At 40.3% G+C, this 57,671-nt stretch carries 31 protein-coding genes (2 of these 31 running past the window's edge); 18 read left to right on the top strand and 13 right to left on the bottom strand.

Annotated elements, in window-relative coordinates:
- The 12 genes from ACOQO1_RS11715 to ACOQO1_RS11660 all read right to left on the bottom strand — a co-directional run.
- Positions 1–3,305 carry the 5' portion of a T9SS type B sorting domain-containing protein gene (locus tag ACOQO1_RS11715; RefSeq protein WP_420603064.1) on the bottom strand. The gene continues 481 nt to the left of window position 1, outside the view, so the window shows 3,305 of its 3,786 coding nt (coding positions 1–3,305); it begins with the start codon at positions 3,303–3,305; its stop codon lies off the left edge, out of view.
- A 535-nt stretch (positions 3,306–3,840) separates the two neighbouring features.
- Complete coding sequence (locus tag ACOQO1_RS11710) at positions 3,841–5,979, bottom strand: DUF5723 family protein (protein WP_420603063.1); 2,139 nt, start codon at positions 5,977–5,979, stop codon at positions 3,841–3,843.
- A gap of 661 nt (positions 5,980–6,640) precedes the next feature.
- Positions 6,641–9,961 (bottom strand): VCBS repeat-containing protein, encoded by a 3,321-nt coding sequence (locus ACOQO1_RS11705; RefSeq protein WP_420603062.1) that lies wholly within the window; start codon positions 9,959–9,961, stop codon positions 6,641–6,643.
- 218 nt (positions 9,962–10,179) lie between these two features.
- Positions 10,180–12,108 (bottom strand): SusD/RagB family nutrient-binding outer membrane lipoprotein, encoded by a 1,929-nt coding sequence (locus ACOQO1_RS11700; protein ID WP_420603061.1) that lies wholly within the window; start codon positions 12,106–12,108, stop codon positions 10,180–10,182.
- Between the two features lie 43 nt (positions 12,109–12,151).
- Positions 12,152–15,277, bottom strand: a complete 3,126-nt coding sequence (locus ACOQO1_RS11695; RefSeq protein ID WP_420603060.1) for a SusC/RagA family TonB-linked outer membrane protein — start codon at positions 15,275–15,277, stop codon at positions 12,152–12,154.
- A gap of 227 nt (positions 15,278–15,504) precedes the next feature.
- Positions 15,505–17,748 (bottom strand): GH92 family glycosyl hydrolase, encoded by a 2,244-nt coding sequence (locus ACOQO1_RS11690; protein WP_420603059.1) that lies wholly within the window; start codon positions 17,746–17,748, stop codon positions 15,505–15,507.
- Complete coding sequence (locus ACOQO1_RS11685; RefSeq protein ID WP_420603058.1) at positions 17,745–20,084, bottom strand: GH92 family glycosyl hydrolase; 2,340 nt, start codon at positions 20,082–20,084, stop codon at positions 17,745–17,747. Before ACOQO1_RS11685 ends, ACOQO1_RS11690 begins: the two co-directional genes overlap by 4 nt.
- 1 nt (position 20,085) lies before the next feature.
- Positions 20,086–22,344, bottom strand: a complete 2,259-nt coding sequence (locus ACOQO1_RS11680) for a GH92 family glycosyl hydrolase (RefSeq protein WP_420603057.1) — start codon at positions 22,342–22,344, stop codon at positions 20,086–20,088.
- A gap of 17 nt (positions 22,345–22,361) precedes the next feature.
- Positions 22,362–23,450, bottom strand: a complete 1,089-nt coding sequence (locus ACOQO1_RS11675; protein ID WP_420603056.1) for a carbohydrate-binding family 9-like protein — start codon at positions 23,448–23,450, stop codon at positions 22,362–22,364.
- A 10-nt stretch (positions 23,451–23,460) separates the two neighbouring features.
- Positions 23,461–24,426, bottom strand: coding sequence for a glycosidase (locus ACOQO1_RS11670; protein ID WP_420603055.1), 966 nt, complete (start codon positions 24,424–24,426; stop codon positions 23,461–23,463).
- A gap of 33 nt (positions 24,427–24,459) precedes the next feature.
- Positions 24,460–26,337 carry a sodium:solute symporter family protein gene (locus ACOQO1_RS11665; RefSeq protein WP_420603054.1) on the bottom strand — a complete coding sequence of 626 codons (1,878 nt, stop codon included), beginning with the start codon at positions 26,335–26,337 and terminating at the stop codon, positions 24,460–24,462.
- Between the two features lie 19 nt (positions 26,338–26,356).
- The gene (locus ACOQO1_RS11660; protein WP_420603053.1) at positions 26,357–28,600 is read right to left on the bottom strand and encodes a GH92 family glycosyl hydrolase; all 2,244 of its coding nucleotides are present in this window, start codon (positions 28,598–28,600) and stop codon (positions 26,357–26,359) included.
- 228 nt (positions 28,601–28,828) lie between these two features.
- On the opposite strand from ACOQO1_RS11660, the gene ACOQO1_RS11655 reads away from it, so the two are divergent.
- From ACOQO1_RS11655 to ACOQO1_RS11625, 7 genes are all read left to right on the top strand, one after another.
- Positions 28,829–29,914 (top strand): sensor histidine kinase, encoded by a 1,086-nt coding sequence (locus ACOQO1_RS11655; protein WP_420603052.1) that lies wholly within the window; start codon positions 28,829–28,831, stop codon positions 29,912–29,914.
- Positions 29,911–30,627 carry a LytR/AlgR family response regulator transcription factor gene (locus ACOQO1_RS11650; RefSeq protein ID WP_420603051.1) on the top strand — a complete coding sequence of 239 codons (717 nt, stop codon included), beginning with the start codon at positions 29,911–29,913 and terminating at the stop codon, positions 30,625–30,627. Before ACOQO1_RS11655 ends, ACOQO1_RS11650 begins: the two co-directional genes overlap by 4 nt.
- Positions 30,628–30,763: 136 nt before the next feature.
- Positions 30,764–33,121: a PSD1 and planctomycete cytochrome C domain-containing protein gene (locus ACOQO1_RS11645; protein ID WP_420603050.1), complete on the top strand. Its 2,358-nt coding sequence runs from the start codon at positions 30,764–30,766 to the stop codon at positions 33,119–33,121.
- A gap of 2 nt (positions 33,122–33,123) precedes the next feature.
- Positions 33,124–34,614: a DUF1501 domain-containing protein gene (locus ACOQO1_RS11640; protein ID WP_420603049.1), complete on the top strand. Its 1,491-nt coding sequence runs from the start codon at positions 33,124–33,126 to the stop codon at positions 34,612–34,614.
- On the top strand, positions 34,611–35,648 hold the full coding sequence (locus ACOQO1_RS11635; RefSeq protein ID WP_420603048.1) for a 6-bladed beta-propeller: 1,038 nt from the start codon (positions 34,611–34,613) through the stop codon (positions 35,646–35,648). Before ACOQO1_RS11640 ends, ACOQO1_RS11635 begins: the two co-directional genes overlap by 4 nt.
- A gap of 35 nt (positions 35,649–35,683) precedes the next feature.
- Positions 35,684–36,499 carry a chitobiase/beta-hexosaminidase C-terminal domain-containing protein gene (locus ACOQO1_RS11630; protein ID WP_420603047.1) on the top strand — a complete coding sequence of 272 codons (816 nt, stop codon included), beginning with the start codon at positions 35,684–35,686 and terminating at the stop codon, positions 36,497–36,499.
- A gap of 11 nt (positions 36,500–36,510) precedes the next feature.
- Positions 36,511–38,556 (top strand): DUF2231 domain-containing protein, encoded by a 2,046-nt coding sequence (locus ACOQO1_RS11625; protein WP_420603046.1) that lies wholly within the window; start codon positions 36,511–36,513, stop codon positions 38,554–38,556.
- A 19-nt stretch (positions 38,557–38,575) separates the two neighbouring features.
- Here the strand turns inward: ACOQO1_RS11625 and ACOQO1_RS11620 are convergent, their stop codons facing one another.
- A complete protein-coding gene (locus tag ACOQO1_RS11620; protein WP_420603045.1) occupies positions 38,576–39,556 on the bottom strand; it encodes a TolB family protein in 981 nt (326 codons plus the stop codon).
- 251 nt (positions 39,557–39,807) lie between these two features.
- Here ACOQO1_RS11620 and ACOQO1_RS11615 point away from each other — a divergent pair, with 251 nt between their 5' ends.
- The 11 genes from ACOQO1_RS11615 to ACOQO1_RS11565 all read left to right on the top strand — a co-directional run.
- Entirely contained in the window at positions 39,808–41,121 is a 1,314-nt protein-coding gene (locus tag ACOQO1_RS11615; RefSeq protein ID WP_420603044.1) for a gluconate:H+ symporter, read from the top strand.
- A 9-nt stretch (positions 41,122–41,130) separates the two neighbouring features.
- Positions 41,131–41,598 carry a RidA family protein gene (locus tag ACOQO1_RS11610; RefSeq protein ID WP_420603043.1) on the top strand — a complete coding sequence of 156 codons (468 nt, stop codon included), beginning with the start codon at positions 41,131–41,133 and terminating at the stop codon, positions 41,596–41,598.
- A 42-nt stretch (positions 41,599–41,640) separates the two neighbouring features.
- Positions 41,641–42,705 carry a dipeptidase gene (locus ACOQO1_RS11605; protein ID WP_420603042.1) on the top strand — a complete coding sequence of 355 codons (1,065 nt, stop codon included), beginning with the start codon at positions 41,641–41,643 and terminating at the stop codon, positions 42,703–42,705.
- A gap of 149 nt (positions 42,706–42,854) precedes the next feature.
- Positions 42,855–45,611 (top strand): Two component regulator three Y domain-containing protein, encoded by a 2,757-nt coding sequence (locus tag ACOQO1_RS11600; RefSeq protein WP_420603041.1) that lies wholly within the window; start codon positions 42,855–42,857, stop codon positions 45,609–45,611.
- Positions 45,612–45,845: 234 nt separating this feature from the next.
- Positions 45,846–48,869, top strand: a complete 3,024-nt coding sequence (locus ACOQO1_RS11595; protein ID WP_420603040.1) for a SusC/RagA family TonB-linked outer membrane protein — start codon at positions 45,846–45,848, stop codon at positions 48,867–48,869.
- Between the two features lie 10 nt (positions 48,870–48,879).
- Entirely contained in the window at positions 48,880–50,421 is a 1,542-nt protein-coding gene (locus ACOQO1_RS11590; RefSeq protein ID WP_420603039.1) for a RagB/SusD family nutrient uptake outer membrane protein, read from the top strand.
- A gap of 29 nt (positions 50,422–50,450) precedes the next feature.
- Positions 50,451–52,232, top strand: a complete 1,782-nt coding sequence (locus tag ACOQO1_RS11585) for a LamG-like jellyroll fold domain-containing protein (protein ID WP_420603038.1) — start codon at positions 50,451–50,453, stop codon at positions 52,230–52,232.
- A 49-nt stretch (positions 52,233–52,281) separates the two neighbouring features.
- Positions 52,282–53,658 (top strand): glucoamylase family protein, encoded by a 1,377-nt coding sequence (locus ACOQO1_RS11580; protein WP_420603037.1) that lies wholly within the window; start codon positions 52,282–52,284, stop codon positions 53,656–53,658.
- Positions 53,651–55,036, top strand: coding sequence for a glucoamylase family protein (locus ACOQO1_RS11575; RefSeq protein WP_420603036.1), 1,386 nt, complete (start codon positions 53,651–53,653; stop codon positions 55,034–55,036). The genes ACOQO1_RS11580 and ACOQO1_RS11575 overlap by 8 nt, the downstream gene beginning before the upstream one ends.
- Before the next feature lie 45 nt (positions 55,037–55,081).
- Positions 55,082–57,355 (top strand): beta-glucosidase BglX, encoded by a 2,274-nt coding sequence (bglX, locus tag ACOQO1_RS11570; protein WP_420603035.1) that lies wholly within the window; start codon positions 55,082–55,084, stop codon positions 57,353–57,355.
- A gap of 6 nt (positions 57,356–57,361) precedes the next feature.
- Positions 57,362–57,671, top strand: the beginning of a protein-coding gene (locus ACOQO1_RS11565; protein ID WP_420603034.1) for a sulfatase. It continues 1,319 nt past the right edge of the window; the window shows 310 of its 1,629 coding nt (coding positions 1–310); the start codon lies at positions 57,362–57,364; the stop codon falls past the right edge of the window.

Below are 57,671 nucleotides of genomic sequence, written 5' to 3'. Positions count from 1 at the left end.
CCATCAATTTTAAATGGAATACCCTGCAAACTACCGTTGCTATGCAATATGTATAGGAAGTGCTCACCTGGATTAATATTGGAAAAATCAGGATTGATGACAAAATCAGAAGGGTTGGTGGAATCCAGGGCATAAAGTACATTAGAAGCCACTGAAGAGTCTTGCAGCTTTACCAATATCGAATTTGAACCATCGCAGTTGTATATGGGTTCAATAGTTGCATTTAAATTGGGGTCATTTATTAAGATTTCAAAGGTTTCTTCACAGCCTTGTGCATCAACAATGTTTAGGACATGGTTGCCAGAAGTAAGGCCATCAATTATGAAAGTATCATGATTAAAGACCATTTCTGGCAAACCGTTTAATCTTACCCTGTACGGGGCTAGCCCGTTGCTTTCTGAAATGGTCACCCTACCATTTTCCTCATCAATATCTGCATAGAATACAGTTTGACTTAGTGCAATCAATTGCTGAATTTGTATGGAGTTGCCCCCTCCATCGGTCACAGCGTAGGTGCGTGTAATGGTCTCTGGATTGAATCCGCCATCGGAAACATCAGAAACATGGGTGACTGTGGGTATGCCACAATTATCCGTTACCCCTGTGACTATATTAGGGTCAGGCGCAGGAAGCTCCTCACAAAATAAATTTATCTGTGGAAGGTTGTCTGCTGTCGGAGGTTCATTGTCCTCTATGGTGACGGTAAAGCTCTGCTGGTCGGAGCATCCGTTGGCGGTCTCGTCCCAGATGTATACTGTTGTCGTGGCGTTGAGGACCTGGTTGGCGGCTATGGTGCTCCCGCCCCCGGCGGGCCCACCGGCAGCGTCGTAGAATGTTGGGCCCACCAGGTCGGTCCCCGTCACGTTGATGCTGGAGAGGTCGTAGGAGTCACATGCGGTGACGTTGGAAACGGGGTCTATGTCCGGGGTGTCCTCTATGGTGACGGTAAAGCTCTGCTGGTCGGAGCATCCGTTGGCGGTCTCGTCCCAGATGTATACTGTTGTCGTGGCGTTGAGGACCTGGTTGGCGGCTATGGTGCTCCCGCCCCCGGCGGGCCCACCGGCAGCGTCGTAGAATGTTGGGCCCACCAGGTCGGTCCCCGTCACGTTGATGCTGGAGAGGTCGTAGGAGTCACATGCGGTGACGTTGGAAACGGGGTCTATGTCCGGGGTGTCCTCTATGGTGACGGTAAAGCTCTGCTGGTCGGAGCATCCGTTGGCGGTCTCGTCCCAGATGTATACTGTTGTCGTGGCGTTGAGGACCTGGTTGGCGGCTATGGTGCTCCCGCCCCCGGCGGGCCCACCGGCAGCGTCGTAGAATGTTGGGCCCACCAGGTCGGTCCCCGTCACGTTGATGCTGGAGAGGTCGTAGGAGTCACATGCGGTGACGTTGGAAACGGGGTCTATGTCCGGGGTGTCCTCTATGGTGACGGTAAAGCTCTGCTGGTCGGAGCATCCGTTGGCGGTCTCGTCCCAGATGTATACTGTTGTCGTGGCGTTGAGGACCTGGTTGGCGGCTATGGTGCTCCCGCCCCCGGCGGGCCCACCGGCAGCGTCGTAGAATGTTGGGCCCACCAGGTCGGTCCCCGTCACGTTGATGCTGGAGAGGTCGTAGGAGTCACATGCGGTGACGTTGGAAACGGGGTCTATGTCCGGGGTGCTATCTACATAACCAATTGTAAAAAACTCATTATGCAAAAAATCGATACCGTCAAAATATACATTGCCAGCCATGTCTATACTTGTAGCATCAATCATGGTTATTGTGCCAGTAGTGAAATCTCCATCAGGTTCTGAGGGATCACCATTATCGGTATCTATCAAAAGTTTTATATTACAATTGCCATTGTCAAGGATATTGGAACCTGAGAGGTCAACACGCATACTCACATTTGAGATCGGTGCTCTTCCACCAGTAGTACTTTTTTGTATTTTCCATTCACGTATGATTCTGTAATCGATGCCGGAGGGGAGCTCGGAATTGGTTTGGTCAAGACTGCTATTGGTATTATCATTGCTTGCCCAGAGTAAATAATTATGGTCATGGGACGAGCCGTCACCATCAATGGTGGTTCTGGATAAATCAAGGTTATCTGTGCTAAAATCATTGTTTGTGGACATAGTGACAACAGCGCTTGAATTGACACTTTTGGAAATACGCTGATCTATATTGTAGCGCAATCCAACCGTATTGTCATCATCGAACCGATCTACCCCAATTCCAGCAATATTATATTTGTATGTGTTTTCAGATTGCCAAATGGTAGTGCCATCTGCTGCCAAGTAATTGTAGCTGTCATTGCCATCTATACTGCCCAATACATTGCCTCCAGTGTTAAGAGTAATGCCATATTTAACGGCCAAATAACTTTCTGCTCTTTGCCTGTAGGTACTGGTATATGCGCCATCTGCCAATAAAACTTCTGCAATATCACCTGTAAGGTTGTAATTAGAGTTGTTACTATTAAAATGTTTACCCAATCTATTGAATATGTAGAGTTTTTTATCGGCATCAGCATGGCCTCTTGTGATATTGAGATCTTCAATTCCGTTTACATGAGTAATAAAGGTTTCTTCATCGCTATCCTCTATTGACGTTCTAGTAAATGTACCTATGGTTGGTACCCCCAATAGGTCAATACCTCCCTGATAAAAACGACCATCACCATCCATATCGGGATCTCCATCAGTATCATCATTTTTCCAGGTTCTACCGACGGAAAATCGATTTCCATCGGCAATACCAAGGGATAAGTTGGTAGTGGAACTATGATGTACCTCCATATCGCCTCCTAGCAGAAGGCGCTGACTTGCCGCAGTGTTTCCGGCACCCTCGGCCTTGAACACGATGAAAACAGTGATATCTTCTCTTGATACACTTCTAAAGTGAAGCGCTTGCCCATCTCCACTACCATCAAATTGTACCACAGGATTAAAGTTGATATTGTCTGTATTATTTCTGCGTAAAGTGGGCGCTCCCGGAACTGATCCGGTCGGGTCAAGGAACGAAGGAGTGCCATAGGGATTTCCATTTTGAGTAAGGTTTGCAAAACCTATAGGATAAGGGTCGTCATAATCCAAAGGGTCGGCAGGGTGGGGGATAGCATCTTGATTACTAAAGTCAACAAAGTCATACCAAATGTCCACAGGTGTGCCATCAGCAGGAGGGAGCGGAGTCAATAACCACAATTGAGTACCAGGAGGATTGGGTAATGGATCGGGTAATGCTGGATTGTTTACAGCCCTACCTGCCAAAAGCCATGTGTCCACATCTTGGGCATGAGAGTTGGTTGCTGAAAATAGCAAACATATTATTATGGCCAGCTGAAATATATTCTGTTTCGCATTTCGAGATGAAAGTTGACAGGGCTCTTTTTTTGCTTGTGAATAGCAGGTAGGGCGATAGTGTAGAAATGTAGTCATAAGCAAGTAGGTTATACCTGTGTTTTTTATGGGGATAAAAACAAGGTGTTGTTTGGGATATATAAAATAACCTACTAATTAAGGATATGGAAGGGGATAATTTATGGATAGGGGTTTTTAATTGACAAAAAGCCCAATTGAGTTTATGGAGAAAATCTTAGTGTATTGGTTTTGGGGTAGTTGTACACCTATTACGAAGTTTTGGGATTTATATGGGCTTGTCCAAAATTTTGTAATTCTGGGAAGCTTTTGACAGTACTTTGAATAACTCAGCACAATATTGTCCGAGGGTGTGATTAAAAAAAGAAGCCGCCAAGAAAACCTTCTTGACGGCTAAACTGTCTTTGTTTTTAAGAATAATCGGAGTTACACCAAACCTTACATTCTTAATAATCACTAATAATTATGGAACAGACAGTTATTTAATAAGATTGATTTCCACTCTTCTATTTTGTTTTCTTCCAGACCGTGTTGCATTTGAGGCAATGGGGTTTTCTTCACCATAACCTATTGCATTGAGTCTGTCAGCGGCAATTCCTTCCTTGATCAAGAAATCTTTTACGGAGTTAGCCCTTGCTTCAGATAGCTTCTGATTGCTGGAGGCACTCCCCACACTATCGGTATGGCCTTCAACCGTGAATTTGGCATTGGGGTATTCCTTCAAGATTTGAATGATATCTACCATTGTAGACACGGATTCTGTTTTTATGGTCGCTTTTCCGGTATCGAACAGGATGGTTCGTGCATAAGTGTTCAATTGTTTTTGGACTTCTATGGTAACTACAGGACAACCATTGTTGTCGACAGGTCCTGGTTTGTTTGGGCATAGGTCATCAATGTCCACCAAGGTGTCTCCATCCATATCCGGGCATCCTTTATCTTCAATTTTTCCAGCTTTGTTAGGGCATCTGTCATTTTTATCAATAAGGCCATCACCATCAGAATCTGGACATCCGTTGTGCTCCACTGAACCAGGTTTATTTGGGCAATCATCATCTTTATCCAAGATGCCATCACCATCAGTATCTGGCCATGGACAACCTATGTTCTCTTCAGGACCTGCTTCTTGAGGGCAATTATCGTCTTTGTCCAATGTGCCGTCGCCATCGGTGTCTGGCCAAGGGCAGCCGTTATTTTCCACTGGCCCTGGAACTTCTGGACAGTTATCTGAATTATTTTCTATACCATCATTGTCCTTGTCCCTAAGTCTGCTTTGGTAAAATGGAAGTTTGAGACCTGCATAGAGGTCAAAAGATTTGGAAGTACCGCCCAATAGTACCGACATGATTGAACCTGACCCCACATATATTGGGCCAGCCCTGAGCCCAGCACCCCACTGTACTCCTGCATACTGCACCAAACGAAGGGGAGAATAAAAACTCAACCAATTGCTTTCATACCTAGGCGTAAGTGCAAATTCGCTCAAAACCCTATTGGTATTTATCTTATTTCTAGTGGTCAAGGGCATGTCCATATTCAGATTGAGATAGAAGTTTGACCCCATGTTCCAGTCTGCATTGGTATGCAGAGCCGTTGGGAGTATGGAATTTTGGGATGATGTACTTTGCACAAGACTAAAGTTTTCCTGAAGAGCATCTTCTAAATCATCACCGTCAAAGTTGTCAATATCTTGATCTCCGTTTAAGTTATAGGTATCCTCTACGCTATTCTTGTTTTTAATTTGTCCTAAATCGGTTACCGAAAGTCCAAATTTGAGTTTGTATTTGTTTTTTCCCCTATCTGGAATCTTGTTTCCATCTCTATTTAATTTGGTATAGTTGGCATGGTCTGGCCGCCATTCGTAGACCAATCCTAAATCGGCGCCAAATCCCCTACCATTATCCAACTCAAAGGAGCCTCCGTCATTAAAACTTTCGGAATTCCCATAAACGAGTTCCCCTGTTGTGTTGACGAATCGTGTGGCGGCATTATAATCTACGGTTAAGCTATTGGCATATAAATAGGCATGCCCAGCACTCTGTAGATACTTTAGTGAAACCCCTCCTTTTATAAAGTGTTCATCTTTGTTCATTAGAACCTGGGCATAGGTCACCCCAATTTCTGCCCATAAATTGGCAGTGCCGGAAATTACACCCTCATCGACTGAAAAATCCTCATCTTCATCAAAACCGCCTTCTTTGTCAATTAAAGTACCGTCCACGTCATTTAGGTTAAAAAAGGCTCGGGCTCTGGTGAATAATGCTATCGAAGATTTTTCATTGAGGGTGAACATGACCGAAGGTCCCAAAACATCTACATTCCATGCTAACGAATTGTTGGCTGAAGGGAAGGTTTTGGCCTCATCGAATACTTTTGCATAGTCGTCGCTAAGGGCATCTTTTAGTTTGAAGCCGATATAGTCATTTCCAAAGAATGCGCTTATTCCAATAAGGTTTATGTCTAGTTTGACCCTTGAATCTGCAATATTAGCAGGATTTGAGATTATTCCATGGACTCCGTTATAATTGTCAGTTAAAAATCCGGAGTAGGACTGTGCTTTGATCAAGTTGGACAAACAAATGAACATTGCAGCCAACAACAGTTTTTTTAAATACATTTTAAAATTGATTTTACAGGTTGATACTTTAAGGCAAGAAGTTTTATTAATTACAGCCCCAAAGAGATAATAATTAAATGATAGATTTTATGTTAAATGAATGAAAGGGGCTTTTGAATTGATAAATGGGGAAGTTGGGTTTATAACTGATAAAAAGAGGTATCGTTTTATGAATATGTATTTATGAAAATACTGAGCGGCAGATCTAGCTCTTAAACAAAAAAAGAGCCACTGGGAAATGACTCTTTAGAAACATATCTAGGTTAAATTAATGGAGCTTTCGGCTTTTGTTATCCATTACAACCAAGGAATCGGTCTAAAATTCCTTGGCGTAACGGAAACCTCAACTAAACTAAACACTTTCATGACCAACAGTCCAAAGTGCATTGCTATAAAAACATTAAGATGATTTTTTGAATTGAACCCAAGCATCTTAATGCTGAAACAAACATAATATTCTATTGGATGATTGAGCCCCTTCATCTGATGGATGACCATTCTCATTTAACGGATTACCTATTTGAGTTAATGGTTCGGTAAACTTAGTTTTCTTGAATAAGATGTTTTGGAATGATTATTCCGTTTGTAGTTTATATGACTATCTCAATTAATGAGCAACGATATGGGTTAACCTACAAGAATCAATCGATTTATTAATAGATTATTCCGATTTGCCCTTGGAAATCTTAAAAACATTTGGCGAAGCATTGTTATTTGTGATAACAAGGATGTTTTCGTTTTTACTTTTAATCGAGATCATATCCTTTGAGTTGCCCTTATTAAAAAAACCTGTTTTCAATAACGGGTAATTGGAAAACTTCCCCTTTTCATAAGAAAGAATAGAGCCGTATGAGGCATCATATCTTACGGTTTCAACCTCAGATGTGTAATGGTTTCCAACAATGATGATCTCTTTTGTGCCATCATCATCCAAGTCTATAAACTCAAAATCCATTATTGGGGACAATTGGGCATCATTGGGGAGTTTGTGAATGGTGAAGTTTCCATCGCCAAGGTTTTCCATAAAAACACTTGCCAAAATTTTACTTTGAAGATGTAATGCATTATCAAGGTTTTGTTCACCATATATATCAACTAAACTTGCATTGGCAAAAGCTTGGTATGTTTTGAATTTGTCTTTTATAAAGGGCATTTGTTGGGAAGAACATTCCCTACCTCTTAATGGAACCAAACTTCCCTTATAGGTATTGGTAAGAACAATGTCATACGTGCCAGAGCTATCAAAATCATCGCAAAAAATATGAAACGGCTTTTCTTCACTAGCCTTGAATTTTGTATTTAGTCCCATATTGCCAACAAAGTAATCGGTGTCTCCATCATTATCAATGTCAGTGCTTTCTATGCTAAACCAAATTCCCTCGGTATTTTTTAAAGAACTAGGATTTACGGTCTTGAAAATTCCATCAGTGTTTTCAAAAATTGTGATGGGCATCCATTCACCCACAACAATTAAATCTTCATCTCCATCATTGTCATAATCTGAAAAGGAAGCATCGGTTACCATACCTACTTTTGATAGATTTGGAGCAATATGCTCCGTGCTGTCAACAAAAACACCATCATTATTGATTAAAAGATATGATTTAGGACTATATGGATATTGATCGGGTACAATTCTTCCGCCCACAAACAAATCCAAATCTCCATCATTGTCAATATCTGAATATTTTACACATTGTCCGCTTGAAGATATCTTTGGAAGTGCGTTATTTTGCTTGGTGAAATTTCCTTTTCCGTCATTCAAATAAATTCTATCCTGAAAAGATGCACTTCCGGGTTTAAACTCACTCCCTCCACTTACAACATATAAGTCTTTGTCATTATCATTATCAACATCTAGAAATAATATGCCCAAATCTTCGTATGCTTTATCTAATTCCCACGTTTTGGTGATAGCCTTAGAAAAATGCCCTTTTTCATTTTGTAGATATAGTTCTCCACTTTGATCTTTGGCGCCCCCAACAAAAAAATCCTCTAAACCATCATTGTTAACATCTGCCCTATCTATAAAGGGTCCATTAGTGGACTGACTATGAGGAAGGAGAATTTGATTTTTAAAGTCATCAAATTCGTTTTCTACATGTTTGTATGTTATCCCCAAATCATTTGGGTTAGCAGAAGAAAGTATGGGGGTATTGGATTTGTTTTCATTTGGTGATGGCAATGATTCTGCATTTTGGTATTCTATTGAAATAATTTGGTTGGCCTCCACATTATTCAACTCCGTTGTTTGACCATTTGGCCATTTGACCAATATTTGATCAATAAGTGTTGCTTTGCCAATACCAAAATTCAATATATTTTGTGTGGATGATAGAAACCCTCTACTTAAATAAAGTTCTTGGTATTGTTTAAGACCGTTTGCAGTGATGGTAACTGTAGAACCCACAGCCAGGGTGTTTTGTGTATTTCCTTTAAGTTGAATTTGAATAAAATTATTGGCGTCATTGTTTTTGTAAAGCAGTGCTTTGTCATTGATATTGTTAATTACTAGATCCAAGTCCCCATCATTATCAAAATCGGCATAAGCCACTCCGTTGGATTGCGTTTCCTTGTCAAAGCCCCATTCTTTTGAAGTGTTTGTAAATGTAAAGTCTTTGTTGTTTTTAAAACTATAGTTGCTTAGCTTATAGGAAGGTAGCATATTGGTTACTTCTTTATAGTTCGGGATATCTCCTTGGGAAAAGCGTTTCATTAACGTTGTCCTAAAATCTTGATTCCCCATTTCTTTGAGAATTCCATTGGTAATGAAAACATCTTTGAAGCCATCATTGTCAAAATCCACGATTAATGGTGCCCAACTCCAATCAGTTTTGGCAATACCGCTCAATTGGCCTATTTCGCTGTAGTGTCCTTGAGGATTGTTTAATTGCAATGTGTTTACCATGTATTGATGGTGGTAATCGTTTTTAACCAAATTCCAGAAAGCCTTGGTGTTCATGGTAGCCATATTTTCTTTGCTGCGGACATGATCTTCCGAGGCCATTTCCAGCACCATAAGATCAGGAAGAAGATCATTGTTTATGTCTGCATAATCTGACCCCATGCTACTGAAAGATGTGTGGTTAACCCTATCCAATATTTGATTGGAAAATGTACCATCTTGATTATTGATATACAGCATATCAGGTGTTAAAAAATCATTGCACACGTATACGTCTGGCCAAGAGTCATTATTAAAATCTCCAATGGAAGCACTCAGCCCCCAGGCCTTATTGACAACTTTTGCCATATGGGTAATCTCTGTAAATACTGTACCATCATTTCGGTATAGTTTGTCCGAAGTATACAGTGAATAGGCTTTCTCAATACGCATATTCAGTCGTGAGGTATTTTCAAAGTCGATTCGATGGTTGACCAAGTACATATCTAAATCGCCGTCCTTGTCAAAATCCAGGAAATACGATTGCGTGCTGAATCCAGGATCATTAACCCTCCATTTTTTAGCTTCTTCTTTAAAAGTGCCATTTTTTTGATTGATGAACAGTTTGTTTTCTCTAAGACTGTTATTCGTCAAAGATCCAGATTTACATACATACAGATCCAACCAACCATCATTGTTAATATCTACGACTGAAACTCCGGTGGACCATCCCTGACTATCTTTTAAGCCAGAATTATTGGTTGCATCTTTGAATTCAAAATCTCCTTGGTTGAGGTATAATTTGTTCGATGATTGGTTGGCTGTAAAAAAGATGTCGACCAAACCATCATTGTTGAAATCGGCAGTTGCCACTCCACCACCATTATAAATGTTTGAGAAGTTTAGAAAATTGAGATCTTTTGTTTCCTCAATATTGTTGCTAAAATCTATATGGGATTTTGTACTCGGTATTAAGCTGAACTGTGAAGAATGTTGAGAAGCTTTATTGTCGATTTTATCCAAAACTTCAAAATTCTTAGGGACCTTTTTGCAACTTAATATAAGTAGCGGAACTAAACAGAATATACGAGCTTTCATTTAGCGTTTAAATTATAGTATTTATGGAATAATTCTACCTAGCAAGTAAGTAGCTCATCATTTGGTCACAAATATGTTATTGCGATAGAAAGAAAATTAAGGTAACCCCTTTCTATTTTGATTAAAAATAAAGTAAAAAGGGAGCGTTAGCTCCCTTTTAATTAAAAACTTGAATAAAAATTAACTAACTCAAACTAACTTTTCGATTCAGCTTATAATTAGTTCTGTTTTGCCCACCAGAGCGGGGTAAAAATACTATCGTCACCGCCAAGTAAACCTACAGCTTGCTGATATGTGGCTGGAAGGTTATTGACAACGCTGGAAGGGTATCTTACTCTTTGCGGGAACGCAGAAACACTGTTACTGCCAATGTTTCCAGGAGTTAAAGCTGGATTATTTGGCAACGGATTCTCAACGGCTGGATTTTCAAAAAATGGAAGCCCTAACCTTCTGTGGTCATTCCACACTTCCAATGGCAACCAAGGGGTTTGCGCAATGAACTTTTGTGTCATGATTTTGTTCATCCAATCATTTTTAACATTACCGCCTTGATAAATGGTGTTTTCAGGATAAGTGTAATTATGAACTCCTGGGGCTCCAGTATATCCATCTACATAGTCCATGGCTACGGAGGCAGGGGGTTCTGCTGTGTGATCCCAGCTTACCGAAGTACCTGCGCCGTTATAATCTTGAGAAGCCAAATAGGCGCCCAAATGACCTGAAATTCCGCCAACATATTCAAAACTATCTGAAATTCCTTGCTCATAAGCTGCTTTGCCAGACATTGGAACGCTCCAACCTCTAACAGCAGCTTCCGCAACCAAGAAGTGGCTTTCCCAAGAACCGAACATAATACGCTTATTGGCATTATCTCTATATCTGTGTACCAATCGTGGTTGTGTGGCTGAAGTTCTTCTTGAGATATTGCCAATCTTGTCGCCTCCATCACCTATAGGGAAAGCGTTATATGTAAATGCGGCATCTCCATCAATATCATTGGTTTCCCCATTATCATCACTATCTTCTTCGCCAATGACAAAGCTAATTTCAGTTTCGGTAGGAGGAGACCAAGTAGGATACTGGTTAAAGTCAGGATTATCAACATCACCAGGTAAGGCAAAAGTTGAATATGCTCTTGGGTCAATGGTATTGGGAACCCCATCTAGCCAGAAACCTTGAGTAGGGTCATTGTTGAGCACACCTAAGTGATCTTCATATTTTATCCCTAAATCTCCAGCAGGTTTAACATTACCATGCAAATCGGCAGCCAATAGATCCGTTGAGGGAACACCTCCCAACCACATGGTCAAATACCTGTAGGTTGGTGACATATATTGACTGTTCCATTGACGGGTCATAACCCCGGTCAATGCATTCCATCCATCATTTTCTTGAACGGCAAAGTTATCTTCAGCGGCAGAGATGTAGCCTCCGCTTACAGCATCCTCAAAATGTTGTTGAGCTTTGGCGGGAGCAACTTCAGACAATCGCATAGCCAATCGCATTCTTAAGGAGTTACCATATTTAATCCATTTTTCATAGCTATAACCATAGGCTGGATCCCAATCTCCTAAATTGTTAGGATTTGTAACGGAAGTATCTATAAGTCCAACGGCTTCATCCAATTCATTAAGAACAAAATCATAGACTTCTTCAACGGATACATAATCTGGATTTACTCCTTGGAAACCTGTAATTGGCGCAGGGCCAAAATTGTCTGCAAATTCGCTTAACAAGTAAGCTCTCCAAATTCTGGAAACCTGAATTAGGTTTTCTGTATGTTCCTTTTGAATCCCTGCCTCAATTTGATTATTAGCTACATCAATAGCAGAATAAACATTGGTTAACCATCCTGTGATATATCTATAGTAATCAACGGTCCAACCATCGTTATCGCCTCCTACGGGTAAAGTGTTAATACGGTCAAACCTTGCCGCTGCTTTCCAATAGAGTACAAAAATACGTTCTGATATATGCGGGTCCATTTGGGTACCTATAATGGAGTTGTTCAGCAAAAACTCCACGCGTACCTGGTCTTCATTAGCGGCATTTGGATTTGTGTTGATTTCATCAAAATCCGAACAAGAAGACAATGTTAAACTTACTACGCCAAGAAACAGCGCAGCTTTTCCTACAATTTTTTTCATAAGCTTATTTTTTTTTATACATAAAGATAGCATAATTTTTTCCTTAAAAATTAAGAGATACATTGAAGAATGTGGTCCTTGCCGTTGGAGACAGTAAGTTTTCAAACCCAGTGGCGTTTGTTCCGGTTGAAAATACAGAATCTGGATCAACACCATTCATTTTGCTTGAAATCAACCATACATTTGTCATGGTCACACCTAATTTCGCTCCTTGTATTCCGGTATTCTTTAACCATGAAGAAGGAACTCTATAATCCAGGGAAGCTGTTCTGATACGGAAATTAGTGGCATCGTAAATATTGTGTTCCACAATACCCACATTACTACCTTGGGTATTTACTGAATTATAAAAATCTTGAGGTGATACAGCAGTGGTGTTTTCGGTAAACCCACCATTTCCATCATCAACAACACCATCAAAAACAAAATCGTTTCTTTCTCCATTCACAACAGTGGTTGCAGATGCCCCAACAGATTGCGTAAATCTGTTTGTTCCAGAGAACATCTCGCCACCAATTCTTGCATCCAATAAAAAGCTCAATGTGAAGTTTTTATATCCAAAGGTGTTGGTGAGACCTATAAGGGCATCAGGTTGTTGATTACCAAGTATGGCATTAGGTTCATCCTGATCTTGAACTGGAATTCCATTGCCATCTACCACGATTCTTCCAAAATTTGGATCATTTTCGTCTTTTACACGCAAAAACTGTGAACCATAAATGTCCCCATAGTCACCACCCGCCGTTGCACGGATAGAGGCCCTGTCAAAGCTGCCCAGTGTAAAGTTTTCGATTTCATCTGTCAACTCAACTATCGTATTTTCATTTTTGGAATAGTTAAGGTTCACATTCCAAGCAAATCCTTCTGGGTTTTGGAATATGTCAGCATTAACAGCCAGCTCAATTCCCTTATTTTGTATATCCCCTGCATTGACCCTAAAATTGTTAAAACCGCTAAAAGGGTCCAAGGGAAGGGTTAAGATTTGATTGGTCGCATTTGTTTTGTACCAAGTAAAATCGATGCCCAATCTGTTGTTCAAGAAACGAAAATCGGCACCAAATTCTGTTGATTTGATTAATTCACTCTTAATGTCAGGGTCATTCAAAGTTGAATTAGGACTTGCAGTGGTAACTCCATTGGGATCCTTGCCTATATTGAAAAAGTTTATCAATTGAAAAGGATCTAGGTCATTACCAACTTCTGCGTAAGAAGCCCTCAGTTTCGCAAAACTAAACCAATTGGGCAAGTTGCCTCCGTTGTTTTTGATAAAATCGGTAACTACTAAAGATCCGGAAACAGATGGGTAGAAAAAGGATCGATTTTCTTTGCTCAAAGCAGATGACCAATCATTTCGGCCAGTGAATTCAACAAAAAGGTAACCGTCATAATTCAATTGGAGTGTTCCGTAAAGGGAATTGATTTTCTTGGTGCTAAAGGTTTCACTTACGGTAGTGGGATTTAAACCATTGTTTATGGCAAACAGATTGGGAACGTCCAATCCTCCAGCACTTGCCGTTAGGCCATCCCTTCTAAAATCCAGAAGGTTCCCTCCCAAATTAGCAGCACCTCCGAATTTGCCAAAAAGATTATCTTTTTGGGCAGTGATCAAAAAGCTGTAGTTCGTCTCTATGTAATTCCGTTCGGCAATACTGTACCTTCCTGTTTCTCCAAGAGCACTACCTGCATTCAGTTTGTTTTCATCCCTTGTTCTGTGCATATCGGCACCCAATCTTACTTCAGCATTTAACCAATCGGTAAATTTGTATTTAAGAGCACCATTTAATAAGAATCGTCTCCTGTTGTCTTCAGAGTTGTCGTTTACAGAAGCCCAAAAAGGGTTAACTGTATTTACAGTTGGACTCCACCAGCGAACATTGCCAAACTCATCAGTGGTCTGTTCAAAGTCTCTTATATTTAAGGTTCTTGGCAAGGTAAATACCGTTCTAAAATAGTTACTGGTGGTTTCACCTGCAATTGGCCTATTCTTTCCAATGGTATTTACATATTCTACCTTAAAATCTGTGGTCCAACGCTTATTGGGGCCAAAATGGGACAATGTCCTGGCCAATAGGTTCAAACGCTCATACTTGGCTCCAGGGGTCATACTGTCATCATTTAAATAGTTGATGGAAGTAAATACGGAGGTGGCATCTGTCACTTGTTGCTGAAACGAAAGCGTATGTGTTTGGGTGATACCAGTTTTAAAGAATGAACCGATATTGTCGTAAGCTCTAAGTTGCTCTTGTTCACCAGCATAGTTGGTTATAGTCTGTCCTTCAATTTTTGGTCCCCAACTACTTCCACTTTCTGCGTCATGAATACCATCTAACCCTTGTCCAAAAGAGGATTGAAGGTCTATGGTGTTGTTCAAGGTGGATATACCCAAGGAAGAAGAATAGGAGATTCCAATACCATCGGTTTCCCTACCTGTTTTAGTAGTGATCAACACAACGCCATTACCTGCTCTGGATCCATACAGCGCTGCTGCTGAGGCACCCTTAAGAACAGAAATGCTTTCAATGGCATCAGGGTTAAGGTCACCCAAACCGTTACCACGATCTCGTGTTCCATTAAAAAAACCTGGAGTGTTTTCGTTAAAGTTATCTATGGGTACACCATCAACAACTATTAAAGGCTCATTTTGAGGAGATAAGGAGTTGAATCCTCTTAAAATTAGTTTGGACGAACTTGCAGGGCCATTGCTACCTCTAATAACTTGAAGACCTGCAACCTTACCTGAAAGGGCATTGGTCAAGTTATTTTCTTTAGCTCCAACAATTTCTCCCCCTTGAATTTCTTGAACTGAGAAACCAAGTGCTTTCTTCTCCCTTTTAATACCAAGGGCAGTTACTACAACTTCTCCGAGTTGTTCGGTGTCTTCATCTAAAGAAACATTAATTGTGGTCTGATTCCCCACTGTCACTTCCTTAGAAAGGAAACCAATATACGAGAATGTCAACACTGCATCATCGGAAACTCTAAGCGAATAATTTCCATCAAAATCAGTGGAAGCCCCGTTGGTGGTTCCTTTTTCTACAACATTCACCCCAGGTAATGGAGTTCCTGATGCATCTGTAACCGTCCCTGAAACGGTTGTTTGCTGTGCTACGATTGCTTGAATGCACAATAGCGACACGATCATTAAAAAATAATGAAGTTTTCTGTTCATACTATTTGAGTTTGGTTTGTAATGAAAGCTTAATAAAAGCTTAATGTTTGCGTTATAAAAATTTCAATTCCTTATATATATAGAAAATATATTCGACTAATAACAAAGCTGAAAAGCTAAAAGACATAGGAACTCTAACATTTGAAATGAGAATTTGTGCAAAAAAAGTATCAATTCCTGCAAATTTTAACTTTCTATATCTCAGATTTTGTACGTAAATACGGACTTTAATCCACCGATATGTTTAAATGGTTGGAATTTGTCAGTTCTTGATGCGAAATAAAGAAGCCCTTAACTTTTTTGCCGTTAAGCTGTATACCGGATATTTTCCCTTCAGTACCATTTTGCCGCCCATTTTTGGTTATACGGATAGATGAATTTGTATAGTATTCAGGATTTAAATGAATGGTCACCTTATCAAAAACAGGTGTGGTTAGGGCATATGAAGGATTTGCTGGGCTAACGGGATAAATACCCATCATGGAGAAAACTGCCCATGCGCTCATGGTTCCAGTATCATCATTTCCTGGGAGGCCATCGGGAGCATTTTTAAAATATGTTTTTAGTAGCTCGGTGACTTTTTGAGAGGTACGCCATTCCTCTCCTTTTGCATAGTTGAAGAGATAAGGGTAGGCAATATCCGGCTCATTGGCCATATCAAACTGTTCTTTGTCAAAGACCTCTTGTAACTTTTTGACGAAAGGTTTGGAACCGCCCATTAATTTCATCAACCCTTTCGTGTCATGGGATACCATAAAGGTATACTGCCATGCATTTCCTTCTATAAAACCAAGGTTTTTAACAAAGTTTGCGCCAGTTTCAGGATTATATGGGGTTAGCCAACTTCCATCATCATTTTTTGGTCTCAATAGATTAAACTCCTTATCAAACAGTTTCCGATAGGAAATGGAACGCTTTGAAAAACGTTTGTAATCTTCTTTTTTATCCAATGCTTTTGCCAGTTGGGCAATGGCAAAATCGGTGATGTTGTATTCCTGTGTTGTGGAAACAGAGCCACTATTTGTTGTCTTAGTGGTTAAATAACCTTTGTTGATGTAATCCTTGATTCCTGGGCGCAATGGATTGCCGTCCAATTGATCAGCACTTTTTAACATGGCCTCATACGCTTTTTCCACATCAAAGTCCTGTATGCCCTTCAGATAAGTATCGGCAATTATGATTCCCGCAGGGTCACCCACCATTGTGGTAGTTTCTGTAGCATTGAGTTCCCATTTGGGCAACCAACCAGACTCGTCATAAATCTGCAACATGCTTTTGACCATATTGGATTGCTGCTTGGGATACACCAAACTCATTAATTGATGAAGATTGCGGTACGTGTCCCACAATGAAAAAACTGTATAACGCGTACCGCTAGTTTTTAAAGTTTCACGGGTGCGCATTTTTGGATACTCCCCGTTAACATCGTTCAAAGTGTTTGGATGAATCAAGGTGTGGTATAAGGCAGTATAAAAAATAGTTTTGTCGTTTTCAGTGCCTCCTTCAACTTCAATTCGTGATAAATATTGGTTCCATTCGTTTCTTGCTTCTGCCAATATCTGGTCAAACGTTTTTCCAGAAGTTTCTTTTTCCAAATTTTCACGGGCATTCTCAATACTGACATATGAGACACCTATTTTCATTTCAACCTGCGTAGGTTTTTTAAAATCATATTGCATATAGGCTCCAATACTGTCTCCTACCACTTCTTTGGTATAACCTTTCATCAATCGGGTTTTTCCATTGTATCCCATCCACTGCGACTCCAGTCCCCTATATGTGGTTGGTTTTTTCCAAGTGCCAAATTCATTTGCCGGTTTTGAAAATTTAGCTACAAAGTAAACCGGGTATGCTTCTTCTGGTTTGTAATAGCAAAAAGAGCCCACACTTCGTATACCTTCAATTTCTGTTGGAGAAACCACCCTTACCTGTGCACCTTGTTCATTGGTAAGCCCTAACCCCAAGTTTAAAAGAATGTTTGCCTTTCCGGCTGGGAAAGAATATTTGCTGACCCCGGTACGGGTCGTTGCCGTTGCTTCAACTTTAATATCATACTTATCCAAAATATTGGAATAGTAGCCTACTTTTGAAACCTCCTCAGAATAGGTTGTCCCATATTCCTCATAATTTGTTTTAACATCGCCTGTGGTTGGCATAGTCAAAATAACACCTAGTTCTGGACAGCCTACACCACTTAAATTGACATGACTAAATCCTGTTAAGAAACTATTGTCCGAAGAGTACGGTGTGGACCACCATCTACTATCCTTTTCATAAGGGAGATTTTGGGGTCCGGCTACATTAAAGGGAGATACGTTGGCCATTCCTCTTACTGCTATTGGTCCTGGATTTGTTGTTCCAAAATTGGAAGTTCCAATAAACGGGTTCACATAATCTACGGGTTGATTTTGACCAAAAACAGCTTGAGCTAAAAAAAGAAATAGTGTTCCAGTGACAAGATTCTTCATCATTTTTTTGAATTAGAGAGGGAATATGGAATCGACTCGTTGGAAACAGCCCAGTTCTTGTTGGGTTCTGGCCCCATTTCAAAATTAAGCTCCCCACCATTTTGAACAGTTTCTGTGCCAATCCAAGTGTTGTCGTATGATTTTCCGTTCAAACCAGCAGTTTGGATAAAAGGATTTTCCTTTCCATTTCCGTTCGCGGTAATTGTGAAGGTATTCCCGTTTTGCAGATGCAATTTTGCTTTCTCAAATAGAGGACTTCCAATAACATATTGATTTGTGGCCGGGGCCACGGGATAAAACCCTAATGCGCTGAAAACATACCAGGCCGATGTTTGTCCGTTATCTTCGTCCCCACAATAACCATCAGGAGTTGGTGTATAGAGTTTGGTCAATACCTCTCTTACTTTTGCTTGGGTTTTCCAAGGTTGCTTGGCATAGTCATAGAGATAGATCATATGTTGAATGGGTTGGTTGCCATGGGCATAATTTCCCATATTCATAATCTGCATTTCCCGGATTTCATGAATGGTGAATCCGTAGTAGGAATCATCATATTCCGGGGGCATATTGAAAACCCCATCCAACATTCCTGTAAACTCCTTATCTCCACCCATAAGATCAATAAGTCCCTGAACATCGTGAAAAACCGACCAGGTATAGTGCAAGCTGTTACCTTCGGTAAAAGCATCACCCCATTTTAAGGGATTAAAGGGAGATTGAAATTCTCCATCTTTATTCTTGCCACGCATTAATTTAGTGGATGGGTCGAACAATTTTTTGTAGTTCAAGGATTTTTGGTAGTATGTTTCCGCCAGTTCATTTTTGCCTAAGGATTTAGCCATTTGGGCAATGGTAAAATCTGCGTAGGCATATTCTAAGGTCCTGGCAGCATTTTCATGAATGTCAACATCGTAAGGAACATATCCCAGCTCATTGTAATAATCCAATCCAGCTCTCCCTACACTATTGACCGGCCTTCCATCGGCCACTGTGGCATTTTTTAGGATGGCATCTAAAAGCGTCTCTTTATCAAAACCACTTACTCCTGTTAAATGTGCATCGGCTATTATCGGTGCAGAATTGGAACCAATCATACAATCACGATGCCCCGGACTGGCCCATTCGGGTAGCCATCCAGATTCTTTATAGGTATTCACCAATCCTTCCATAATGTTACTGTTTAAATCAGGATACATCATATTGAAAAAAGGAAATACGGCCCGGAAGGTATCCCAGAATCCGTTGTCGGTAAACATATATCCTGGCAAAACCTCACCATTGTATGGGCTGTAGTGCACGACTTGATCATTGGCATCAAACTCATAGAATTTTCTTGGGAAGAGCAGCACCCTGTACAAACAGGAATAAAAAGTGCGCAAATGATCAATGTTTTGAGTGCTTACTTCAATTCTGCTTAATTCTTTTTCCCACGCTTGGGTGGCAGCACCCCTGGTTTCTTTAAAAGTTTTCCCGCCAATCTCTCTGTCCAGATTTAATTGTGCCTGCTCTGGGCTTATGAATGAAGAAGCTACTTTTACATGGACTTTTTCACCTCTTTTGGTTTTAAAACCAATAATGGCGCCAACATGTTCTCCTTTGTTCTCGGTGGTGTTTTCTTTTAATTTCCATTCATCGCCCCAAGTATGGGTAAGCTCGAAATCCTTATCAAATTCGGCCACAAAATAATTATGGAAATTTTCGGGGACACCACCGCTGTTGTTTCTACAGTAACCTATAATTTTTCTCTCCTCTGGTAAAATCTTGACCATGGAACCTTTAAAAAAGGCATCAAGCATTATAAAAGCCTGATCGGTTTCTGGAAAAGTGAATCTGAAATGTGCCGCACGCTCTGTGGGAGTTACTTCGGCAACTACATCATAATCCGCTAAATAAACACTGTAATAATCCGGTTTTACGGTTTCTGCCTTATGTGAAAAGTGGGAAACCCGTTCGTCTTCTTTATATTTCAGATCTCCTGTAACTGCCATTAATGAGAAAGCCGCATAATCATTGATCCATGGACTGGGTTGATGGGTCTGTTTAATTCCCCTGATGGTCTTTTCATCATATTTGTACGTCCAACCATCTCCCATTTTAGAGGTCATGGGTGTCCAGAAATTCATGCCCCAAGGGGTGGCAATTGCTGGATACGTATTTCCATTGGATAAACTAAAATCGGAATCTGTTCCCATCAAGGGGTTCACATATTCCAATACTTCAGTTTGACTTTCTTCGGAATTTACTGCTATCTCTTTTTTGGTTCCTTCTCCGCACGAAGTAAAAACCATTGCTAGAAATAAAATGCTAATTCCTGGCCACTGTATTTTTCTTGTTTTCATACTACTTGTATATTTTGTTGACCTCAGGACTTTTTAACTGGCGTTTATTGGCCAATTTTTCATCATCGGTCATTTTAAAGGTCAATGTTCCGCCGCTACTGATTTCTTTATGGGTTATGTAACTTTTGTCCAGTGTTGTTCCATTTAAAGATACACTTTGTACAAAAGGATTGCCATTTAAACCTTCAGTTCTTATAGTTAGGGATCTATTATTGCCAACCTGTACCACTGCTTCCTCAAATTGGGGAACTCCTAAATCGTAAACTCCTTGCGCTGGGTTAACAGGGTAGAAACCCAACGAACTCAAAATGTACCAAGATGACATCTGTCCGCAGTCTTCATTGCCGCAGTGCCCGTTGGGTTCATTTTTATACTGATCTTCTAAAATAGTACTGACCAGCTTCTGTGCTTTTGATGGCCGATCAACATAATTATATAAATAGGCAACATGGTGACTGGGTTCGTTGCCGTGCGCATATTGACCTATCATTCCAGTGCTGAACAAAGGCAGTTTATCCTCTGGTTCTGGATAATAACTGAACATGGAATCCAGTTTTTGTTCAAAACGTTCCTCTCCACCTGTACTTGTAATAAGTCCTTCCACATCTTGAGGAACAAACCAGTAGTAATGCCAAGCGTTACTTTCGCAGAAATACGGAGTGTATTCCTTTGGAATAAAGGGTTCAATAAAATTTCCCTCTGGGTTTTTGGGCTGTAGCCATGTTCTTTTGGAATTGTATAGATTCTTCCAATTCTGAGACCGCTTCAAGAAGTAATTGTAATCATCGGTTTTTCCCAAATCCTTGGCAAACATGGCAATGCACCAGTCATCATAGGCATATTCCATAGTTTTGGAAACCGACCAGTTTTCATGGCCGTCATCCACTGGGATATAGCCTTTTTCTTTGTAGATATCGATTTGGCGCTCGTTGACCATCGCACTTTCCTTGCAAGCTTTGTAGGCTAGTTCCGCATCAAAATCGAACCCTTTAAAATAAGCGTCCACAATTACAGGAACCGCATGGTAACCGATCATCATATTGGTCTCACTTCCTTGCATGGACCATACCGGAAGAATACCTGTTTCGGTGTAATGTGCCAACAAGGACTTCACCATATCCGGTACTTTTTCTGGTTGAACAATAGTGTAGAGTGGGTGGGCGGCCCTAAAGGTGTCCCAGAGTGAAAAGGTATCGTAGCGATTAAAATTACTTGCTTTTGCAATTGAATCTGTTCCATCTTTAAGCTTTCCGTTAGAATCATTGGCAGCTTTATATTCACCATTGCTATCGCTGTACAATGTAGGGGCCAGCATAGACTGATACATCATGGTATAGAAAATGACTTTTTTATTTCTATACGGAGTTTTGATGCTGATTTTTTGCAGTTCTTTTTCCCAAACATCTTCGGTGTTCTTTTTGATGGTATCAAAATCTGAATCAGCTTCAGTTTGGATGGCTTTGCTCGCAGCTTCTGAACTCACGGAAGATAAACCTGTTTTGACAACGATTTGTTCTCCTTCAATTGTGCTGTAGTTCAAAATTATTTTTGAATCACTTTTATTTTGAGTCTTACTTCCAACGATTTCATAAGAATCAAACGGTTTTGAAAACTGCATTTCAAAAAACAAGCGTTGGTTTCTGGCCCAACCTGTTGACATGCGATGACCTTGCAAAGTGGAATCATTGACAACTTCAATGTATGTGTCAGTAGGTTTGTCCCAGTTGAGGGAATAGCCCAAATCTACATGGATTTTACTGTTTTTGTCCCTCGGAAATGTATATCTGTGGATGCCTACTCGGCTGGTTGCCGTCATTTCTGCCTTGATACCATAATCCAATAAATCGACCCAGTAATATCCTGGTGAGGCCCCTTCTTTGGCGTGGTCAAATCTTGAGTAGGGTTTGTAATTGTTTTCAGGAATGCTATCAGAAAACCTACTATTGGTGGGCATGACCAAAATATCGTAGAGATCACCGGCTCCGGTGCCGGTCAGATGTGTATGTGAAAAACCAGTAATAATGGAATCTTGATAATAATATCCGGCTATACGGTCCCAGCCCGGAATGCCAATATCGGGGCTCAATTGTACCATGCCAAATGGGGTTGTGGCTCCCGGATAAGTGTTGCCAGGGCCATCCGTGCCAATAAATGGATTTACGTAGCTGGTCAGTTTTTCTTCAAAGGGTTCCTTTTTAGGTTTTTGGGAACAACCTATAAGTAAAAATACAAGTGCTATGCAAACATAATCCAGTTTCATTGGTTCATGGCTTCTGATTATTTTTTATACGCTTTGAATTTTCCGTCTTTGTTTATGGTCAATATTTCATTTGTAAATGGACTCTTGGTCCAAATGGTAAAACCTTTAAAGTATTTTTCCAGAAAAGGGGTCACCTTTTTATTGAAAAGTTGTTTTGATGGCCCGTACACCTGCCCATCTGCATTTTTCCACACTACTTTTTGTTGATTTTCCGAAATCAAATCCCGGTATAGCTCATAGAGATACCATTTAATGTGTTCATCTTTTGGAATCTCAAATTGGTACGACGTGCTACCCACTTCATTTTCTGAAAAGAAAACATAGCCCCATTTTTCGGGTTCATGCATGTTGATAACATATTGCGGGGACCAAACCCAATTATTTTCATGCAAGAATTCCCCAGTATTTTTGTCTTTTTTTCTTGAATACTTTCCATCCACGATATCAAAATCCCAGTTGACCCTTGAAAACCCTACTCTCCAAAATTTGTTTTTCGGTACATTATCTTCATAGTACCCTGTACGTAAATCCCTAAAAGGAATGGCTATTTCTATGGACCACCCTTGATCAACATCTGACGGGTCGTTGAGGGTCCCTTGCACAGATACCGCGGATTGAAGACCCAAAGCTTCCCATCCGTTTATAGTTTCGTTACCTCCGCGATAAGGAGCGGTTATATATTGATCCCAAACAGTGTTCAAAACATTCCACTCTAATTCATAATACCCATGGACATCCGCCTCTGGGTCTAGAAAAATCTCAAAATCATTATTATGGAAGATCACTGCATCATGTTCCGTAATGTCCCCCCAAACATGTGGTTCTACCAATTGTGCAAAAAAGTAGACATTGGTGTCATCCCACAACATTTTCATTCTGGTGTCGTAAGTGGGCTTTTTATCTCCTTCAATGTCTATAAACAGATCTGACCATGGAGCTTTTTGCCATGAGGCTTCATCTGCCTTTCCATCAATGGTTATAGCATCATTTGTTTTGTACGCCACATAGCTTCTTGGTGTTTCTTGGGCGAAGAATGAGGTGCATCCTACAAATAAGAAGAACAGGATGAAGTTGATCAGTTTCTTTGGTTTTTCTATGGTTTTCATCAATTCGAGCTTATAAACTATTTTCCTTGGTAAATTTTAAAATCTCCGATATATGCCCAAAGGCAAGAGCGGTAACCGTATCTGCTGCGCCATAATAAATGGCTACTTTATCTTCCTCAAGAGAATGTAATGTTGCACATGGGAAAACAACATTAGGTACGTCTCCCACGCATTCGTAGGAAGTTTGTGGAGATAAAAGATATGGCTGGGTTCTATATTTTACTTTATCTGGATTGTTCTTATCCAAAATAGCTGCTCCCAGGGAATACCTAAATCCATTGCAAGTATTTATTACACCATGATAAAACATTAACCAACCTTCATCGGTTAATATGGGTACGGAGCCGGCTCCAATTTTGGTGCATTGCCAAGCACTATCCTCAAAAGGAGATGCTTTCATAACACATCTATGCTCTCCCCAGTACTTCATGTCTGGGCTGTAGCTTAGATAAATATCGCCAAAGGGAGTATGGCCATTATCGCTGGGTCTACTGAGCATGGCATACTTTCCATTAATTTTTTCAGGAAACAACACTCCGTTTCTGTTGAAAGGCAAAAAGGCATTTTCACATTGGAAAAATTCCTTAAAATCGAAGGTGTAACCAATACCTATGGTTGGGCCGTGATACCCATTGCACCAAGTGATCCAATACCTGTCCTCTATAAACGTTACCCTAGGGTCATATTTATAATCGGATTCAATCATTTGGGTGTTTCCTGCTCTAAAGGTTATAGGCTCGTGGTTTATTTCCCAATTGATGCCGTCTTTGCTAAAACCAGCAAAAATGTTCATTTGCACGGCTTTGTTATCACATCTAAAAACACCAGCATATCCATCCTTAAACGGGACTACCGCACTATTGAAAATACTGTTTGAAGATGGTATAGCATCTCTTTGTATTATTGGATTTTCATTGTATCTCCAAACTACATCCGAAATATTAGCAGGTCTTTCTTGCCAGGGAATTGTACTCACTTTGTAAATTTAGTTAGATGTTATTTTAGTATCCTAGTTAGGAATTTTTTTGGTCTTGTCCAGCCAAGTAAATTTTAAAATTATTGAAGTTATAACAAATACCGCAAGAGTTACAAGGGTTTTGGGATAATCTCTGATAATCAAATAAATGGGGAGCAATATCATACTTGATTGCCATACTATGCCAATGGCACAGTTCACCATGTCCAACCAAAAATCGTTGTTCTTTTCAAAAGAAGCATCTTCATTTTTTAACTGGGCATAGATTGGTTTCCACCACCCCCATGGTTTCACATTCTTGTAAAAAGATTTTAATACTTCTACCTCTGTTGGTTTGGTGAGATAGGTCCCCAAATAGGAGCCCAATAGCGAAAATCCAAAGATTATAGGAAAAAGATAAATAGCTGATAAATGAGAAAGATCGAACAACAAAGATCCTTCTTCAAAACTCCCTTTATTTTGATCAAGTATAAATTGAAGCGTAGCAATCAGCAACCCAGCCAACATGCCCCAAAAATACCCCCAGCCATTAAAGCGCCACCAAATCCATTTTAAAAAATTTGCAGCTACGTATCCTCCGTAAAGCGCACTACTTATCCATAAGGTAAGTGAGTTGATGGATTCAGCAAAAAAGCCCATACAAACGCCTAGGGCCACAACAGCAATGGAGGCAATGTGACTGGCTTTGATATAGTGTTTGTTGGAAGCTTCTGGCTTAAAATATTTTTTGTAAATATCATTGACAATATATGCAGGGGCTGAATTGACAAAAGCTGAAAATGTAGACATAAAAGCAGCCAAAAGCCCCGCCAACAATAAACCTTTCACGCCTACAGGGATATGGTGGTTGATTACTTTGGGTAAAATCACCTCCAAATCGCCACCGGATAAAGCTGTAACTGTACTCATCTCTGGAGTTAAGACCACCAAAGCTATCACTACAATTCCCGTTATCAATAAATAGCGAGGTATATATAGTACCAAATTGGTAAAGCCACTCATGTAGGCAGCTTCCTTGACCGATCGGGTAGACAAAATACGCTGGAAATCAAAACTTGGTACTGGCCCAGCAATACTGGCAAAAAAGCCTTTTAAAAGTGACATGCCAATAAATGCCCCGAACATTTTGTAACCTTGGGTATCTATTAAATCATTAAATGCTTTGAACTTGTCACTCCAATGATCTCCCAATTCATTACTAAAGAAAATACTGCGCCATTCCTCCGAAATAATACTATTGATTTCTACATCTGAAATTGAGACAAAAGCGTATCCGGCGACCAGAAGACCTGCAATGACCATGATTATATATTGGAGTACTTCCGTGGCTACCACAGAGAACATTCCGCCTTTTATAGTGTAGAGTGTGGTCAGGAAAATAATGATCAAGGCATAAGATTGCTCGGAGGTTAAAAGGAGTACATCGCCAATTTCCAAGGGAATATTCCAAGGTAAAATTATGGTCAGAAATTTACCAACGCCTTCAAAAAAGTACGCAATAAACCCTACGGCGGATATCACTGCAAACACAGCAATAATACTATGTGATGCCCTTCCTGCTTTTCCATCCCCAAAACGGGTCAAAATCCATTCGGAACCTGTCATGATGTTGGAGCGCCTTATCCAAACAGCCAAAAACATCATGATAAAAATCTGATTGAATACGGGCCATACCCACATGAACATAAAGCTCTTGGCGCCATAAAGAAACAAGATGCCGACCATCCATGCCGTTCCAGAAACATCAAATTGCCCCGACCCATTACTGAGGCCCAGGTAATACCATTTTATGTCCTTTCCGCCTAAAAAATAAGATTCAAGTCCTTTTGACGCTTTTTTGGAAATCCAGATTCCCACAAAAAGCGTTAAAAATATATAGATCGCTATGATTGAAATATCTATTACATCCATTTGCTGATACTAGCCTTAATTATGTACCCCAGTTTTCATTCGGATTTGGCCCCATTTCAAATTCCAATGTTCCTCCATCCATTAGTTCCTTATGTGTGATATAGGTTCGCTGAAGCGACTTTCCATTTAGTTTTACCGATTGAATGTATTTGTTGGTCGCTGAGGTGTTTTCTGCTTTAATGACAAAACTTTTGGTATTCGAAACTGCTATAGTTGCCTTTTTAAATAGAGGGCTGCCCAATTCATATTGTCCTGATGCCGGATTCATGGGATAAAACCCCAAAGAACTGAAAACATACCAAGCCGACATTTGCCCGCAGTCTTCATTACCACTTAAACCATCTGGTTTTGTGCTGTATTGGGTGTCTAAAATTTCCCTGACCCACTTTTGCGTTTTCCAAGGCTTATTTGCCTTGTTGAACATATAGGCAATATGGTGGCTAGGTTCATTGCCATGCGCATATTGTCCCACTAATCCGGAAATATCTACGGAGATATTATCACCTGATATTTCTGAATTTTCCGTAAAAAGTTGTTCCAACTTGTTTGCAAAAGCATCATTTCCACCGTGCAAATCAATAAAACTTGAAACATCGTGCAGTACAAACCAACTATGTTGCCATGCATTTCCCTCAGTATAATCTGTATGTTCTCTATGGTTTGAATGTTTGGGGTCAAACGGTTCGTTCCAGCTTTTTCCATCCGTAGATTTCCCCCTCATAAATCCGGTCTCGGCATCAAAAAGGTATTTAAAAGCATTGGAGCGATTTATAAAATAGGTGTAATCTTCATCCTTCCCCAAGGCTTTGGCCATTTGGGCCACACACCAGTCATTATACGCAAATTCTAGACTTATGGTTACTGATTCATCCAATTCGGTATAAGGTATATATCCATATTCCCTGTATGGTTTTAACCCTCTAATATCGCCCATCATGGTGTTGCGAACAGCTTGGTAGGCCTTTTCAACATCATAATCCCTAATTCCCTTTAAAAATACCTCGGCAATAACGGATACTCCGTGGTTGCCGGTCATGGTATTGGTTTCATTGCCGTACAATGTCCAAACGGGTAATCTACCCTGTTCGTCGTAGTAGGCAAGCATGGACTGTACAATATCGTTCATTCTATTTGGTTGTAGAATATTCAATAATGGATTTTCTGCCCTAAAGGTGTCCCAAAGGGATAATGTGGAATAGGCGTTCCATCCGGCTGTTTGTACAATGCTGTCGTTTTGTAATCGGAACTGTCCGTTGGTGTCACTAAAGCGCACTGGGGCAACATGAGTGTGGTACAATGCTGTGTAAAAAATGGTTTTTAGGGAATCATGTGGAGTTTCAACCTTAATTTTGGAAAGCAACTCCTCCCAAGTTTTTCCAGTTTTGTCTTTTACTTCATTAAAAGATTTGGAAGTGCCATGTTTGCTTAAATTTTCTTTAGCATTGGAAATACTTACGGAAGACAGCGCAATTTTTAGTTCAACAGTTTCCAAATCATTATCAAAAAAGAATTGTCCACCTGTTTTTGCTCCAGCCGTGGTTTTACCATTTTCCAGTGATTTGCCCTCAGCAACGAAAATGGAGTTTACAATTGGAACCGAAGATTCAATAGCAAAAAAGACTTTTTGATTTTTTGCCCAGCCAGTACTGTGCCGATAGCCAACCAATAGCTTTTTATTTTCTATGGTAATGGAACTTTCCATTGGTCTGTCCCAATTAACCGCATATCCCAAATCAACAATAAAAGATGGTGTCTCATCAGGCCGATAGGTGTATTTATGAAAGGACACATAATCATTGGCGGTAAGTTCAACATCAACATTGTTGTCTTCTAGGTGTACCTTATAATATCCCGGAGAAGCAATTTCGTTGGAATGTGAGAATCGAGAGGTATATGGCAAACTATCCTTTGGATTGCCAAATTTGGTCACATCAATAGGTTTTGTGGTTGGCATTAGCAAAACGTCGGCTAAGTCCCCAATCCCAGTCCCACTGAGGTGTATCTGTGCAAAACCTGAAATAATGGAATCGGTAATGTGATATCCTGAACACCAATCCCATCCTGCAGTACCGTTATCCGGACTAGGTTGTACCATGCCAAAAGGAGCGGTGGCGCCTGGAAAAGTGTGTCCATGTCCACCAGTTCCTATAAATGGATCAACGTATGAGGTAAGGTTTTTAGTGATATTGTTCGTCTTTTCTTCTTTACAAGAGTAGTTTAAGATGAGCATCAGTAAAAAGAAAGGAAAAGTACGTTTGCTCATTAGTCCTGTAGATTAATAGGGGTATTTTTTATACTTTTCCTCAAAATATATTCAGTTTTCTTATCCTTGAATAGAAAGCAGGTCGGCGAATTCAATGGTTGTGGTTGGTTGCAATTGTATACCTAAATATTTATAATTTTATCCTGTAGAGGAATAAAATTAGACCAACAACCAGCCATAAAAGCTAAACAGCAGAAAAACCGTACAAACAAATAATCTTATAAATCAATGTATATAAATGATAAACTGGATGAGCTTTTAAATGCTGAACCCGTCAGACATTACAGTATTACTTATAAACATCATGTAATTTTTTGGGTTATCTATTTTTTGCTCAACACCTTGCGGTGGGGAAGTATACACAATGATTTTGGGTTGTCTTTGAAAACCAACTTAATAGGGTTTCCAATCCATATTGCGCTTGCATACTTCAATATTTATTTTTTAATGCCCAAATATGTGTATACCAGGAAGTATGTGACCTATGCAGTGCTTATTCTGGCAAGTCTTTTTGCCATGCTGGTGCTAAAATTCAATCTTACCTACTATTTGGTGAGTACCAATGTTATGCCAGAGAGTTCAGAGCATACAGATAGTATTACGCTTAGTTATGCTTTTACTACAATGTTTGGAGAACTTTATGTGGTTGCCTTTGCCACTGCTATTAAAATCACTGTGGATTGGTTACGGGAACACAGTAAGCTCCATGATCTTGAAAAAAGGCAGCTTACTACGGAGTTGAAGTTCTTGCGGTCACAGGTTTCCCCTCATTTTTTCTTTAATACGCTAAACAATATTTATTCGCTAACCTTGGAAAAGTCTAATAAAGCTCCCGAAGTAATTCTAAAATTATCCGCTTTGATGCGCTATTTGCTGTATGCCACCCGTAAACGCAAGCAGGACCTTAAAAGTGAAATAGATTGCATTCAAAATTATATTGATTTGGAGAGGATAAGATTTAATGATTCACTTAGAATTGATATTGGAATTTCGGGAGATCTGGAAAACAAGACCATTGCTCCCATGTTGTTGGTGCCTTTAATTGAAAATTGTTTTAAACATGGTGCCAGCAAGAATATTGGAGATATGTACATAGCCATTGAAATCAACGTTACAGATGATTTTTTGTATTTCAATGTATCTAATACAATCCCAAAAAATGATGCAGATAGCAAATTGGCAACAAGAGGTGGAGGTATTGGGCTGTCCAATGTGAAAAAGCGCTTGGAATTGGGATACAATCCCGAAGATTATGAACTTTCTATCTTTGAAAAGGAAAATATGTTTCATGTAGATTTAGAATTGAAAGTATGAGGGAGTTGAGAGTAATAATTATTGATGATGAACCTTTGGCGATCAATGTGCTAAAGAACTATGCAGAGCAGGTGAAGCAGTTGCAATTGGTCCAGACCTTTTCCAATGCTGTTGATGCCTCGGCGTTTTTGCAGGAAAATGAAGTGGATATCATTTTTTTGGATATAAACATGCCCATTTTGGATGGTTTAAAATTCCTGGAAACTCTTAATGTTTCTCCAATGATCGTTATTACCACCGCTCATGAGGAATATGCTTTGAAGAGCTTTGAATTGGAAGTGATTGACTATTTAGTGAAACCTATTCCTTTTCCAAGGTTTTTGAAGACAATCAATAGAATCATTAGTCTAAAACAAGGTGCCTCATCTTCCGGAAGCCAGACGGCAAACGAGAATCCAAGTATTTTTGTCAAAATTGATAAAAAGAAGCTGCAAAAGATTTTTATAGATGAAATTGTGGTTGTGGAAAGTCTCAAAGACTATATCAGAATCAAGACAACTTCTGCCAAATATATTATTCATAAGACGTTGGGCAGCTTTACGGATGAGTTGCCATCGGATAAATTCATAAGAATACATAGATCATATACCATTGCCATAGATAAGGTTGAAGCCATTGAAGGAAACAGCCTGGAGGTAGATGGTATTAGGTATACCATTGGGAGAAGCTACCTAAATGAAACCAAGCGTAGAATCTTGAACGACTCCCTCTAATACAAGGTGTAAAATATTGGTTCTAACATTCTTAATGATTGCGTTGATCTTTTCTGATTCGCTATTGGTCGAATTTTTTGATTAGATTTAGGGATATCTGGGTAGTTTAAGAGCTAACAACCTTAAAACCATTCATATGCCTTTCATTTTTCCAGCAAATAGTAAGATGCTGAAAACGGTATACATCGTTCTCTTGTCATGTTGTATTATGAGCTGTAAGGACGGTAAAGGAGAATATGCCAGCATTTCCAAAGAGGAATCCCTAAAACAAATTCCAGACAGCGTTGATTTCTCGTTTCATATAAAACCAATTCTTTCAGATAGATGTTTTGCATGTCATGGCCCCGATAAAAATGCTATTGAAGGAGGACTCTCTTTGAACAAAGCTGAAGATGCCTACGCGGCTATTGGGGAAAACAAGGATAGATTTGCCATTGTTCCCGGTGATTTGGAGAAAAGCGAATTGGTAAAGCGGATATTTGAAGAAGACCCAAATTTAATGATGCCTCCGCCGGAGTCCAACCTTTCATTGTCCAATTATGAGAAAGAACTCCTCAAAAAATGGGTGGCCCAAGGAGCGGTCTATAAAAAGCATTGGGCATTTGTGCCTCCAGAAGAACCGGTAATTCCCCAAATTGAAAATGACCAATGGAGCCAGAATGAAATAGACAAGTTCATTTTAAATAAGTTGGAAACCCAAGGTTTTTCCCCTTCTAAAAAAGCAGAAAAAGAACAGCTCATACGTCGCGTATTTTTTAATATTTCAGGATTACCACCAAGTGTGGAGCAGGTCAACGCTTTTCTAGAAGATGATACCCCCAATGCTTACGAAAAAATTATAGACTCTTTGCTAAATACCACCGCCTATGCAGAATATATGGCTGCAGATTGGATGGATGTAGCAAGATATGCAGATACACATGGGTACCAAGATGACTTTGAACGAATCATGTGGCCATGGAGGGATTGGGTGATCCATGCTTTTGACAAAAATATGCCTTATGACGAGTTTGTCACCTATCAATTGGCCGGTGATCTGCTCCCAAATGCTACAAAAGAATCCATTTTGGCCACAGGGTTCAATAGAAACCATAAAATTACAGCGGAAGGAGGGGTGATTCCAGAGGAATATCGCATTGAATATGTGGAGGATCGTACCATAACTTTCGGGACAGCTTTTTTGGGGATGACCATGGAATGTGCCAGATGCCATGACCATAAATATGACCCCTTGACCCAGAAAGACCACTTTCAGCTTTTTGGTTTTTTCAACAATGTTGATGAGGATGGGCTTATGCCCAATTCACGGGTAATTCCAAAACCTTATATGACCATTTCCAAGGAAGATGCCGAGGGAGTTTTGAGTTTTGTGAACATGACGGGCAATTCTATGCCAAAAGTGGATGTAATGGTGATGCAGGAAATGCCTAAACCCAGAGAAACCTTTATTCTAAACAGAGGAGTTTACGATCAACCTACAGATCAGGTTTTTCCGGAGACCCCAGCGGCTATTTTACCGTTTCCTGAGGAGTTTCCAAAGAACAGATTGGGATTGTCAAAATGGTTGTTCCACAGGGATAACCCTTTAACAGCCCGAGTAGCTGTAAATCGTGTTTGGCAAAGAATGTTTGGTAAAGGCTTGGTGGAGAGTTCCTACGATTTTGGAAATCAAGGCGCGTTGCCTTCTCATCCGGAGCTATTGGACTTTTTGGCCATCAAGTTTATGGAAGATGGCTGGGACCTTAAGCAAATTATGAAATACATGGCGATGTCCGCTACCTATCAACAAAGTAGTGAAATATCTGAGGAAATGGCTGAGAAAGACCCTGAGAACACTTATTTGTCAAGAGCTTCAAGGTTGCGATTGAGCGCTGAGATGATTCGGGACCAAGCGTTGAAGATCAGTGAACTTTTGAATGCTGAAGTTGGTGGGCCCAGTGTAAAACCTTATCAACCCGAAGGAATTTGGGAAGAGACCACCGGAGGTGGGGGAGGAAGCACTTCTACCTATGTTCAAAGTTCAGGTAAGGACCTTTACAGAAAAAGCCTTTATACATTTTGGAAACGAACCGTTCCACCACCAAGTATGATGACTTTTGATGCCTCTTCCAGGGATTTGTGTACGGTAAAACGTCAAGAAACCAATACCCCATTGCAGGCTTTGGTGCTTTTGAATGACCCTCAGCTTATTGAAGCATCGCGAGCTTTGGCCTATAAGGCCATTGGAGTAGTTGGGCAGGAACCTATGAATCAAATCCAATATATTTTTCAGAATGCTACTTCAAGAAAACCCAATGAAGAAGAGCTTCAGATTTTGAATAAGCTGTATTTGGATGCACTTCAGAAAGTAGAAACCGGAGAAATCGTTCCTGAAGAATACCTGTCCATTGGTGAGTTTTCCGTAACAGCCGATATTCCATCAAAGCAAATAACTGCATTGGCTTTGACTGCGCATACCATACTAAACTTAGACGAAACCATTTCAAGAGGATAAAAATGAGCGAAAAGAAAATAATAGCGGACAATGCAATTAACCTTAACAGAAGATCTTTTTTAGGGAAATCTGCTCTTGGAGTTGGCGGAATAGCTCTTGGGTCTTTGTTGGGGTGCAATTTTTATAGGAAGGAAGGTAACCTCATCACCAAAGCGGATAATCCTATGGGGATAAAGGGAATTTTGAATTCTCCGCACCATCCGGCCAAAATAAAAAGGGTAATCTACCTGTTTCAAAGTGGTGGACCGTCCCAATTGGAGCTTTTTGATTACAAACCTTTGCTCAATGAACGAAGAGGTGAGGATTTGCCCGAATCCATTCGCAATGGACAACGCTTAACGGGAATGACCTCTGGTCAAGATCGTTTTCCCTTGGTAGGTTCCAATTTTGGATTTCAACAACATGGAAAAAATGGGGCGTGGATCAGTGATTTGTTGCCTTATACGGCCAAAATAGCAGATGAGCTGTGTATTATAAAATCAATGTATACCGAAGCAATAAACCATGACCCGGCAGTTACCTTTTTTCAAACAGGATCGCAGCAACCGGGTAGGCCTAGCATAGGTTCTTGGTTGAGCTATGGCCTAGGAAGCGAAAATGAAAATTTGCCCGCATTTACCGTACTATTGTCCCGAGGTACAGGAAGACCCAGTGGACAACCATTGTATACTCGATTATGGGGTAACGGATTTCTACATTCCCTACATCAAGGTGTACAGTTTAGGGCAGCGAAAGACCCGGTACTTTATTTGAACGACCCTAAAGGCATTTCCAAAGAAACCAAGCGAACCATTTTGGATAATTTGGCCGAACTCAATGAAAAACAATACAAAGAATTTGGCGATGAAGAAATTCAAAGTAGGATAGCACAATATGAAATGGCCTATAGGATGCAGACATCCGTTCCCGAGGTCATGAATACAGAAAAAGAGCCGGACTACATCTATAAGATGTATGGCGCGGATGCTAAGATTCCAGGGACCTATGCTGCCAATTGCCTGTTGGCAAGAAGGTTGGCAGAACAGGATGTGCGTTTTATCCAACTTTATCATATGGGTTGGGATCAACACGATAACCTGCCCGGAGCCATTGAAAAGCAGGCAAAAGATGTAGACCAAGCCTCAGCTGCTTTGGTGGCCGACCTTAAACAGAGAGGTATGTTGGAAGATACTTTGATTGTCTGGGGAGGTGAATTTGGTAGGACTAATTACTCTCAGGGAATACTGACAGATGAAAGTTATGGCAGGGATCACCATCCGCGCTGCTTTAGTATGTGGTTGGCCGGTGGAGGGGTTAAACCCGGAATTGTTTACGGCGAGACAGATGACTTTGGATATAACATTGTGGAAAACCCGGTACACGTGCATGATTTTCAGGCCACTATGTTGCATCTTTTAGGAATTGACCATGAGCGACTTACCTATAAATATCAGGGAAGAAGATTTAGACTCACCGATGTTGAAGGACATGTGGTAAAAGATATATTGACATGATGCAACGCAGAAAATTTATTGAAAAAAGCTGTTTGGCCACGGCGGGTCTTATGTCGATAAGTGGAATGCCCTTTTCAAAAAGAGCACTTAAAGATGTGGTTATAGGGCATGGGGATTATCAATACAAGGTAGATGTAAATTGGGGCAAACTCAATAGTGAACGTTTTCCGGTAAAGGATTGCCATGAAATGGTACAGGATGCAAAAGGGAGGATAATTTTGTTGACCAATCACACTAAGAACAATGTGCTCATTTATGATAAATCTGGCAAGTTGCTCCATTCATGGGGAAGTGAATACCCTGGCGCACATGGTTTAACACTTCATGATGAAAATGGAACGGAGTTCCTCTATATCTGCGATAATGAAAGACATGAAGTAATTAAAACCACGCTGGATGGAAAAGTCGTCCGGGTTTTGCCATTTCCAAAGGAAACTGGAAAATATCAAAAAAAGGAAGCGTACATCCCCACAGAGACCGCTATTGCAGAAAATGGGGATATCTATGTGGCCGATGGCTATGGAGCGCAATTTATCACACATTATGATTCCAAAGGGAACATTAAAAATGTGTTCGGAGGTAGGGGAAATGAAGACCATCTGTTCAATAATGCCCATGGCATTTGTATTGATGACCGAAATCCCAATGATCCCATTTTATTGATAACCGCCCGACAGCAAAATAAACTGAAAAGGTTTCAGTTGGATGGGACGTACATAGATTCCATTGATTTGCCCGGAGCTTACATTTGTAGACCGGTAATCCACAATAAAAATGTTTATCTGGCCACCATTTGGTCTGGAGATGGGTCTGAAGGAACCGGGTTTGTTTCCATTTTGGATGAAAACAACAAATTAATTTCCGCTCCGGGAGGAAGCACTCCCACCTATGAAAATGAGCAACTGAATCCCATGCATCAAACTTTGAAGATTTTTAGACATCCCCATGATGTCTGTATTGATGAGGACGAAAATATTTACGTGGCGCAATGGAATTCCTGGAACACCTATCCCATAAAACTGTATCGTGTATGATGGTATGGTTTTATAATGCAATCAACCTAAAGAGAATGTTGAAAAAAGTAAATGGTGTGCTTGCTCTAGTCTTCTTTTCCTGTGTGTCAATGGTATCTTGTCAATCCAAAACCCCGGTTTTTTTAAACACGGACACCATTCAACTGGCAACTCCAAAAATTGAGGTGGATTCCATACTTTTTAAAAACAGTGCTTCCGTAAAAATGGATTTGGCCTACGATGGCGTGACAATTCGATATACCTTGGATGGAAGTTCAGTTACACAAAACACACCAAGTTATGAATCTCCATTGACCATAAATTCAAACGCACAATTGAAAGTAAAGACCTTTCATCCGGATTTTAAACCCAGCGAGGAAGTGGAAATGATAATCCGTAAAATGAAAAAAGACATTTCAAAAGCTGAAATCAGTACGGACCCGGAACCTCATGAGAATTATTATGGGAATGGTTCCAGTACCTTGATTGATGGTCAAAAAGGAACGGTAGCCTTTAGGAATGGCAAAAAATGGCTGGGATTTCAATCTGGCAATGTTGAGGTACATTTAAACTTTCCGGAACCTATTGCACTTGAAAAAGTGATGTTGAGCACGCTTCAAGATCAGGGTGCATGGATTTTTATGCCAGAATCTGTGTCTATTAGTGCCGAGGGGAATTCCGTTGGAGCTGTTGAGGTTCAGAATAGCGATAAAGCAGGTCCGGTTAAAATGAATTTTATTGAGATCCCTGTTCAAAAGGGAAAATATAAAGAATTGATAATCAACATAACTTCTCTAGATGAAATTCCAGAATGGCATCAAGGAAAAGGGACGCTGCCTTGGACTTTTTTGGATGAAATCTTGGTCGAGTAAATACAATATTAATGCAACTAGGAAATCTACATCCATTATTTGTCCATCTGCCTATCGGAATTTTGGTTCTGGCATTCTTGATGGAGCTGTATTATGCAAAAAAACCAGCTCCAAAGGACAATGGGGCCATCTTATTTACTTTGGGAATAGGAGCTTTGAGTGCTTTGTTTTCTGTTGCATCAGGTTGGTTTTTGGGTGATAATGGCGGATATGATGAAGTGCTGTTGTCTAGACATAAATGGATAGCCATTGCATTTACCGTAGGAGCTTTGTTATTGTTTTTTCTGAAGAAATCGACCCAGACAAAGATTCAAAAAGTGTACCTGCCGGTTTTTGTGCTGGTTTTGGTGCTATTGACGTTGACCGGACATTATGGAGGAAGCCTTACACATGGCGAGGACTTTCTATTTCAGGAAAAATATACGGAGCCCGTAATTGAAAATGTGGATGAAGCCAAGGTGTATGCTGAAATTATTCAGCCAATTCTGCAAAAAAAGTGTGTCAGTTGTCATAACAGTAGTAAAGCGAAAGGCGGATTGCTACTCGCATCCAAAAATGATTTGTTAACAGGAGGAGATTCAGGTTCACTTTTGGAAGCTGAAGAGGAGGGAAAGTCTTCATTGTTGATGCATCGCCTATACCTCCCCATTGCCGAAAAAGAACATATGCCTCCCAAAGGAAAGGTGCAGCTCACCTCTGATGAAATACTGTTGTTGGAATGGTGGATGAAAAATGAAAACTGTTTTGATTGCATCACCAAAGATTTACTAGTTGATGATAAACTGGATGGTATTTTGGCATCCTTGGAAAAAGACACTTCATTGAACGCTTTGATCGCTGAAAAGGTTGATGAGGTTCCGACGGAGTATTTGCAATCTCTGGCACAACAAAATATCTCTGCTCAATTGCTTTCGGAAGAAATACCGTTGTTATCGGTGAATTTATCTCACCGTAATGATCTAACGGAAGAAGACTTTGATCTGCTCAAAAAATATAAAGAAAACATTGTTGAGCTGAACTTGGGCTACACCAACCTGGATAATGAATTGGGGAAACAACTCAAAAAGTTTAAACACTTGACCAAGCTCCAGCTTCAGAAAACTCAAATTACAAATGAATTTGTCAGTACTTTGGCAAGTTTTGAATTTTTGGAATCCCTAAATCTGTATGGAGCGGAATTGGATGATTCGGCACTTGAAGCATTTAAAAAATTGGAAAACCTTAAAAACTTGTATGTATGGCAGACCAAGATGTCCAAGGATGGGCTAGCCAAATTTCAAGAGGGGAATAAGTCGGTAATGGTTCAAGGTCAGGTAGCGGATAGTGTTTTTGCTTCAAGTACGTTATCTCCCCCTACAATCCTTACGGATAAAGAAATTTTTATTGATTCCGTTAAGGTGTCCATTGAACAATATTTTGATGGCGCCAAGGTGTATTACATTACGGAGAATTCAAAAAATGACACTGTTCCAAAGGAATATACTGAACCTTTTTATCTTACTGAAACCTCAACCTTACGAGCGTATACAACTTTAGAGGGATGGGAGCCGAGTGAAATGAGTACTGGAGATTTTTTGAAAAGTAGGGTGGAAGTGGCCAATGTTTCTTTGGCCCGATTACCGCATCCTAAATATAAAGCTCAAGGAGGAAAGACCCTTATGGACCTAAAACGAGGCACAACAAATTTTGTGGACGGGAGCTGGTTGGGGTATGAAAGTGAGCATATGACCGCAACAATTGAGTTTAAGGAGCAGACTACAATATCCAATGTTTCGGTCGGAAGTCTTTCCATACCCAACAATTGGATTTTCTTTCCAGTGGGGTATACCGTTTGGGGTTCTACAGATGGAAATACTTTTAACAAGATTAAGACGGTCAAGTTGGGCATTCAAGAACCATCGGTCATTCAAGAACGAAAAGCATTTAATATCGATTTTGACCCTATTTCCCTTAAGAAAGTAAGGTTGCTGGTAGAAAGTCCATTAAAAAACCCAGATTGGCATGCCGTACCCGGTGGAAACAGTTTTATCTTTTTGGATGAATTGGTGTTTAATTAAAATCTTGTAACCAGAAACTTCAATCCAAGTCCATTAGCTTCTTTAAACTGATGCGATAAATATCTCCCGAACCATTTTTTGGATTGGAAAGAGCATCTTTAAATGTTTTAAAGTCAGTGGTGTTCTCAACACCTACACGATTACTGCTGAAGTAAAAGTTGTTATTTTCAAAATCTATGAAAGGACAAAAATCCAATCCAGTGGAATTTACGGTTGGCCCCAAATTTTTTGCTTTTCCCCAGTTACCCAAGGAATCCAAAACACTCATATATAGATCACCACCTCCTAGACCATCATCACGACCATACGAGCTGAATACCAGAATGTCCTCATTGGGAGAAATGAAGGCGTTGAATTCATAGGTTTTGGAATTGACCGTAGTGTCCAAAGGAACAGGATTTGCATAGGAACCGTTTTCAAATGCACTTACATAAATGTCCTCTGTTCCTGGCCCTTCAGGTTTAATGGCGGTAAAGTATAGATTCCCATTTTTACTTACCGAGGGATAGAATTCGTTGCCCGGGGTATTGATATTTTCCCCTAACGGATTGGGTTCTCCCCAACCATTTTCGGTTTTATCCATTACCCAAATGTTATAATCGGTTCTGGTGGAATCTGCATCCATTGGCCTATCGGAACAAAAAAAGAATTTGCTGCCATCTGGAGAGATAAACGGCTCAATGTCATTGTATATACCAGAGAAAGAGGCGATATTTTGGGAATTCCAATCGGCATTACTTTTACTTACTTTAATTATGGCTCTCTTGGCATCATTATGTGAGCCAAGTGTGTAGTAAAGCTCATTTTTATCAGGTGTGATGGCCAAATCTCTTTCATGTAGTCCAGTAGAGATTAATCCATTGGCGAAAATCTCCAATTCATTTGGTGATTTTTCAAGATTAATTTTGATGGATTCGCCAGCATGATCGGCCTCATTTTTAGTATGACAGGCCAGTAACCCCAAAACAGTAAGAAAAAGAAGGTGTTTTTTTAAGTCCATTGGAATAATTCTTTTTGATTGATGTTGCCAAAAAGATACATATAATTAATAAGTGATGGTTTAATTTTTGAATGACAGGATTTTTAGGGGGACTTCATTTTATTGTAAACATGGACTTTTTGCAAAAAGTGAGCAGTTTTAGTAAGGAACATCACAATATTTATATCTTTTGATAATAATCACCCTATTTTCATTGATGATTTTTTAGTCTTGAATCCTTACATTTACGAACAACCAATACTCAAACGTTTATGCCCATTGTTTTTGTAATAATTGGAATCCTCCTATTATTTCTTCTCATCGCAAAATTTAAGCTCAATGCTTTTCTTTCCTTTATAATTGTTTGCCTTTTTGTCGGGATATCCCAGAATATGAACTTGGACGCTCTTGTTAAAGCTATCCAAGCAGGTATAGGGAATACTCTTGGTTTTTTGGTCCTTATTTTAGGGTTGGGAGCCATGTTGGGCAAATTGGTGGCCGATAGTGGCGCCGCCCAACGGATTACCACCAAACTAGTGTCGTGGTTCGGGGTCAAATATGTGCAGTGGGCCGTGGTCTTGACCGGCTTTATCGTTGGTATTCCTATGTTTTATTCGGTTGGTTTCGTGATATTGATTCCTTTGGTGTTTACCATTGCAATGTCCACGGGTTTGCCCTTGTTGTATGTTGGCTTACCCATGCTTACGTCATTATCCGTTACACATGGATACTTGCCGCCTCACCCTGCTCCTACGGCCATTGCAGCCATGTTCAATGCCAATATTGGAAAAACACTTTTGTACGGTATTATCATCGCAATACCAGCAATTGTAATTGCAGGGCCATTATTCGCTAGGACTATCAAAAATATTGAAGCTAAGCCACTTAAAGAATTTTACAACCCAGTTGTCATTAAAGAAGAAGATTTGCCAAGTATGGCGTCCAGTATATTGAGTGCCTTATTGCCCATACTGTTAATTGGTGTTGCAATAGCAGCAGAGCAATTTCTGGAAGAAGGCAACATTAGAAATATTTTAAGCTTTTTGGGCAATCCTGTCATTGCCATGCTGATTTCAGTTTTGGTCGCCATTTATACATTAGGGCTTTCTCGGGGCAAGAAAATGAAAGAGTTGATGGATTCTTTGTCAGTCTCTGTATCCAGTATTACAATGATTCTATTGATTATTGCAGGAGCAGGGGCATTAAAAGAAGTTTTGGTAGACAGTGGTGTCAGCAACTACATAGCGGACCAGTTGAAAGGCTCTAGTATATCCCCATTGGTTTTGGCATGGTTGATTGCAACGGCTATCCGAGTTTGTGTTGGCTCTGCTACGGTTGCTGGATTGACAGCGGCAGGGATTGTACTGCCTTTGGCATCAGGAACGGGTGTGAGCACCGAACTTATGGTATTGGCCATTGGTTCAGGAAGTCTTATGCTGTCCCATGTAAACGATACGGGGTTTTGGATGTTCAAGGAATATTTTAATCTTTCCGTAAAAGAAACGCTCTCTACCTGGACGGTTATGGAGACCATGGTTGGTGTAATAGGGTTATTGGGAGTGCTTGCACTAAACGCATTTATATAATTTAAAGAAATGGATAAATTATCTTCAGAAAGAATCAAAGAATTAGGATTGGAATTTCCTCCGGCACCCAAACCAGTTGGGGTTTATAGACCATTATTGGTGGTCGATAATTTTTTGTACATCTCCGGACAAGGACCAATTAAAATGGATGGGACGCTTATGATCGGACGTGCAGGGGATGATCTAAACGAAGATCAGGCAAAATTGGCGGCCCGTCAAGTGGGTTTGACAATGCTTTCGACCATACAAACACATTTTGGCAGCTTGGATAAAATAAAAAGAGTGGTGAAAGTTTTGGGAATGGTCAATTCTACCCCAGACTTCGGAAGGCAACCTTATGTTGTAAACGGATTCAGTGAGCTTATGGCAGATGTCTTTGGCAAAGAAAATGGAATTGGGGTTAGAAGTGCTGTTGGGATGATGTTGCCCGACAATATTCCTGTTGAAGTGGAAGCCATGTTTGAACTTCATCCATAATCAAAGAAATTAACCCAAGTTTTACTAAAAAAACATTGAACTATGTTCGTTTTTGATGCTCATTTAGATCTTGCCATGAATGCCTTGGAATGGAATAGGGATTTAAGATGGACCGTTGAGGAGATTAGAAAGAGTGAAAAAGGGATGACCGATAAACCTGATAGGGAAAAAAATACGGTGTCCTTGCCTGCAATGCGAAAAGGTAATGTCGGTCTTTGTGTTGCCACCCAGATTGCCCGCTATGTAAAAAAAGGAAGTAAGCTGCCTGGTTGGAATTCTCCACATCAAGCTTGGGCCCAGACCCAGGGTCAATTGACATGGTACAAGGCCATGGAGGAAATTGGCGAAATGGCCCAGATTACAAACCTAGATCAGCTAAAAAGACATCTAGAGCTATGGAAAAATGAGGATGACAAAAAGCCAATTGGATATATTCTAAGCCTTGAAGGAGCAGATTCAATCGTTACAATGGGGCATTTGGAAAAATCATATGAAACGGGGCTAAGAGCTATAGGTCCTGCACATTATGGTCCGGGCACATATGCCCATGGAACCGACTCTGTCGGGGGGATTGGACACAGAGGCAGGGAACTGCTCAAAAAAATAGAAGAGCTCAATCTAATTTTAGATGCTACACATTTGTGTGATATGAGCTTTTGGGAAACTATGAAGGTATACAACGGCCCAGTTTGGGCAAGTCACAACAATTGTCGCAAGTTTGTAGATCACAATAGGCAATTTGCCGATGAGCAGATTAAAGAACTCATTAACAGGAAAGCTGTTATTGGAATTGCTCTGGATGCGTGGATGATGGTCCCAAATTGGGTTAGGGGAGAATCGACCCCAAAAGAAATGGGCGTTACTCTAAACCAAATGGTGGATAATATAGATCATATATGCCAACTAGCTGGTAATTCCTTACATGTGGGAATAGGTACCGATCTTGACGGTGCATTTGGTAAAGAGCAAAGTCCAGATGACTTGGATACCATAGCCGATTTGCAAAAAGTACCCTCTTTATTGGCTCAAAAAGGATATGCCAAAAGCGATATTGATAATATTATGCACCTCAACTTCATAAACTTTCTGGAAAGGACGTGGAGTTGAATATTGAAAGGGGTTGATCTTTCACAATTTACTTGTGTCTCGATGTAAGAATCCAATTGGAAATTGTAGAAACAATCTCACACACTTAATGGCCATAGTTTTGTATATTGATTTGAGATAATATATTCTTCAGTTAAGGAATGTAAACAATGTTGAAGCCTATAAAAGTTGCTATCCTTTTTCTTCTTCTTCTTCCGGTAATTGTACACGGGCAAAATTTACTTCCACCTATATATAATTACAAGCCCATAGAATATAAAGGGGCAAGCAAGAATTGGGGACTGGCCGTTAATGATATCGGAGAACTCTTTGTTGCCAACAATATGGGATTGCTCTATTTTAACGGTGAAAAATGGAGCCTTAGTAGATTGCCCAATAACACAATTATCCGATCGGTTGCTTGTGTAAACGATAGAATTTATACTGGGTCTTATGAGGAATTTGGCTTCTGGAAAAAAAATGAAATAGGCATTCCGGAATATACTTCCTTAACACACCTCATCAAGGATCACACATTTACAAGTGAAGAATTTTGGGAGATTCTTCCCATTGGCAATAAGGTTATATTCAGATCTTTTCCGTCAATTTATGTATATGAGGACAACAACATTACAGTAGTAGATCCTCCCGAGATTATTTCAGATATCATTGCCTATCAGGACAAGGTTATTGTCGCAGCAGGAACGGATGGTCTTTTTGAACTTAAGGACGATGGTCTTGTTTCTATGGAAAATCAGGAACTGTTGAAGGGAAAAACGGTTACGGATATGATTGCAATGGATGATGCATTATTGATTGGAACCAAACTAAACGGATGTTATTGGTTTAACGGTTCAACTTTGGAAGCATGGAACGCCAAGGTGAATAATGAACTGAAAATGCATCAACTTAATAAAATGTACAACCTTACCACGGGTAAAATTGCTTTTGGAACCATTAAAAATGGCGTGTACCTTTTTGACCCTGTAAAGAAAACATCGCAAATACTTAATCGAGAATCTGGACTTCAAAATAATACTGTTCTGTCCTTGTTCCAATTTAATGATCAATTGTGGTTGGGTTTGGATAATGGAATAGCCCGCGTAAAGCTGAACAATCCCATGACCTATTTTACGGACTATTATGGCACATTGGGAATGGTATATGACATGGCTTTTTATAAAGAAAAGCTATATGTGGGCAGCAATACTGGCATATTTTATTTTGAGGACAACCAATTAATATTTGTAGAAGGGTCACAGGGACATGTTTGGGATCTTGAAATAGTAGAAGGAGACCTGCTGTGTGGTCACAACACAGGAACATTTAAAATCAACAATGGGGTTCTAGAGAGAATATCCAACTTTTCTGGAGGGTACGAGATCAAGAAAATTCCAGAGCAAAGTTCAAAGTATATACAGGGAACTTATAATGGTTTAGTAAAATATAGTAAAGATAAAGACGGCTCATGGGAGGTAAATAGAGTAAGCGAGATTGATTTCCCTGTAAAACAGTTATGTTTTGAAACAGCCAACATTCTTTGGGTTGCACATCCCTATAAAGGGTTTTATCGGGTTGAGCTCAATGATACTTTTGATGAGGTAATAAGTAAAAAACAATATGATAGTGACAATGCACCAAGCAAGTTCAATGTGAAGGTCTATAACATTAAAAATCAAATTGTTTTCTACAATGAGAATACTTGGTATAAGTATGATCCTATTCTTGACCGAATAACCAATTTTGAAGATTTTCAAAAATTCAATAACAAGGAGCTTCTGTTCTTTGATAACGACCGTTTTTGGTTTGTAGGCAATGGAGACCAAAAAGAAGTTGTCCACACCGACCTAAAAACGGATAGTTTGTTGATTGCAGACCGTCAATTGCGCGAAAGGTTGGTAGCAGATTCGCAGAATATGATAAAAGTAAATGACAGCACGGCATTTATAACACTGAATGATGGATTTGCCAAAATTGACCGAACAGAGTTTCAAAAACAGGTGGATAGTTTCGCTTTGCCCACTCCTATTCTAAATTATATAAAAGATGAGGAGCGCATATATGCCATGAGTGAAGGCTTTCCTGAAATTCCTTACAAACAATCACAACATATCACAATTGAAGTTGCTGCCCCCAAATTGATACAGCCTCGCTACTTTTATGAACTAAGAGGTTCGGATAATTATGAGGCCTATGCGGATGACGGCTTTATTAGCTTCCAGAACCTACCCTTTGGAAGTTACGAGTTCCAAGTGTCTACCGTTGGGATAGATAATGCCATATCCAGTCCCAAGATTGTAAAATTTGATATTGCCCCGCCTTGGTACCTTTCTAATCTTAGTATAACCTTATATGCTCTTGTGGCTATAGGCACAATCTTTCTGATAAGATGGTACAACGCAAGAAAATTGGAGCGTAAGCGAAAAGAATTGGAAAGACAAATGAAAGTTGAACAGGAGGAAAAACTTGCGGCCCTTGAGAAGGAAAAGTTGGCAAAGGAAATCAAGCTTAAACAAAATGAACTGGCAAGCACCACACTTAACATTGCCAAAAAGAATGAAATGATATTGGAATTAAAGAACATGCTTGTACTTAACAAGGAGAAATTTTCGAATTCACAACGCTATAGATCTTTCATTAAAAAACTGAATAACTCCGTAAAGGATACGGAAGATTGGAAGAGATTTGAAGTCAACTTTAAGGAACTGCACGAAGATTTCTTTGAAAGGCTGCTAAAAGAATACCCAACCCTTACTCCAAAGGACCTTAAGTTGTGCGCATACTTAAAAATGAATCTTTCTACAAAAGAAATAGCTCCGTTGATGGCCATCACAATTAGAGGGGTGGAGATACATCGATATCGTCTCAGAAAAAAACTCAGAATAGATAGTTCCAAGAACCTATCAAACTTCCTTATCACCTTTTAAGGTTTGGTATACCTTTACTTTGAGTTCATTGAATAGTTTTTCAAGACTACATCATTACCACATCACATTGTTAAAATTTCAATAAGTCTTTAGTGACAATACTACTGCATCACCCGTAAAATGCGGTGTTGAAAGCTATAAATGGATGATGTATTTTTTATGTAATAGAATAAGAAAGGAATGGGGTTTTCCTTTAATAATTTAGCAAAAATATAACTCAATCTTTGAACAATTATGAAAATTAGAAGCATCTTATTATTAATTTCGTTTATGCTGTTTCAGGCTGCAGTCTACGCCCAAAACAACATTACGGTATCTGGAACTGTTTCTGATAATACTGGTGAACCCTTGCCTGGGGCCAATGTTATTCTAAAAGGTACTACAACAGGAGTGCAAACCGATTTTGATGGAAACTACAGCCTGGGAAACGTTCCTAACAATGCCACGCTAGTATTTAGCTACATTGGTTTTGTTTCCCTGGAAGTTTCGGTCAACAATCAAACCTCAATAAATGTAACATTACAAGAAGATACCCAAGTATTGGATGAGGTCGTGGTTGTTGGTTATGGGGAACTAAAGGTGAAGGATCTTACTTCTGCAATTGCCACAGTAGATTCCGAAGTACTGGAATTGGCACCTGTGGGTCAGGCTATGCAGGCCATACAAGGACGTGTGGCTGGGGTACAGATTGTAAACAATGGTAGTCCCGGACAATCACCAACAGTTAGGGTTCGTGGTATAGGTTCATACAATACTGGCGCTTCAGGTCCACTTTTTGTGGTTGACGGAGCATTTTTTAATGATATTGATTTCTTGAACCCTTCAGATATTGCATCCATATCCATTCTGAAAGATGCTTCCGCAGCGGCCATCTATGGTGTTCGAGCAGCTAATGGAGTGGTTTTGATCGAGACCAAATCTGGTTCCCATAACCAAAAACCTCAGATCACATATGACGGGTATACGGGATATCAGGTCCCCCAAAATGTACTTACCATGGCTAATGCAGAACAATTTACCACCCTGGCCTTGGAATCTGGATCTGATCCAGATGCACAATTCATTTTAAATGCTATGCAACGCTATGGCAGGAGCCGTGTCAACCCCAATATCCCGGACGTAAATACAGATTGGTATGATGAGATAATGAGGCTCGCCTTGATTCAAAACCATAGTGTTGGGATTACCGGAGGTAGTGAAAATGCGACCTACGCAATAGGAGCCAATTACTTTGAGCAGGCTGGGCTTTTAAAAATGAAAAATGAATACGAACGATTTAATCTAAGAAGCAAGATAGATTTTAAGGTCAATGATTGGCTAACGGTTGGTGGAAATATGGTGTTGAGCAATGCTACCCGCTATGATGCTGAAAACTCTGCATGGCGCTTGGCCTATTATGCGGTGCCCATTTTGCCTGTTTTTGATCCACAGCTGGCCGATAATCCCGCTGTTTTTCCAACAAACTATGCCAATGCGCAAGATTTAGGTTATAGAGGTGGACAAAACCCGTTCCCAACAATGGACTTTAGTGAGAATAGGGAGAAGATTAGAAATGTCCTTGCTAATTTTTATGCGGAGGTTGATTTGATTCCTGAAAAGCTGAAATTTAAAACAGCATACAACCACAATTTTGAATCCATAAACCGAAGAGAGGTCAGACTGCCCTATTTTATTGGGGATAATTTCCAACGTGTGGATGCCAATCTCCTGAAAAGGGATATCACAATTTCCAATCAGATTTGGGACAATACCCTAACGTACACGGAATCATTTGGAAAGCATAACTTAACCGCTTTGGCCGGGACTTCTTTTAGGGATGAAGCCTTAGACCTTTTGCAAGCGAGAGGATTGAATTTTCCTTTGACGGGAGAAGAAGCTTATTTCATCAACTTGGCACAAACCATTGTACAAGATGATACTTTTGATGGAGGAGCTAGGGAGTTTGGGTTCTCATATTTTGGTAGGCTCAATTACAATTATGACAACCGTTATCTTTTATATGGTACGTTTAGAGCTGATGGAACCAATAAGTATCAAGAAAAGTGGGGTTATTTTCCAACAATTGGTGTAGGTTGGGTTATCACAGGTGAGTCGTTCATGGAGAACAATGGCATCTTCGATTTCTTGAAGCTGAGAGGAAGTTGGGGAGAGTTGGGTAACGATAGGGTTCCCTCTAGTGAAGGTTCCATTACATCCGAAGTAGTTACCACTGCCCTTGGCGATATTCTGTTTAGTGGATTGAACACCAGTAGTGATTTTACCGCCCTGAAATGGGAAGTAACGGAAGAAATCAATGCAGGCCTTTCGGCCCGGTTGCTTGACAACAACTTATCAATAGAAGCAGACTATTACATCCGCGATACCAAAGATGCGGTAATACCTGTTTTAAGACCCCTTATTCCAGGAGCTACAAGACAAAATGTAGGTGAAATAAGAAATTCAGGATTGGAAATAGCCATTAATTGGGATAAACAAGTGTCAGAGGATTTCAGTTATACTATTGGTGGGAACTTTACAACCTTGGACAACGAAATATTGGGCCTTGGTGGAGCTGAGTTTTTGGATGCCGGAACGGCAGAATTTCGTCAACGATCAATTGTTGGAGAATCCATTTTTGCCTTTTATGGAAGGGAGATAATTGGAGTATATCAAAACGATGCCCAGGTACAAGCAGACCCAGTGGCCGTGGCCAACAATTTAGAACCAGGTGATTTTATTTACCGCGATATTAATGGTGATGGGGATATTACCGATGATGATAGAACCGTGTTGGGCTCCTTCCTTCCATCTTATTCATTTGGGGTTAATTTGGGTTTTAACTATAAAAACTGGGATTTTACAGCAAGTGCAATTGGGCAAGGAGGCAACTCCATATTGAACAGAAAGCGGGGGGAGGTCATTTTTACCAACGATACGAATTGGGACCGTGATTTTGCCATTAACCGCTGGCATGGTGATGGCACCACCAATAGTTATCCATCTTCTGCGGGAATCAGGAAAGGTTGGAACCAACGTTTAAACAATTTCTTTATAGAGGATGGCGATTTTTTTAGGATTCAAAACATAACCCTTGGTTATACCATCAATAAAAATGGTCAACAAGGAGGAATACCGCAAGTTAGAATCTATGCAACCGCCGAAAAACCATTGACCTTGTTCAACTATAATGGATTCAATCCAGAAGTGGCCAATGGAGTTGATAACCAAACCTATCCCATACCTGCAGTGTACACAGTAGGTGTAAATATCAAAATCTAAAAAAATTATTATGAAAGAACTACTCAACAAAACAAGGATCAGTGCCATTGTAGCCGTCGCGTTGATGGTGGCAATAGGCTGTTCTGATAAACTGGACGAACCAGAATTGAACAACAATTTTGCTGGAGGAACAGACTTTACCAAGACTGAGGATATGGCACTTTCTATTATTGGGGTGTACGAAGCCTTTCAATCTAGGGGGTGGGAACAACCCTTATTGATTTCTGTTCGCGGAGATGATGTTAATGCAGGTGGATTGGGAGACCAGCAAGATTTTGCCGAAACGGACCTGTTCAATTATAACAAAGACTATTGGATGTACAATTCCCTATGGCAAAATGTTTATGTGGATGTAATTACCGCACATACGGGAATGGAGCAAATAGTGAGATATCAAGAGCTGGCAGATAATGCAGGAAAGGCATTGGGTGAGCAATATATTGCCGAAGCCAAGGTGTTGCGCGCAATCATGCTTTTTCATATTTCACAGGTTTGGGGCGATGTGTTCATTCCCACTTCATCAGATACTGCAGAGCTTTTTGATGTAGAAACGGTTCCAACCCAAGATGAGGTAATGCAGCATATTTCCGATCAAATGGATGAAGCGTTGCCATTCTTGTCGGATATGCGACCTAATGAAAGGACCGATCTTCCAGGAGGGGTTACCAGATATACCGCTTTAGCAATTAAGGCATTGGCCAATCAAGAATTGGAAAATTATCAAACCGTGGCAGATGCTTGCGCCCAAATCATCAATTCAAACAAGTTCAGTCTCTATCCAGATTTTTATGAGCTTTTCAAAACTCCGGGAAAGTTAAGCGATGAGAGTATTTTGGATATGCAGTATTCTGATTTTGGACAGGGGGAAGGCGATCGGGAAGGACACCTTTATGCCCCATACGGCCCCCAAGGTTGGACACCTGCTGTTGATGGAGCAAGTAGTGGATGGGGTTTCTATGAACCAAGTATGAAGTTCATCAAATTTATGCTGGATCGTGGCGAAACTGTGAGACTCGAAACCAGTGTTTTGTTTACGGATCGGGGAATTGCTGAAATTCAAACAGACCCCAATTATGCAACACTGCCTGCCTTTGTATCCAATACAACACGGGATGGGGATGTAATCAACGATTATGCCAGGGCACTTTTTGCCAGTGGTAAGCACTATCTCCCATCCAATCAGTTAATTACCGGCAGAACAGCTTATGGAAGTAACAAAAACTTCAATATCATTCGCTACGGAGAAATTCTTTTAATGTATGCAGAAGCCCTTACCCAAGGCGCATCTGGTTCTGGAATGACCGCAGATCAAGCGGTAAACTTGGTAAGGCAACGGGCAGGAATGCCAGCAATTACCGGTGTGACTCTGGATCAGGTCTTGGAAGAAAAATTTGCTGAGCTCGCCATGGAGTGGGGGAAGCGCTACTATGATATGGTAAGATTGGGCCGATTTGGTGAATTGAGCTATGATGGAAGAACATTCTCCGAAGACAAAAGTTTTCTTCCTTACCCACAGGCACAGGTGGACCAATTTCCAATCCTTGACAAGTAAATGAAAACAATACGATAAAAAACAAACCAATGGAATATTTAAAAAAATTAGGATTTTTTATCACGTCCGTGTTCCTTTTAATAGGATGCGAACAAGGAATAGATCCCATAACAAAAGTAGATGCCGGAGCAGATGCAACAGCACCAGAGGTAACCATAAACTTCCCCACTGAGGGCAGTAAAATAAAAGTGTTGGAGGTTGTCACATCAATCACCGTGGATTTTGAAGTAACCGATGATATCGAAGTGGCTTCTGTAGAGATACTGCTAGATGGAACCAGAATAGGTAGCTTCAATGATTTTAAGGACTACCGTCGGGTATTGGTAGATGATTTCATTTATGATGCGTTAACGGATGGTACCCACGAACTTACGGTTAGAGCAACGGATATTGATGGTAAGACTACTTCTACTTCTGTTAACTTTGAAAAAGAACCTGCATATGTTCCAGTATACGCAGGAGAGACATTGTATATGCCTTTTGAAGGGGACAATGTTGATTTGGTAAACATTCGACATGCTGACAAAATAGGATCTCCCGGTTTTGGTGGAGAGGGCTTTGTGGGTATTAATTCCTATGCTGGGGCTACCGATTCTTATCTCACCCTCCCCACTGATGGAATGTTGGGAGATGAATTCAGTGCGGTTTTTTGGTACAAAGTGAATGCTGACCCGGATAGGGCAGGGATTTTGGTTATAGGCCCTCCCGATGAGGCCAATCCGGATGCTCAAAATAATAGGGATAGTGGATTTAGATTTTTTCGTGAAAGTGCGGGTGGAAATCAAAGATTCAAACTCAACGTAGGCACAGGTACGGGAAATTCATGGTTTGATGGTGGTTCATCAGCGGATATAGCCCCGGGAACGGATTGGACGCATATGGCATTTACCATTTCCCAAAGTCAGGCTACTGTTTACATCAATGGTCAAATTGTAAGCCAAGGCGATTTTGATGGTGTGGATTGGACCAATTGTGATATACTTTCAATTATGTCTGGTGCCCCAAGATTTACAGGGTGGAATCATAAATCGGATTCCAGTAATATGGACGAATTGCGAATGTTCAACAGGGTACTTTCCCAATCTGAAATTCAAAACATAATGACCACGGAGGCCGGTGGGTTTGTAGGCTCCTTTGATGGTGAAATGTTCTATATGCCTTTTGATGGAGATAATAAAGAGATGTTTACCAGTAGTGATGCAACAGTGGTAGGTTCTCCTGGGTTTGCAGGCGAAGGCGCAGCTGGAAGCGATGCTTATGCCGGTGCAACCGATGCGTATTTAACCTTCCCAACCAATGGATTGACAACTGATGAATTGAGTGCGACCATGTGGTACAAACTAAACGCAACCCCAGATAGGGCGGGAATCTTGGTAATGGGACCACCGGACATGGAGCGTCCAGAATTTCCCGATGTACAGAATCTAAGAACAAATGGCTTCCGTTTCTTTAGGGAAGCAGGTGGCGATGGCCAAATATTTAAATTAAATGCTGGCAATGGAACGGGCGATAGCTGGTTTGATGGTGGAGCAACAGCTTCTATACCATCGGACACTACCGACTGGGTACATTTGGCCTTTACAATTTCAAACTCGGAATGTGTGGTCTATATTGATGGTGAGGTTGTGGCCCAAGGAGATTTTGCAGGGGTTGACTGGACTGGTTGCGATATCTTGTCCATTGCTTCAGGTGTGCCAAGATTTAACCAATGGAACCATTTGTCGGATTCTAGTTATATAGATGAGCTCAGATTGTTTGACAAAGCACTGTCACAAGAAGAAGTTCAGAATATCAGAAATTCTGACCTATAACCCGTAGAAAGAACAAAAAGATAATTCATTAGTTAGTTTTTCATTTCATATGAAGTTAGTTTTAATTTCAGTTTTATTGGCTGTTGCATCTTTAGTAGCGGGATGCAATGGCCAAAAAACTACTAACGAAAAAAAGTTAGTGGTACAGGATGTTTCAAAATCCAATTATTCAGATGATGAACTTTTGGATATGGTCCAAAGGCAAACTTTTGAATATTTCTGGAGCGGTGCTGAACCCATTTCGGGTCTTGCGCGGGAACGAATCCATCTGGATAATATTTATCCTGCACATGATAAGGACATCATTACAACCGGAGGTTCAGGTTTTGGGCTTATGGCCATAATAGTTGGTGTGGAGCGTGGTTTTATCACAAGGCAACAGGCGCTGGAGCGATTTGAAAGAATTGTTGATTTCTTAACCAGGGCCGATCGTTTCCATGGTGCTTGGCCCCACTGGTTGTTATCCGATGGAACTACCTCTCCATTCAGCAAAAAAGATAATGGAGGTGATTTGGTGGAAACCGCTTTTTTGATACAAGGATTGCTTACAGTTAAAGCATATTTTGAGGATGGAAATAAAAGAGAGCAGATTCTAACTCAAAAAATTCAAAAACTTTGGGAAGAGGTAGAATGGGATTGGTATACTAAAAATGGAGAGGATGTCCTGTATTGGCATTGGAGCCCTGATTATGAATGGGAAATGAATTTTCCAGTCGGGGGGTATAACGAAGCCTTAATCATGTATGTTCTTGGAGCTTCCTCTTCAACCTACCCCATAAGTAAGGAAGTTTATGAAAAAGGGTGGGCAAGAAATGGAGCCATTTCTGAAGGAACAACCTATTACGATTTGGATACTGAGGTTGATCATTATGAACATGATGAATCTCCGGTAGGACCTCTTTTTTGGGCGCACTATTCGTATTTGGGACTTGATCCAAAAGGATTGACAGATCAATTTGGCGATTATTGGAAGCTAAATACAAACCACGCCCTAATTCACTATAAACATTGTGTGGAAAACCCCAAAGACTATGAAGGTTATGGCGAAAATTGCTGGGGACTCACATCTAGTTATTCCATTAAAGGCTATGCTTCGCATAGACCCGATAGGGATATTGGGGTGATTTCTCCAACCGCAGCTCTTTCATCCATGCCGTATACTCCAAAAGAAAGTATGGAATTCCTTAAACACCTTTATGTTGAACAAGACAGCCTAGTGGGAAAATATGGTCCTTTTGATGCATTTAGTCATGAGGAAAATTGGTATCTGCCAAGGTATTTAGCCATAGATCAAGGGCCCATTCCAGTAATGATAGAAAATTATAGAACAGGATTATTATGGAAACTCTTCATGGCCAATAAAGATGTACAAAAAGGACTGAAGAAACTGGACTTTCAAAGTCCGTATTTAAGTAGGTATGAATAAGATTGGACTTTTTTCTCTGATTGTATTAGCGGTTCTTTTTTCTTGTAATAAGGATGATTACACCTATGAGCCAATTGAATTTCCTGATGACGATAATGGAGGAGAACCTGTTGAGGTTCCCCAAATCTCGGATGAGGAACTTTTGAACCTTACACAAAAAGAAACCTTCAAATACTTTTGGAATTTTGCTGAGAGTAATTCTGGTGCTGCCAAAGAAAGATATCATCCTAATGACCCAACCCGAGATGCCCATGTAGTAACAACAGGCGGCACTGGATTTGGATTGATGGCAATTCTTATAGGGATTGAAAGAGGGTTTGTGACAAGGGAACAAGGAGTTGAGCGGTTGTCCACAATACTTTCCTTTTTGGAAACTGCAGATCGTTTTCGTGGAGCCTGGTCACATTGGATTAATGGCACTAATGGTTCGGTAATTCCTTTTAGTCCAACCGATAATGGAGGGGATTTAGTGGAAACCGCTTTTCTGGTACAGGGACTTATTTGTGTAAAGGAATATTTGAAAAATGGAAGCGATACCGAAAAAGCATTGTCGCAAAAAGCTGATGAACTTTGGAAAGGTGTTGAATGGGATTGGTATACCCAAAATAAAAATGCGCTGTATTGGCATTGGAGCCCCAATTTTGGATTTAACATCAACCTGGAATTAAAGGGATATAATGAAGTGTTGATCACTTATGTTCTAGCAGCAGCTTCACCCGATCATTCCATTTCAAAAGAAGTATACACCAATGGATGGGCATCCAACGGAGGAATAAAATATCCAAACAGTAAATATGGTCACCCTCTTTTGGTAAGGCATGCAGGTGCTTTGGAATCAGGAGGGCCACTTTTTTGGGCGCATTATTCTTATTTGGGATTGAACCCTAAAAATCTCTCAGATGATTATGTCAACTATTGGGATGTTAATGTGAACCATTCCAAAATCAACCACGCCTATTGTGTAGAAAATCCAAAAAATTTTAAGGATTACGGTGAAGATTGTTGGGGGCTAACAGCAAGTTATACCCGCAACAATGATGGTGGCATTGGGTATAATGCGCACCGCCCGGGCAATGATACTGGAGTTATATCTCCCACGGCGGCAATAAGTTCTATTCCATACACTCCCAATGAATCTTTAAAGGCCATGCAGTATTTCTATAAGAACAAAGAAAAGTTATTGGGACCTGCAGGATTTTATGATGCCTTTAGCCCTCAGTATAACTTTTGGGTCGCAGAAGCGTATCTGGCCATAGATCAAGGCCCCATAATCATTATGATTGAAAATCACCGGACGGGTCTTTTATGGAATCTGTTCATGCAAAATGAAGACATAAGGAAAGGTCTGGACAAGCTTGGATTTCAATATAGTGATTGAACCATTGCCATTAAAAATTATAAAGACACCCTCAAATTTTAGTTTATGAAATTCAAAAAATATAACAGCATTATTCTATTGCTACTTGGTTTTGCAAGCTCTCTTTGTGGACAACAAAAGACAAAGATTCCTGTGGTGGAATCCCTATTGCAACAAATGACTTTGGATGAAAAAATTGGCCAATTGAATTTGCTCACACCAGGTGGAGGAGTGGCAACTGGGTCCGTTGTAAGTAAAAATGTTGAAGAAAAAATAAAATCAGGCCAAGTAGGGGGGCTTTTTGGTGTTTATGGCCCTGGCCGCATTCGCATTGCGCAAGAAATGGCCGTGAACCAGAGTCGTTTAAAAATCCCTTTGCTCATAGGGTCAGATGTGATTCACGGGTACAAGACCACTTTTCCCATTCCTTTGGGAACATCCTGTAGCTGGGATATGGAATTGATTGAAAAAACCGCACGCATCGCTGCTATAGAAGCTACCGCAGATGGAATCAATTGGAATTTTTCGCCCATGGTGGATATTGCAAGGGACCCAAGGTGGGGACGAATTGCCGAAGGAGCAGGCGAAGATCCTTATTTGGGGTCAGCTGTGGCAAAAGCAATGGTTAAAGGATATCAGGGAGAGGATATATCCGCAGTGAATACCATGCTGGCCTGTGTAAAACATTTTGCGTTGTACGGAGCTTCAGAAGCAGGTCGGGATTACCATACTGTGGATATGAGCAGAGTTAAAATGTTCAATCAATATTTACCTCCTTACAAAGCTGCAATAGATGTGGGAGTGTCAAGCGTAATGACCTCCTTCAATGATGTTGACGGTATTCCGGCTTCTGGAAACAAGTGGTTGTTGAGCGATTTATTACGAGACCAATGGGGTTTTGAAGGTTTTGTGGTATCCGACTATACCTCAGTAAATGAGATGATTGCTCACGGACTGGGAGATTTACAATCCGTTTCTACACTGTCTTTAAAAGCAGGATTGGATATGGATATGGTGGGCGAAGGATTTTTGACCACCTTAAAAAAATCAGTGGCCGAAGGCAAGGTGACCGAAGCTCAAATTACAAATGCATGCCGAAGAATTTTGGAAGCCAAGCACAAACTGGGCTTATTTGATGACCCCTATCGATATTTAGATGACAATCGACCTAAGAAACAGATTTTGACTGCGGAGCATAGGCAGATGGCAAGAGAAGTGGCAGCACGTTCATTTGTCTTGCTTAAAAATCCAAATGGGGTTCTGCCTATCAAGAAGAATGCAAAAATTGCCTTGGTCGGGCCTTTGGCCGAAAGCAGAAAGAATATGTTGGGTACCTGGGCTCCTACGGGAGATACCAATCTTGCGATAACTGTTTTGGAAGGGTTTAAAAACTTAGTTCCAAATGCAGAAATCAGGTATGCAAAAGGAGCCAACATTTCAGATGACCCAGAATTTGCAAAAAAGGTAAATGTTTTTGGTCCCAGAATTGAAATTGACAAGCGCTCTCCTGAAAATTTATTGGAAGAGTCCATTACGGCGGCAGAAGAATCCGATGTGATCGTGGCCGTTATTGGCGAAGCTACAGAAATGAGTGGTGAAGCTGCCAGTAGAACGGATATTTCCATTCCGGAAAGTCAGAAGCGAATGATCAGAGCATTGGTCAATACCGGCAAACCCGTGGCATTGGTGCTAATGAGCGGTCGTCCATTGACCATTCCTGAGGAATTTGATCTACCGGTGGCCATTTTGCAAGTTTGGCATCCGGGAGTTGAGGCTGGAAATGCCATTGCAGATGTCATTTTTGGGGATTATAATCCGTCAGGAAAGCTCACAGCTACCTGGCCAAGAAATGTAGGCCAAATTCCAATTTATCATAGTATTAAAAACACGGGAAGACCAGCTCCTGAGAAGTTTCAAAAATTTAAATCCAATTATTTGGATGCTCCAAACACCCCTTTGCTCCCATTTGGCTATGGTCTGAGCTATACCACATTCGAATATTCAAATTTAAAATTGAACAAAACGGAAATTAAACTTGGAGAAAGCATTCAGGCAAGTGTTGCAGTTTCCAACACAGGAAATTATGACGGAGAGGAAGTGGTGCAGTTGTATTTAAGGGATGTGATAAGGAGCATAACCCCTCCAATAAGACAATTGAAGGGATTCAAAAAGATTTTTCTGAAAAAGGGAGAACAGAAAACAGTGACTCTTGAACTTTCTCCGGAGGATTTAAAGTTCTATAATAGTGCCTTGGAATTTGTTGCTGAGCCAGGGGAATTTGAAGTTTTTGTAGGGACAGATTCCAATTGTATATTGAAGGAATCTTTCTTTTTAAAATAATTAGGAATGAATTGGAGATTGGGCATTGTTGGTTTGTTGCTACTCTTACTTTCGTGCAAGGAAAAGGATACGGATCCGCCAAATTCTACAAAACCACCCAATATTATTTTTATCATGTCCGATGATCATGCCTATCAGGCAATTAGTGCTTATGGGCATAAACTGAGCCAGTTTGCACCCACTCCTAATATTGACAGAATAGCTAAAAATGGAGCATTGTTCAACAATAGTTTTTGTACCAATGCAATTTGTGGTCCAAGCAGGGCGGTAATACTTACTGGAAAACACAGCCACATCAATGGGTTTAGGATGAACG

The sequence above is a fragment of the Flagellimonas sp. genome, from assembly GCF_965222555.1.
In the GTDB taxonomy this organism is placed as follows: domain Bacteria; phylum Bacteroidota; class Bacteroidia; order Flavobacteriales; family Flavobacteriaceae; genus Flagellimonas.
The sequence above is the reverse complement of the archived record's forward strand: the minus strand, read 5'-3'. Positions and strand labels throughout refer to the sequence as shown.

Coding starts and splice junctions, on each gene's coding strand:
- ACOQO1_RS11710 (WP_420603063.1), bottom strand. CDS start 5,979: ATGTATTTAAAAAAACTGTTGTTGGCTGCAATGTTCATTTGTTTGTCC.
- ACOQO1_RS11705 (WP_420603062.1), bottom strand. CDS start 9,961: ATGAAAGCTCGTATATTCTGTTTAGTTCCGCTACTTATATTAAGTTGC.
- ACOQO1_RS11700 (WP_420603061.1), bottom strand. CDS start 12,108: ATGAAAAAAATTGTAGGAAAAGCTGCGCTGTTTCTTGGCGTAGTAAGT.
- ACOQO1_RS11695 (WP_420603060.1), bottom strand. CDS start 15,277: ATGAACAGAAAACTTCATTATTTTTTAATGATCGTGTCGCTATTGTGC.
- ACOQO1_RS11690 (WP_420603059.1), bottom strand. CDS start 17,748: ATGATGAAGAATCTTGTCACTGGAACACTATTTCTTTTTTTAGCTCAA.
- ACOQO1_RS11685 (WP_420603058.1), bottom strand. CDS start 20,084: ATGAAAACAAGAAAAATACAGTGGCCAGGAATTAGCATTTTATTTCTA.
- ACOQO1_RS11680 (WP_420603057.1), bottom strand. CDS start 22,344: ATGAAACTGGATTATGTTTGCATAGCACTTGTATTTTTACTTATAGGT.
- ACOQO1_RS11675 (WP_420603056.1), bottom strand. CDS start 23,450: ATGAAAACCATAGAAAAACCAAAGAAACTGATCAACTTCATCCTGTTC.
- ACOQO1_RS11665 (WP_420603054.1), bottom strand. CDS start 26,337: ATGGATGTAATAGATATTTCAATCATAGCGATCTATATATTTTTAACG.
- ACOQO1_RS11660 (WP_420603053.1), bottom strand. CDS start 28,600: ATGAGCAAACGTACTTTTCCTTTCTTTTTACTGATGCTCATCTTAAAC.
- ACOQO1_RS11655 (WP_420603052.1), top strand. CDS start 28,829: ATGTATATAAATGATAAACTGGATGAGCTTTTAAATGCTGAACCCGTC.
- ACOQO1_RS11650 (WP_420603051.1), top strand. CDS start 29,911: ATGAGGGAGTTGAGAGTAATAATTATTGATGATGAACCTTTGGCGATC.
- ACOQO1_RS11645 (WP_420603050.1), top strand. CDS start 30,764: ATGCCTTTCATTTTTCCAGCAAATAGTAAGATGCTGAAAACGGTATAC.
- ACOQO1_RS11640 (WP_420603049.1), top strand. CDS start 33,124: ATGAGCGAAAAGAAAATAATAGCGGACAATGCAATTAACCTTAACAGA.
- ACOQO1_RS11635 (WP_420603048.1), top strand. CDS start 34,611: ATGATGCAACGCAGAAAATTTATTGAAAAAAGCTGTTTGGCCACGGCG.
- ACOQO1_RS11630 (WP_420603047.1), top strand. CDS start 35,684: ATGTTGAAAAAAGTAAATGGTGTGCTTGCTCTAGTCTTCTTTTCCTGT.
- ACOQO1_RS11625 (WP_420603046.1), top strand. CDS start 36,511: ATGCAACTAGGAAATCTACATCCATTATTTGTCCATCTGCCTATCGGA.
- ACOQO1_RS11620 (WP_420603045.1), bottom strand. CDS start 39,556: ATGGACTTAAAAAAACACCTTCTTTTTCTTACTGTTTTGGGGTTACTG.
- ACOQO1_RS11615 (WP_420603044.1), top strand. CDS start 39,808: ATGCCCATTGTTTTTGTAATAATTGGAATCCTCCTATTATTTCTTCTC.
- ACOQO1_RS11610 (WP_420603043.1), top strand. CDS start 41,131: ATGGATAAATTATCTTCAGAAAGAATCAAAGAATTAGGATTGGAATTT.
- ACOQO1_RS11605 (WP_420603042.1), top strand. CDS start 41,641: ATGTTCGTTTTTGATGCTCATTTAGATCTTGCCATGAATGCCTTGGAA.
- ACOQO1_RS11600 (WP_420603041.1), top strand. CDS start 42,855: ATGTTGAAGCCTATAAAAGTTGCTATCCTTTTTCTTCTTCTTCTTCCG.
- ACOQO1_RS11595 (WP_420603040.1), top strand. CDS start 45,846: ATGAAAATTAGAAGCATCTTATTATTAATTTCGTTTATGCTGTTTCAG.
- ACOQO1_RS11590 (WP_420603039.1), top strand. CDS start 48,880: ATGAAAGAACTACTCAACAAAACAAGGATCAGTGCCATTGTAGCCGTC.
- ACOQO1_RS11585 (WP_420603038.1), top strand. CDS start 50,451: ATGGAATATTTAAAAAAATTAGGATTTTTTATCACGTCCGTGTTCCTT.
- ACOQO1_RS11580 (WP_420603037.1), top strand. CDS start 52,282: ATGAAGTTAGTTTTAATTTCAGTTTTATTGGCTGTTGCATCTTTAGTA.
- ACOQO1_RS11575 (WP_420603036.1), top strand. CDS start 53,651: ATGAATAAGATTGGACTTTTTTCTCTGATTGTATTAGCGGTTCTTTTT.
- bglX (WP_420603035.1), top strand. CDS start 55,082: ATGAAATTCAAAAAATATAACAGCATTATTCTATTGCTACTTGGTTTT.